Annotated in this window: 54 protein-coding genes, 1 pseudogene and 1 riboswitch (1 of these 56 cut by a window edge); of the genes and pseudogenes, 11 read left to right on the top strand and 44 right to left on the bottom strand. The window is 71.4% G+C overall.

Annotated features, from left to right (window positions below; translation table 11 throughout):
* From Q5762_RS21855 to Q5762_RS21840, 4 genes are all read left to right on the top strand, one after another.
* Positions 1-94 carry the end of an ATP-binding cassette domain-containing protein gene (locus Q5762_RS21855; RefSeq protein WP_315893881.1) on the top strand. The gene continues 635 nt to the left of window position 1, outside the view, so 94 of the gene's 729 nt are visible here — the last part of the coding sequence; the start codon falls outside the window, past its left edge; the stop codon is at positions 92-94.
* The gene (locus Q5762_RS21850; protein ID WP_315893880.1) at positions 76-1,221 is read left to right on the top strand and encodes a hypothetical protein; all 1,146 of its coding nucleotides are present in this window, start codon (positions 76-78) and stop codon (positions 1,219-1,221) included. The genes Q5762_RS21855 and Q5762_RS21850 overlap by 19 nt, the downstream gene beginning before the upstream one ends.
* A 223-nt stretch (positions 1,222-1,444) precedes the next feature.
* On the top strand, positions 1,445-2,587 hold the full coding sequence (locus tag Q5762_RS21845; protein ID WP_315893879.1) for a Rossmann fold nucleotide-binding protein: 1,143 nt from the start codon (positions 1,445-1,447) through the stop codon (positions 2,585-2,587).
* A 79-nt stretch (positions 2,588-2,666) separates the two neighbouring features.
* A complete protein-coding gene (locus tag Q5762_RS21840) occupies positions 2,667-3,668 on the top strand; it encodes a hypothetical protein (protein ID WP_315893878.1) in 1,002 nt (333 codons plus the stop codon).
* Here Q5762_RS21840 and Q5762_RS21835 read toward each other — a convergent pair.
* The 11 genes from Q5762_RS21835 to rpsB form a co-directional block, all read right to left on the bottom strand.
* Positions 3,665-4,681 (bottom strand): ABC transporter ATP-binding protein, encoded by a 1,017-nt coding sequence (locus Q5762_RS21835; protein WP_315893877.1) that lies wholly within the window; start codon positions 4,679-4,681, stop codon positions 3,665-3,667. The genes Q5762_RS21840 and Q5762_RS21835 overlap by 4 nt on opposite strands.
* Positions 4,681-6,312, bottom strand: coding sequence for an iron ABC transporter permease (locus Q5762_RS21830; RefSeq protein WP_315893943.1), 1,632 nt, complete (start codon positions 6,310-6,312; stop codon positions 4,681-4,683). The genes Q5762_RS21835 and Q5762_RS21830 overlap by 1 nt, the downstream gene beginning before the upstream one ends.
* 47 nt (positions 6,313-6,359) lie before the next feature.
* On the bottom strand, positions 6,360-7,439 hold the full coding sequence (locus Q5762_RS21825) for a thiamine ABC transporter substrate-binding protein (protein ID WP_315893942.1): 1,080 nt from the start codon (positions 7,437-7,439) through the stop codon (positions 6,360-6,362).
* An 86-nt stretch (positions 7,440-7,525) separates the two neighbouring features.
* A riboswitch (TPP riboswitch) is annotated at positions 7,526-7,633 on the bottom strand.
* Positions 7,634-7,662: 29 nt separating this feature from the next.
* Positions 7,663-8,769: a 23S rRNA (adenine(2503)-C(2))-methyltransferase RlmN gene (gene rlmN / locus Q5762_RS21820; protein ID WP_315893876.1), complete on the bottom strand. Its 1,107-nt coding sequence runs from the start codon at positions 8,767-8,769 to the stop codon at positions 7,663-7,665.
* A 97-nt stretch (positions 8,770-8,866) separates the two neighbouring features.
* Positions 8,867-9,052: a CsbD family protein gene (locus Q5762_RS21815; protein ID WP_315893875.1), complete on the bottom strand. Its 186-nt coding sequence runs from the start codon at positions 9,050-9,052 to the stop codon at positions 8,867-8,869.
* Between the two features lie 87 nt (positions 9,053-9,139).
* Positions 9,140-10,756, bottom strand: coding sequence for an MFS transporter (locus tag Q5762_RS21810; protein ID WP_315893874.1), 1,617 nt, complete (start codon positions 10,754-10,756; stop codon positions 9,140-9,142).
* A gap of 176 nt (positions 10,757-10,932) precedes the next feature.
* Positions 10,933-12,018 carry a phosphatidate cytidylyltransferase gene (locus Q5762_RS21805; RefSeq protein WP_315893873.1) on the bottom strand — a complete coding sequence of 362 codons (1,086 nt, stop codon included), beginning with the start codon at positions 12,016-12,018 and terminating at the stop codon, positions 10,933-10,935.
* A complete protein-coding gene (gene frr / locus Q5762_RS21800) occupies positions 12,018-12,575 on the bottom strand; it encodes a ribosome recycling factor (protein WP_315893872.1) in 558 nt (185 codons plus the stop codon). The genes Q5762_RS21805 and frr overlap by 1 nt, the downstream gene beginning before the upstream one ends.
* 101 nt (positions 12,576-12,676) lie before the next feature.
* Complete coding sequence (gene pyrH, locus Q5762_RS21795; RefSeq protein WP_315893871.1) at positions 12,677-13,441, bottom strand: UMP kinase; 765 nt, start codon at positions 13,439-13,441, stop codon at positions 12,677-12,679.
* A 157-nt stretch (positions 13,442-13,598) separates the two neighbouring features.
* The gene (gene tsf, locus Q5762_RS21790; RefSeq protein ID WP_315893870.1) at positions 13,599-14,435 is read right to left on the bottom strand and encodes a translation elongation factor Ts; all 837 of its coding nucleotides are present in this window, start codon (positions 14,433-14,435) and stop codon (positions 13,599-13,601) included.
* A 127-nt stretch (positions 14,436-14,562) separates the two neighbouring features.
* Complete coding sequence (gene rpsB, locus Q5762_RS21785) at positions 14,563-15,507, bottom strand: 30S ribosomal protein S2 (RefSeq protein ID WP_315893869.1); 945 nt, start codon at positions 15,505-15,507, stop codon at positions 14,563-14,565.
* Between the two features lie 256 nt (positions 15,508-15,763).
* On the opposite strand from rpsB, the gene Q5762_RS21780 reads away from it, so the two are divergent.
* The gene (locus Q5762_RS21780) at positions 15,764-16,255 is read left to right on the top strand and encodes a M23 family metallopeptidase (protein ID WP_315893868.1); all 492 of its coding nucleotides are present in this window, start codon (positions 15,764-15,766) and stop codon (positions 16,253-16,255) included.
* 31 nt (positions 16,256-16,286) lie between these two features.
* On the opposite strand, the gene Q5762_RS21775 is transcribed toward Q5762_RS21780, so the two are convergent.
* The 17 genes from Q5762_RS21775 to Q5762_RS21695 form a co-directional block, all read right to left on the bottom strand.
* On the bottom strand, positions 16,287-16,844 hold the full coding sequence (locus tag Q5762_RS21775; RefSeq protein WP_315893941.1) for a helix-turn-helix domain-containing protein: 558 nt from the start codon (positions 16,842-16,844) through the stop codon (positions 16,287-16,289).
* A gap of 53 nt (positions 16,845-16,897) precedes the next feature.
* Positions 16,898-17,734, bottom strand: coding sequence for an RNA polymerase sigma factor WhiG (whiG, locus tag Q5762_RS21770; RefSeq protein WP_315893867.1), 837 nt, complete (start codon positions 17,732-17,734; stop codon positions 16,898-16,900).
* 239 nt (positions 17,735-17,973) lie between these two features.
* The gene (gene dprA / locus Q5762_RS21765) at positions 17,974-19,131 is read right to left on the bottom strand and encodes a DNA-processing protein DprA (protein WP_315893866.1); all 1,158 of its coding nucleotides are present in this window, start codon (positions 19,129-19,131) and stop codon (positions 17,974-17,976) included.
* Positions 19,128-20,741, bottom strand: coding sequence for a YifB family Mg chelatase-like AAA ATPase (locus Q5762_RS21760; protein ID WP_315893865.1), 1,614 nt, complete (start codon positions 20,739-20,741; stop codon positions 19,128-19,130). Before Q5762_RS21760 ends, dprA begins: the two co-directional genes overlap by 4 nt.
* The gene (locus Q5762_RS21755) at positions 20,741-21,106 is read right to left on the bottom strand and encodes a YraN family protein (protein ID WP_315893864.1); all 366 of its coding nucleotides are present in this window, start codon (positions 21,104-21,106) and stop codon (positions 20,741-20,743) included. The genes Q5762_RS21760 and Q5762_RS21755 overlap by 1 nt, the downstream gene beginning before the upstream one ends.
* 105 nt (positions 21,107-21,211) lie before the next feature.
* Positions 21,212-21,520, bottom strand: a complete 309-nt coding sequence (locus Q5762_RS21750) for a DUF2469 domain-containing protein (RefSeq protein ID WP_010353840.1) — start codon at positions 21,518-21,520, stop codon at positions 21,212-21,214.
* 55 nt (positions 21,521-21,575) lie between these two features.
* Positions 21,576-22,052 (bottom strand): NUDIX hydrolase, encoded by a 477-nt coding sequence (locus Q5762_RS21745; protein WP_315893940.1) that lies wholly within the window; start codon positions 22,050-22,052, stop codon positions 21,576-21,578.
* Positions 22,053-22,180: 128 nt separating this feature from the next.
* Positions 22,181-22,948 carry a signal peptidase I gene (gene lepB / locus Q5762_RS21740; RefSeq protein ID WP_315893863.1) on the bottom strand — a complete coding sequence of 256 codons (768 nt, stop codon included), beginning with the start codon at positions 22,946-22,948 and terminating at the stop codon, positions 22,181-22,183.
* A 65-nt stretch (positions 22,949-23,013) separates the two neighbouring features.
* A complete protein-coding gene (gene lepB, locus Q5762_RS21735; protein ID WP_315893939.1) occupies positions 23,014-23,973 on the bottom strand; it encodes a signal peptidase I in 960 nt (319 codons plus the stop codon).
* Positions 23,924-24,952 carry a signal peptidase I gene (lepB, locus tag Q5762_RS21730; protein WP_315893862.1) on the bottom strand — a complete coding sequence of 343 codons (1,029 nt, stop codon included), beginning with the start codon at positions 24,950-24,952 and terminating at the stop codon, positions 23,924-23,926. The genes lepB (Q5762_RS21735) and lepB (Q5762_RS21730) overlap by 50 nt, the downstream gene beginning before the upstream one ends.
* Complete coding sequence (gene lepB / locus Q5762_RS21725) at positions 24,945-25,826, bottom strand: signal peptidase I (protein ID WP_315893861.1); 882 nt, start codon at positions 25,824-25,826, stop codon at positions 24,945-24,947. Before lepB (Q5762_RS21725) ends, lepB (Q5762_RS21730) begins: the two co-directional genes overlap by 8 nt.
* Before the next feature lie 71 nt (positions 25,827-25,897).
* Positions 25,898-26,248: a 50S ribosomal protein L19 gene (gene rplS, locus Q5762_RS21720; RefSeq protein ID WP_315893860.1), complete on the bottom strand. Its 351-nt coding sequence runs from the start codon at positions 26,246-26,248 to the stop codon at positions 25,898-25,900.
* A 129-nt stretch (positions 26,249-26,377) separates the two neighbouring features.
* Positions 26,378-27,199 (bottom strand): tRNA (guanosine(37)-N1)-methyltransferase TrmD, encoded by an 822-nt coding sequence (trmD, locus tag Q5762_RS21715; protein WP_315893859.1) that lies wholly within the window; start codon positions 27,197-27,199, stop codon positions 26,378-26,380.
* Complete coding sequence (gene rimM / locus Q5762_RS21710) at positions 27,196-27,768, bottom strand: ribosome maturation factor RimM (RefSeq protein ID WP_315893858.1); 573 nt, start codon at positions 27,766-27,768, stop codon at positions 27,196-27,198. Before rimM ends, trmD begins: the two co-directional genes overlap by 4 nt.
* A gap of 85 nt (positions 27,769-27,853) precedes the next feature.
* Complete coding sequence (locus Q5762_RS21705) at positions 27,854-28,093, bottom strand: RNA-binding protein (RefSeq protein ID WP_005311361.1); 240 nt, start codon at positions 28,091-28,093, stop codon at positions 27,854-27,856.
* 2 nt (positions 28,094-28,095) lie between these two features.
* The gene (gene rpsP, locus Q5762_RS21700; RefSeq protein WP_315893857.1) at positions 28,096-28,539 is read right to left on the bottom strand and encodes a 30S ribosomal protein S16; all 444 of its coding nucleotides are present in this window, start codon (positions 28,537-28,539) and stop codon (positions 28,096-28,098) included.
* Positions 28,540-28,718: 179 nt separating this feature from the next.
* A complete protein-coding gene (locus Q5762_RS21695; RefSeq protein ID WP_315893856.1) occupies positions 28,719-29,312 on the bottom strand; it encodes a hypothetical protein in 594 nt (197 codons plus the stop codon).
* 381 nt (positions 29,313-29,693) lie between these two features.
* Here Q5762_RS21695 and Q5762_RS21690 point away from each other — a divergent pair, with 381 nt between their 5' ends.
* Positions 29,694-30,443, top strand: coding sequence for a methyltransferase domain-containing protein (locus Q5762_RS21690; RefSeq protein ID WP_315893855.1), 750 nt, complete (start codon positions 29,694-29,696; stop codon positions 30,441-30,443).
* Between the two features lie 15 nt (positions 30,444-30,458).
* Here Q5762_RS21690 and ftsH read toward each other — a convergent pair whose 3' ends face one another.
* From ftsH to Q5762_RS21660, 6 genes are all read right to left on the bottom strand, one after another.
* Entirely contained in the window at positions 30,459-32,384 is a 1,926-nt protein-coding gene (gene ftsH, locus Q5762_RS21685) for an ATP-dependent zinc metalloprotease FtsH (protein WP_315893854.1), read from the bottom strand.
* A 164-nt stretch (positions 32,385-32,548) separates the two neighbouring features.
* On the bottom strand, positions 32,549-34,102 hold the full coding sequence (ffh, locus tag Q5762_RS21680; protein WP_315893853.1) for a signal recognition particle protein: 1,554 nt from the start codon (positions 34,100-34,102) through the stop codon (positions 32,549-32,551).
* A gap of 224 nt (positions 34,103-34,326) precedes the next feature.
* Entirely contained in the window at positions 34,327-36,789 is a 2,463-nt protein-coding gene (locus tag Q5762_RS21675) for a [protein-PII] uridylyltransferase (RefSeq protein ID WP_315893852.1), read from the bottom strand.
* Between the two features lie 40 nt (positions 36,790-36,829).
* The gene (locus Q5762_RS21670; RefSeq protein WP_101390346.1) at positions 36,830-37,168 is read right to left on the bottom strand and encodes a P-II family nitrogen regulator; all 339 of its coding nucleotides are present in this window, start codon (positions 37,166-37,168) and stop codon (positions 36,830-36,832) included.
* Positions 37,165-38,511, bottom strand: a complete 1,347-nt coding sequence (locus Q5762_RS21665; protein WP_315893851.1) for an ammonium transporter — start codon at positions 38,509-38,511, stop codon at positions 37,165-37,167. The genes Q5762_RS21670 and Q5762_RS21665 overlap by 4 nt, the downstream gene beginning before the upstream one ends.
* 318 nt (positions 38,512-38,829) lie before the next feature.
* Entirely contained in the window at positions 38,830-40,305 is a 1,476-nt protein-coding gene (locus Q5762_RS21660; protein ID WP_315893850.1) for a hypothetical protein, read from the bottom strand.
* A gap of 418 nt (positions 40,306-40,723) precedes the next feature.
* Between Q5762_RS21660 and Q5762_RS21655 the strand changes: the two genes are divergently transcribed.
* Positions 40,724-41,377: a bifunctional DNA primase/polymerase gene (locus Q5762_RS21655; protein WP_315893849.1), complete on the top strand. Its 654-nt coding sequence runs from the start codon at positions 40,724-40,726 to the stop codon at positions 41,375-41,377.
* Positions 41,378-41,442: 65 nt separating this feature from the next.
* Here the strand turns inward: Q5762_RS21655 and ftsY are convergent, their stop codons facing one another.
* Entirely contained in the window at positions 41,443-42,669 is a 1,227-nt protein-coding gene (gene ftsY / locus Q5762_RS21650) for a signal recognition particle-docking protein FtsY (RefSeq protein ID WP_315893848.1), read from the bottom strand.
* An 85-nt stretch (positions 42,670-42,754) separates the two neighbouring features.
* Here ftsY and Q5762_RS21645 point away from each other — a divergent pair, with 85 nt between their 5' ends.
* Entirely contained in the window at positions 42,755-44,239 is a 1,485-nt protein-coding gene (locus Q5762_RS21645) for a cytosine permease (RefSeq protein WP_315893847.1), read from the top strand.
* 78 nt (positions 44,240-44,317) lie between these two features.
* On the top strand, positions 44,318-45,349 hold the full coding sequence (locus Q5762_RS21640) for an LLM class flavin-dependent oxidoreductase (protein ID WP_315893846.1): 1,032 nt from the start codon (positions 44,318-44,320) through the stop codon (positions 45,347-45,349).
* A gap of 49 nt (positions 45,350-45,398) precedes the next feature.
* Here Q5762_RS21640 and Q5762_RS21635 read toward each other — a convergent pair whose 3' ends face one another.
* The 4 genes from Q5762_RS21635 to Q5762_RS21620 all read right to left on the bottom strand — a co-directional run bounded on the left by Q5762_RS21635 (position 45,399) and on the right by Q5762_RS21620 (position 51,729).
* Positions 45,399-46,832, bottom strand: coding sequence for a sugar porter family MFS transporter (locus Q5762_RS21635; protein ID WP_315893845.1), 1,434 nt, complete (start codon positions 46,830-46,832; stop codon positions 45,399-45,401).
* Between the two features lie 225 nt (positions 46,833-47,057).
* Positions 47,058-50,609 carry a chromosome segregation protein SMC gene (smc, locus tag Q5762_RS21630; protein ID WP_315893844.1) on the bottom strand — a complete coding sequence of 1,184 codons (3,552 nt, stop codon included), beginning with the start codon at positions 50,607-50,609 and terminating at the stop codon, positions 47,058-47,060.
* A gap of 228 nt (positions 50,610-50,837) precedes the next feature.
* Positions 50,838-51,053: a hypothetical protein gene (locus Q5762_RS21625; protein ID WP_315893843.1), complete on the bottom strand. Its 216-nt coding sequence runs from the start codon at positions 51,051-51,053 to the stop codon at positions 50,838-50,840.
* 394 nt (positions 51,054-51,447) lie between these two features.
* A complete protein-coding gene (locus tag Q5762_RS21620) occupies positions 51,448-51,729 on the bottom strand; it encodes an acylphosphatase (protein WP_315893842.1) in 282 nt (93 codons plus the stop codon).
* A 73-nt stretch (positions 51,730-51,802) separates the two neighbouring features.
* Between Q5762_RS21620 and Q5762_RS21615 the strand changes: the two genes are divergently transcribed.
* Both Q5762_RS21615 and Q5762_RS21610 read left to right on the top strand, forming a co-directional pair.
* Positions 51,803-52,786 (top strand): CAP domain-containing protein, encoded by a 984-nt coding sequence (locus Q5762_RS21615; RefSeq protein ID WP_399495225.1) that lies wholly within the window; start codon positions 51,803-51,805, stop codon positions 52,784-52,786.
* A 95-nt stretch (positions 52,787-52,881) separates the two neighbouring features.
* Complete coding sequence (locus Q5762_RS21610) at positions 52,882-53,265, top strand: helix-turn-helix domain-containing protein (protein WP_315893840.1); 384 nt, start codon at positions 52,882-52,884, stop codon at positions 53,263-53,265.
* On the opposite strand, the gene mutM is transcribed toward Q5762_RS21610, so the two are convergent.
* The 5 genes and pseudogenes from mutM to Q5762_RS21585 form a co-directional block, all read right to left on the bottom strand.
* Positions 53,255-54,115: a bifunctional DNA-formamidopyrimidine glycosylase/DNA-(apurinic or apyrimidinic site) lyase gene (mutM, locus tag Q5762_RS21605; RefSeq protein WP_315893839.1), complete on the bottom strand. Its 861-nt coding sequence runs from the start codon at positions 54,113-54,115 to the stop codon at positions 53,255-53,257. The two genes, Q5762_RS21610 and mutM, sit on opposite strands and share 11 nt — an antisense overlap.
* A 123-nt stretch (positions 54,116-54,238) precedes the next feature.
* Positions 54,239-55,093, bottom strand: coding sequence for a ribonuclease III (rnc, locus tag Q5762_RS21600; protein ID WP_315893838.1), 855 nt, complete (start codon positions 55,091-55,093; stop codon positions 54,239-54,241).
* Between the two features lie 19 nt (positions 55,094-55,112).
* The gene (gene rpmF, locus Q5762_RS21595; RefSeq protein ID WP_015036448.1) at positions 55,113-55,286 is read right to left on the bottom strand and encodes a 50S ribosomal protein L32; all 174 of its coding nucleotides are present in this window, start codon (positions 55,284-55,286) and stop codon (positions 55,113-55,115) included.
* Positions 55,287-55,288: 2 nt separating this feature from the next.
* Positions 55,289-55,894, bottom strand: coding sequence for a DUF177 domain-containing protein (locus Q5762_RS21590; protein WP_315893837.1), 606 nt, complete (start codon positions 55,892-55,894; stop codon positions 55,289-55,291).
* Between the two features lie 184 nt (positions 55,895-56,078).
* Positions 56,079-56,299: pseudogene (locus Q5762_RS21585) on the bottom strand (cell division initiation protein); the annotation flags it as partial.

Genomic DNA, 56,299 nt, shown 5'->3' with positions numbered 1-56,299 from the left:
CCGCTCGGTCGCCCTGCTCGACGGGCGCCGGGTCGGCACAGTGACGCCGACCACCGGGGCGGAGGGCGTCGCCGCGTGCTCGCTCTCCGTCTAGTCCGCGGGACCCACCCCCTCGTCCTGCTGCGGCGCCTCCTGGTCGCCGCGGCGGCCGCGGGGGTCGGCTTTCTGCTGCTGTGCACGCTGGGATACGCGGTGGGCCACCCGGACCGGTCGGCCGCCGCGACGCTGCGGCTGCTGTGGTGCCTGATCCCCATGGCCGCCACCGTGCACTTCGCGGTGGCCGTGGCCCGTACGGATCCCAGCACGCGGCCGCGGCCCGGACTCTCGGCGATCGGGCTCGGCCCGGCCCGGCTCACGGCGATCGCCGCGGCCTCGACGGCCGTCGCCTGCACGCTCGGCTCGATGGTCGCGCTGCTGTTCTATCTGCACCTGCGCGGCGACATCACCGGGCTGCCGTTCGACGGCGCGGCGGCCGAGCTGCTCGCGGCGGGCCGCCCGATCCCGCTGGCGGCCGCGCTCACCCTCCTGGCGATCCTCCCGGTGGCGGCCTCGACGGCGGCGGCACTGGCCCTGCGCCCCAGGAAGACCCCGGCGGCGCCCGAGGGCATGGAGAAGACACCGCCGTCGGGCCTCCCCTGGGGCGTGGCACTCCTGGCAGTCGGCCTGGCGGTCGAGACGTACGCCGGGCAGGGCGGCGCGGGCGGCGGGCTGCCGCTCCCGGGCCGCTTCGACGGCAGCCCGGCGGGGGTCCTGGCGGGCTGGATCCTCACCGCGATCGGCCTGGCGATGGCGGGCCCCGGCATCACCCACTGGTGCGGCCGCCTCCTCCAGGCGGTCCGCCCGGGCGCGACCCGGCTGCTCGCCGGCCGCGTCCTGATGGACGAGTCCCGGCGCATCGGGCGCCCGCTGGGCGTGGTGTGCGCGGTGGCTTCGGGCGCGGTCGCGGCGATCACGCTGTACGACTCCGGGACGGGCGACTTCGGCCCGCTGACGGGCCTGGGCGCGGCGCTGGTGATGACCTGCACCACGGCGACGCTCCTGACGGCGGCCCTGGAGTCCAAACAGTGCCGCGCCCACACGACAGAAGCCCTGATCCGCCTGGGCGCCCCACCCACGGTCCTCCGCACGGCGGCTCTGATGCGAGCGGGCGCACTGCTGGCGGCGTTCCTGCCGCTGACATGGCTGGTGGGAACACTGGCTGCGGTCCCGCTGGGGGCCTGACCCTCTCCGCCCACCCCGTTGTGGGCAATCGTTCCTCCCTCAGACTTCGTCCGGGGGACCCCCAGGCGATGGGGCCCCCTGCTCGAACGAAGCCGAGAGCTTGGGGGAGGGTGGGCCCAACGGACGGCGCCCTTGGCGGGCGCTTCCGCCCCGTCCCCCTACGCCCACCACGCGCGGGTCGCCCGGCACAGGACCCCGCACCCCAAGCCCCTACCCTGGCCCCATGACCCGTAACGAACGCGAAATCCACACGCCCGCCGAGTTCGACGAGGTCATCACCCGAGGGTCCCTCTCCGGACACAGAATCCAGTCCGTAGACCTCACCGACCGAACCTTCGCTCTCCTCTCCACCCCCACCGCCGGCGCCGTCTTCCTGGGCTGCGAGCTCCAGCCCGAGGCCGCCGCCAAGGTCCGCGCCGACGGCGCGCTCGTCTTCCCGCCCGTCCCGGACCTGCCGTTCGACCCGTACCGCGCCCACCTGTACTCCCCCGCGGAACTGTTCGACCACGTCGAGGACGAGGCGTACGAAACGACCCCCGACTTCCGCACGTACGACTGGTTCCAGCAGACGAAGGCCGACGGCGACATCTTCGCGTCGATGCTCCGCTCCATCCACGACGACGCCATCTCCGACGCCCTCGACGAACTCCTCGCCGGCGCCCGGGTCGTCGGCGTCATGGGCGGCCACGCGATGGCCCGCGGCACCGACGCGTACGCAGGGGCCGCCCGGCTCGGCCGCTCGCTGGCCCGCGCAGGCCTGACCGTGGCGACCGGCGGCGGCCCCGGCGCGATGGAGGCGGCGAACCTCGGCGCGTACACCGCCCCGCACACCGACGACGTACTGGACGAGGCGCTCGAACTCCTCGCCAAGGCACCGTCGTTCACCCCGTCCGTCACGGACTGGGCGCGGGCCGCCTTCGAGGTGCGGGCCCGCTGGCCGAAGGGCGGCGACTCGGTCGGCATCCCCACCTGGTTCTACGGCCATGAGCCGCCGAACCCCTTCGCCGGCCACATCGCGAAGTACTTCGCCAACGCGACACTCCCCCAAGCTCTCGGCTCCGCGCGAGCAGGGGGGACCCCCATGGACGGCCTGCTCGCCCGCTGCAACGCAGGGGTGATCTTCCTCCCGGGCGCGGCCGGCACCGTACAAGAGATCTTCGACAACTCAACCCCCAACTACTACGAGTCGCGGGGCGAGCCCACCCCCATGGTCCTGGTGAACCGCGCGCACTGGACGGACCGGCTGCCCGCCTGGCCGCTGCTCCAGGCCCTCGCGGCCGAGCGCCCGATGGCCGCCCGGATCGCCCTGGTCGACTCCATCGACGAGGCCCCGGAAGCGCTCCACCGGCTGGGCCTGCGCAGCTAGGGGGCCACCGGAGGCAACGTCGGCGCCCGATTCCGCGTCTGGCAGTCCGTACCAAACCCTTCCGGAACGGAGCCTCCCGGTGCTCATAGGACTGCTGACGGCTGTCGCCGCCTCGATCTGTTACGGCACGGGCTCCGTCCTCCAGGCCGTCGGGTCGCGCAGGTCAGCCCGGCGCGAGGCGGAGGCGCAGGCGGCCGGGCAGGTCACCGGCCGGGGCGGGCCGAGCCTGTCGTCGACCGCGAAGGCGGCGATGACCTGGGAGTTCGTCGTCGGGACGGTCCTGGACTTCATCGGCTTCGGCCTCGGAGCGCTAGCGGCGCGGATGCTGCCGTTGTTCCTCTCCCAGACGGTCATCAGCGCGAACCTGGTGATCACGGCGGTGCTGAGCGTCCGCCTGCTCGGCATCCGGCTGACGCGCGCCGAGTGGACGTCGATCGGCGTCGTCTGCTCGGCGCTCGTACTCCTCGCGAGCGCGGCGGGCCCCGAGGGCAGCGGGCACACTCCGCTCGCCACGCACTGGTGGCTGCTCGCGATCTCGGTGCTCCTGATGGTCGGCGGCACGGTTCTCGTACGGCTCCTGGGCGCGCGGGCGGCGATCCTGGCGGGTCTCCTCTCGGGACTCGGCTTCGGCGCGCTCGGTGTGGGCGTACGGATCCTCGACCTGGGGTCGTTCGTCACCGACCCGGCGCTGTACGCGATCCTCGTCGCCGGGACCGGCGGGATGTACCTGCACACCGTCGCGCTCCAGATCGGCTCGGTGAACGGGGCGACGGCGGCGCTCGTGGTGGGCGAGACCGTGCTGCCGGGAATGATCGGGGTGTGGTGGCTGGGCGACGCCTCCCGCCCGGGCTTCGCCTGGCTGGCCATCACCGGCTTCGCCCTGGCGGTCGCGGGCGCGGTGGCCGTGGCCTGGTTCGGCGCTCCTGAGGGCCACGGCGGGAAAGCCGCCGACGGCGCACAGCCGCCCACAGGGGGACCCGCCCCACTGTCTACAAGTGGTACGGGTGGTACGGGTGGGAACGCCAGCCCGGGCGGAGGCCGGGCGCACCCCCGCGAAGCCGCACCGGCCCGCCCCCACTAGCCCAGCACCACGACCTCGTCCGCCACGAACGTCACGCCCACCTCCGCGCCCTCCGCAGGCGCGTCCCGGAGCGGGCACTCCGCCTCCAGGGCCGGGCCCTCCGCCGGACGCAGCAGCACGGCGACATGGGTACCCCGGAACGTACGGGCCTCGACCGTGCAGGCCAGGCCGTCACCCGGGGCCACGAGCCGTACGCCGCCTGGGCGTACGAGGATCTCCCTCGCGCCCCCGGGCGAACCGTCCGGCACCGGAACCTTGCCCCACACCGTGTCGGCGAAAGGCCCGCTCACCGTCCCCGCCACGACGTTGTCGAAGCCGAGGAACCGGGCCACGAACGCCGAAGCCGGCCGCTGCCACACCTCCAGCGGCGTCCCGGACTGCGCGATCCGGCCGTCCCGCATCACCACGACCCGGTCGGCGAGCGCGAACGCCTCGCCCTGGTCGTGGGTGACGGCCAGCACCGTCGTACCCAACCGCCGGAACAGACCGCGCAGTTCGACCACCAGCCGCTCCCGCAGACCGCGGTCCAGCTGCCCGAGCGGCTCGTCCAGCATCAGCAGCCGCGGCCGCGGGGCGAGCGCGCGGGCGAGCGCCACCCGCTGCTGCTCGCCGCCGGAGAGCGAGGCGACGGCCCGCCCGGCGGCCCCGGAAAGGCCGACCAGCTCCAGCAACTCCCGTACCCGCTCGTCCCGTTCGGCCTTCGCGACGCCGTGCATCCGCAGCCCGAAGCCGACGTTGCCACCCACGTCCCGCTGCGGGAAGAGCTGGTGGTCCTGGAACATCAGGCCGACCCCGCGCCGGTGCACCGGCACCCCGGCCTGGTCCGCGCCGTCGAGCAGGACCCGTCCGCCGTCGAGCGCCTGGAGCCCGGCGACGGCCCGCAGCATGGTGGACTTGCCGCTGCCGCTCGGCCCGAGCACGCACACGATCTCGTGGTCGGCCACCGCCAGGTCCACGGAGTCGAGCACGGCCCGATCCCCGAACCGTACGGTCGCGTCCTCGACGCGCAGCATCAGAACTCCCCCGAGGTGGTGCGGTCGACACGGAGCCGTTCCAGAAGCAGCAGGGACACCGCGCACACCACCATCAGAATCGTTGAAAGGGCCATGGCCTGGCCGTAGTTGAGCTCACCTGGCCGGCCGAGCAGCCGGGCGACCGCGACCGGCAGGGTCGGGTTGTCGGGCCGGGCGATGAAGACCGTCGCGCCGAACTCGCCCAGGGAGACGGCGAAGGCGAACCCGGCCGCGATGAGCACCGCGCGCCGCACCAGCGGCAGATCGACCTCCCGCCAGGCCCGCAGCGGCGAGGCGCCGAGCACGGCCGCCGCCTCCCGCAGCCGTTCGTCCACCGCCCGCAGGACGGGCAGCATCGTCCGTACGACGAAGGGGACACCGACCAGTGCCTGCGCGAGCGGGACGAGGATCCAGCTCGCCCGCAGGTCGAACGGCGGCTCGTCGAGCGTGATCAGGAAGCCGAAGCCGACGGTCACGGCCGACACCCCGAGCGGCAGCATCAGCAGCGCGTCGAAGCCGCGCACGAGCCGTCCCGCCCGCCGCGTCAGAGCGGCCGCCGCGAGCCCGCCGATGAGGAGGGCGAGGGCGGTGGCGACGACGGCGTACCGGAGCGAGTTCGCGATGGTGTCGACCATCGGGACGAGGAAGGTACCGGAGGGGTCGACGGACTGGAGGGCCCGGTAGTAGTCGAGGCCGTACCCGTCCGAGGTGGCGAAGGACCGTTCGACGAGGACGGCGAGCGGCAGCACGAGCAGCAGCACGATCGACACGAGGACGCCCGCGAAGAGCGCCCACGCGCCGATCCCCCGGGGCCGCCGCGCGGTCTGCTCGGGCGGGACGAGCTTCAGGGCCGTCTCCCGCCGCCGTACCGTCCGGGCGTGCACGGCGAGGACGACGCCGACGGCCACGAACTGGACGATCGTCAGGACGGCGGCCGTCGTCAGGTCGAAACGGTCGACCGTCTGCCGGTAGATCTCCGTCTCCAGAGTGGAGTACGCCGGTCCGCCGAGGATCTGGACGACGGCGAAGGAGCCGGCGGTGAAGAGGAACACCATCAGCGCGGCTGCGGCGACGGCCGGGGCGAGCGCAGGCAGGGTCACCTTCCGCCAGGCGGTGAACCGGGAGGCGCCGAGGACCCGGGCGGCCTCCTCCTGGCGAGGGTCGAGCTGCGCCCACAGACCGCCGACGGTCCTGACGACGACGGCGTAGTTGAAGAAGACATGGGCCAGGAGGATGGCCCAGACGGTGGTGTCCAGCCGGACGCCCCACAGTTCGTCGAGGAGCCCGCCGCGCCCGACGAGCGCCAGGAACGCCGTGCCGACCATGACGGTCGGCATCACGAACGGCACGGTGACGACTGCGCGCAGCAGCCCCTTGCCGGGGAAGTCGAAACGCGCGAAGACGTACGCGCCGGGCAGCGCGATCAGCAGGGTCAGCGCGGTGGAGGCGAGTGCCTGCCACAGGGTGAACCAGAGGACGTCGAGGATCTCCGGCCGGCTCAGCGTCTCGCCGAACCGGCCGAACTCCCATGCCCCGTCGGGCCGCAGCCCGCGCTCGACGATCGAGGCGACGGGCCAGGCGAAGAAGAGCGCGAAGAAGGCGACGGGCACGACCATCAGGCCGAGCCGCACCACGCTTCCCCGCACGCCTCGTCGGCCACCGGCATGACGCTCGGGGGCTACTTCAGAACGGTCGAGGACCACGACTGGATCCACTGGTCACGCTTCTCGGCGATCTTCTCGGGCGCCATGGTCTGCGGCTTCTCGATCGTCACGCCGTGCTTCGTGAACAGCTCGGGCAGCTGGGCGCCCTTGGTCACCGGGTTGACGAACATCTGGAGCGGCATGTCCTCCTGGAACTTCTTGGAGATCAGGAAGTCGATCAGCGCCTTGCCGCCCTCGGGGTTCTTCGCCCCGTTCAGCAGCCCGGCGAACTCGATCTGCCGGAAGCAGGTGCCGGTGGAGACCCCGGTCGGAGCCTCCTTCGGCTGCGGCTCGGCGTAGAGGACCTCGACCGGCGGGCTGGAGGCGTACGAGACGACCAGCGGCCGGTCCCCCTTGGCCTGCTTGCCGCCGGCCGAGCCCGAGAACTCCTGGTTGTAGGCGAGCTCCCAGCTGTCGACGGTCTTCACGCCGTTGGCCTTGAGCTTCTCCCAGTAGCCCTGCCAGCCGTCGTCGCCGTACTGCGCGGCGGTGCCGAGGAGGAAGCCGAGGCCCGGGGAGGACTTCTCGGGGTTCTCGACCACGAGCAGGTTCTTGTACTCCGGCTTGGCCAGGTCGTCGAAGGTCTGCGGGGGCGCGAGCTTCTTGTCGGCGAAGTACTTCTTGTCGTAGTTGACGCAGATGTCGCCGGTGTCGATCGGGGTGACCCGGTGCTCCTTGTCGAGCTTGACCTCGGGCAGCACCAGATCCAGCCCCTTCGCCTCGTACGGGACGAAGATCCCGTTGTCGAGCGCGCGGGAGAGCAGGGTGTTGTCGACGCCGAAGAAGACGTCGCCCTGCGGGGAGCCCTTGGTCAGGATCTCCTTGTTGACGGCCACGCCGGCGTCGCCGCTCTTCAGCACCTTGACCGTGAAGCCGGTCTGCTTGGTGAACTCCGCCAGGACCTCCTTCGAGGCGTTGAAGGAGTCGTGGCTGACGAGCGTCACGGTCTTGGGCGCGGGCGCGTCGGACTTGCCCGCCGCGCCTCTGACGTCCTCGGTGCCGCAGGCGGCGAGGGTCGTGACGCCCAGCGCTGCGGCGATCGCCGCGGCGGCCATCTTCTTGGTGCTCACTGAAATTCCTCCTGGGTGTGACCAGGAAGAGACGCGGCCCTGCCCACCGCAAGGTGGGCAGGGCGCAACAGCTCGAGTTGCGACCGAACTTCCTACCCAGAATGACCTGGGCGAGGTTCAGAGGGTCTGCGGTCCGATGACCGCACTCTCAGCGCTGTGGCGCTCCCCTGTCGGAATATGGAGATGTGTTCGAGCACAGACTACAAGGTCAGCGCTCCGAGGCCGCCAGCTGTCCACAGGCACCGTCGATCTCCTGACCGCGGGTGTCACGGACGGTGACCGGGACACCGTGGGCGGCGATGGCCGCGACGAAGGCCTTCTCGTCCTCGGGCCGGGACGCGGTCCACTTCGAGCCGGGCGTCGGGTTCAGCGGAATCAGGTTCACGTGCACCCGCTTCCCCTTCAGCAGCCGCCCGAGCAGGTCACCGCGCCAGGCCTGGTCGTTGATGTCGCGGATCAGGGCGTACTCGATGGAGATCCGGCGGCCGGACTTCTCCGCGTACTCCCATGCGGCGTCAAGGACCTCCCGGACCTTCCAGCGCGTGTTGACGGGCACGAGGGTGTCGCGCAGCTCGTCGTCGGGCGCGTGCAGCGAGACGGCGAGGCGGCACTTGAAGCCCTCGTCGGCGAAGCGCAGCATCGCGGGCACCAGGCCGACGGTGGAGACGGTGATCCCGCGCTGCGAGAGGCCGAGACCGTCCGGCTCGGGGTCGGTGAGCCGGCGGACGGCGCCGACGACCCGCTTGTAGTTGGCGAGCGGCTCGCCCATGCCCATGAAGACGATGTTGGAGAGCCGCGCCGGCCCCCCGGGCACCTCGCCGTCGCGCAGGGCGCGCATGCCGTCGACGATCTGGTGCACGATCTCGGCGGTCGACAGGTTCCGGTCGAGCCCGGCCTGCCCGGTGGCGCAGAACGGGCAGTTCATCCCGCAGCCTGCCTGCGACGAGATGCACATGGTGACCCGGTCCGGGTACCGCATGAGCACGGACTCGACGAGCGTGCCGTCGTGCAGCTTCCACAGGGTCTTACGGGTGGTGTCCTCGTCGCACGAGATGTGCCGGACCACGGACATCAGGTCGGGCAGCAGCTCCCCCTGCAGCTTCTCGCGCGAGGAGGCGGGGATGTCGGTCCACTCGGCGGGGTCGTGGGCGTACCGCGCGAAGTAGTGCGTGGACAGCTGCTTGGCGCGGAACGGCTTCTCGCCGATCGCGGCGACGGCCTCCTTGCGCTCGGCGGGCGTGAGGTCGGCAAGGTGCCGCGGCGGCTTCTTGGCTCCGCGGGGCGCGACGAAAGTGAGTTCTCCGGGCTTCGGCATGGTTCTACCAGTGTCGCAGACGGATCCCGGTGGCCCGGGCCCGTGGCCGGCCGCCGCGTGGAGTGGCGAGGGAGCGGGGCCACGCGGCCGCCGTGTGTCATGAGCGGTCGCGCTTGAGGGAGTCCTTGATGCCCTCGGCGTGCTCGCGGACGCTCTTCGCCGTGTCTCGGATCTTGCTCTTGACCTGGTCGGTCCTGCCCTCGGTCTCCACTCGCTCGTTGCCGGTGATCTTTCCGGTGACTTCCTTGAGTTTGCCCTTGGCCTTGTCCATGGCGCTGCTCATGCCGTGATCCCTCCTCGGCTGATCTGCTGCACGTCCACGCTAGGCCCGCGCGGGCCGGGGCGCCTGCCGGCGTGTGGGCGGCCGCCGTCAGGGACCTGGTCGGCCCGGCTGGTTCCGGGGGATCCGCTGGGTGAAGAACAGCGCCAGGAGGGAGGCGAGCGCGAGGATCGCGAGGGCCGCGCGCAGGCCGTCGAGCCTGGCCTCGGCGTTCGCGTCCAGGGCTGCCTCGGTCGCCTCCGGGCTCGTACCCGCGGTGTCGAGGGCCGTCTCGAGCTGGGCGTCCGAGAGGAAGGGCACCCCGCTCGCGAGTTCGACGGTGGCCTGGTTCTTGACCTCGGCGGGAATCGCCGCGTTCTGCTCGACACTGGCCAGGAAGGAGGACGTGAGCGCGGCGATCAGGAGCGAGCCGGCCAGCGCCGTGCCGATCGAGGCGCCCAGGTTGGTGACGGCGTTCTGGACGCCGCCGACCTCCGCGGTCTGCCGCTCCGGTACCGCGGAGACGGTGACCGACCCGAGCTGGGAGGCCAGCGCGCCCATGCCGAGTCCGATCAGCAGCAGAGGGAGGGTGACGATCTCGGCTCCGGCGTCCAGGTCGAGCGCCGCCATCAGGGCGATCGCGCCCGCGAGCAGCGCGAGCACCCCGAGCCGCACCACCCGCCGCGGGGAGACGTCCGGGAGGAAGCGCGGGATCAGGATCGCGGCTGCGAGCAGCGTCATCGACAGCGGCAGGATGCGGGCCCCTGTCGCAAGCGCGGACAGCCCCAGGGCGATGGACAGGTAGAGCGGTACGACGAAGAAGACGCCCATCTGTACGAGGTACTGGAAGAAGAACATCGTCAGACCGCCGGTGAGCTGCTTGTTCCGCAGCATGGCCGGGTCGACCAGCGGTTCCCTGCCGCGTTCCACGAGCCGGGCCTCCCAGCGGAGGAAGAGCCAGACCAGGAACAGGCCCGCCAGCATCAGCCACACCGTCATCGAGACACCCAGCCACGACGGCGCGTCCGGCTTCGGCCTGAACCAGCCCCACTCGCCCGAGCGGAGAACTCCGTAGACGAAGACCCCGAGGCCGCCGGCGGAGAGGAGTGCGCCCCCGAGGTCGATGCGCGGGCGTTCCTCGCTGATCGTGTCGGCGATGCGGCGGGCGAACACCAGGATGACGAGCACCACCACGACCTCGCCGGCGAAGACCCAGCGCCAGGAGAAGTACGTCGTGGCCAGGCCCCCGATGAGCGGCCCGAGCGCGATGGCGACGGCCCCCGCGGCCGCCACGATGCCGTACGCCCCCGCGCGGCGTTCGGCGGTGAAGTTGCCGGCCACGAGTCCCACGATCGCGGGCAGGATCAGCGCCGCTCCGACCCCTTCGAGGAACGACCAGCCGAGCAGCAGCACGGGGAGGTTCGGTGCCAGCGCCGTGACGAGGGAGCCGCAGCCGTACACGGCGCAGCCGATCATGAACGCGCGTCTGCGGCCGATCAGCACCCCGACCTTGCCCCCGGGGATCATCAGCATCGCCATCACCAGGGTGTACGCGGTGATGGCGCCCTGGATCCCGGTCACCGTCGTCCCCACGTCGTCGGCCACCGCCGCGATCGAGACGTTCATGACGGAGCTGTCCAGGGCCATCAGGAACTGACCGGCAGCGAGCGTCAGCAGTACCGACCGCGCCCCCGGCCGCACCCCGGCAGTGCCACCCCTGTCTGTCATGGGCGCATCGTGCCAGCCGCCCCCGTCGTGGACGGTCGACCCGCCGTGGGGGTCAGCCACCTGGCGGGCGCGAGCGGGGCCGAGGCCGGGGAAGCAGAAGGGGCCGAGGAGCCGGGGAAGCGGAAGGGCCCGCCGTCCGGTGTGGACGGCGGGCCCTTCACGTAAAAGCGTGCGGCTCAGGTCGTGCCGACGAAGACCACGAGCAGGAGCCAGACCACCGGGGCCGTCGGGAGCAGGGAGTCCAGCCGGTCCATGATGCCGCCGTGGCCCGGCAGCAGGGTGCCCATGTCCTTGATGCCGAGGTCGCGCTTGATCATCGACTCGCCGAGGTCGCCGAGCGTCGCGCTCGCCGCCACCGCGAGGCCGAGCAGCAGGCCCTGCCACCAGGTGCCGTCGTCGATCAGGAACTCCATGCACAGCGCGCCCGCCGCCATCGCGAACGTCACCGCTCCGAGCAGGCCCTCGCGGGTCTTGCCGGGGCTGATCCGCGGTGCCAGCTTGTGCTTGCCGAAGCGCCAGCCGATCGCGTACGCGCCGGTGTCGCTGACGACCGTGAGCAGCAGGAACGTGAGCACCCGCTCCGGGCCGTCGTCGGCGGTGAGCATCAGCGCCACGAACGTCGCCAGGAACGGCACGTAGAACGCGGCGAAGACGCCCGCCGTGACGTCCTTCAGATAGCCCTCGGGCGGCTCCGTCATGCGCCACACCAGGACCGCGAGCGCCGTCAGGGCCATGGCGACCCAGGCGCCCTCCGCCCCGCGGACGTAGCCGGCGACGACCATCGCCGCGCCACCGACCGCGAGCGGGACGAGCGGAGCCTTGATGCCCTTGCGCTCCTGGAGGCGGGAGGTGAGCTCCCACAGACCGACCACGACGGCGACCGCTATGACGCCGACGAACGCGGCCTTCCAGATGAACAGGGAGGCGATGATGACCGCGCCCAGACCGACCCCGACTCCTATGGCCGCGCCCAGATCGCGCCCCGCGCTCTTCTTCTGCGGGGCAGCGGGTCGGTTCGGGCTGGACATGGGCTCCTGCGGGTGCTCGTTCGGCGTCTCGTCACGGAACAGGGGACCGCTCGGCTGAGCGGCCCCCCGGCCGTGGTCGTCCTGGTGATCGCCGGCGGGGACGTCGGGCACGATGGGCATGGGCCGAGTCTGCGCCGCCTGCAACCCATCGTATGCGGGACCCGCCGGGGCAGGCCCCTGGTCGGGCCCCCAGTAGCCGGAACCGGCCGGGGCCCCCCAGGAAGAGTCGTTCATCAGACCTCGAGCAGCTCGGCTTCCTTGTGCTTCAGCAGCTCGTCCACCTGCGCGACGTACTTCGCGGTGGTGTCGTCGAGCTCCTTCTCGCCGCGCCGGCCGTCGTCCTCGCCGACCTCGCCGTCCTTGACGAGCTTGTCGATGGTCTCCTTGGCCTTGCGGCGCACGGAGCGGATCGAGATCTTGGAGTCCTCGGCCTTGGTCTTGGCGACCTTGATGTACTCGCGGCGGCGCTCCTCGGTCAGCTCCGGGAACACCACACGGATGATGTTGCCGTCGTTGCTCGGGTTGACGCCGAGGTCCGAGTCACGGATCGCCTGCTCGATGTTGCGCAGCGCGCTCTTGTCGAACGGGGTCACGACAGCCATGCGCGGCTCGGGAACCGAGAACGACGCCAGCTGATTGATCGGCGTGATGGCACCGTAGTAGTCCGCCACGATCTTGTTGAACATCGCCGGGTGCGCACGGCCGGTGCGGATCGCGGCGAAGTCCTCCTTGGCGACCACGACGGCCTTCTCCATCTTCTCCTCGGCCTCGAGGAGGGTCTCTTCGATCACCACTTGCTCCTGCGTGTCGTCGCGTCTTGTCCTGCACGGTGTACGGCCGGCAGGGCTCTGTCCATCCCCTCGCGGGGCGGTACCCGGTTTCGAGCCGAGGCTCAGGCCCGGGTGCCCTGGTCGCTCACGAGAGTGCCGATCTTCTCACCCTTCACCGCGCGCGCGATATTGCCCTCGGCGAGCAGTTCGAAGACGAGGATCGGCAGCTTGTTGTCCCGGCACAGGGTGATGGCGGTGGCGTCGGCGACCTTGAGGTCGCGGGAGAGCACCTCGCCGTACTCCAGCGCGTCGAACTTGACCGCGTCGGGGTTCTTCTTCGGGTCGGAGTCGTAGACCCCGTCGACGCCGTTCTTGCCCATGAGCAGGGCCTCGGCGTCGATCTCCAGGGCGCGCTGGGCGGCCGTGGTGTCGGTGGAGAAGTACGGCATGCCCATACCGGCGCCGAAGATGACCACGCGGCCCTTCTCCAGGTGGCGCACGGCCCGCAGCGGGATGTACGGCTCCGCGACCTGGCCCATGGTGATGGCGGTCTGGACGCGGGAGTCGATGCCTTCCTTCTCCAGGAAGTCCTGGAGGGCGAGGCAGTTCATGACCGTGCCGAGCATGCCCATGTAGTCGGAGCGGGCCCGGTCCATGCCGCGCACCTGCAGCTCGGCGCCGCGGAAGAAGTTGCCGCCGCCGATCACGACCGCGATCTCCCAGCCGTCGCGGACGACTGCGGCGATCTCGCGGGCGATCTTGTGCACGACGTCGGGGTCGACGCCGAGACCGCCGCCTCCGGCGAATGCCTCACCGGACAGCTTCAGCATGAAGCGTCCGGCCTTTTTGCCGTGGTTGTCGTCGCCCTGTACGGCGCTCTGGTTCATGGGATCTCCTCGTGCACATACGACGAAGGCCATTGCCGGTGGGTCCTTGCGGTTTCCCGTGCGGCAATGGCCTCCTCGTCAGAACTGCGGTCGCCCTCCGCGAGCGTGGACGACTGCTTCAGACCCTACCCGGGCCCGGTGTCCGTCGCGTACGGACTCAGATGCCGACCTTGATGCGCGTGAAGCGCTTCAGGGTGACACCGGCCTGGTCCAGAATCTGCTGGACAGACTTCTTGTTGTCGAGCGCGTACGGCTGGCCAAGGAGCGTGGCGTCCTTGAAGAAGCCGTTGACGCGACCCTCGACGATCTTCGGGAGCGCGGCCTCGGGCTTGCCCTCGGCGCGGGTGGTCTCCTCGGCGACGCGACGCTCGGTCTCGACGACCTCGGCCGGAACGTCCTCACGGGTGAGGTACTTCGGCGCGAAGGCGGCGATGTGCTGCGCGACACCCTTGGCGACCTCGGCGTTCTCCTTGTCGAGCTCGACAAGGACACCGATCTGCGGGGGCAGGTCAGGCATGGTGCGGTGCATGTAGGCCGAGACGTAGCCGTCGGCGTACTGCGCGAAGCGGTCGAGGACGATCTTCTCGCCCAGGTTGGCGTTGGCCTCGTCGACGTACGCCTGGACCGTCTTGCCGGGCTCGATCTCGGAGGCGAGCAGCGCCTCGAGGTCGGCCGGCGCGGTGGCGGCGACGTGGGCGGCGAGGGAGGCGGCGACGGCCTGGAACTTGTCACCCTTGGCGACGAAGTCCGTCTCGCACTTCAGCTCGACGAGGACACCGGAGGTGTTGTCGTCGGCGATGACGGAGACGACGGCGCCGTTCTCGGCGGAACGGCCCTCGCGCTTGGCGACGCCCTTCTGGCCCTTGATGCGCAGGGCCTCGACGGCCTTGTCGACGTTGCCGTCGGCCTCGTCCAGAGCCTTCTTGCAGTCCATCATGCCGGCGCCGGTGAGCTCACGGAGCTTCTTGACGTCAGCGGCGGTGTAGTTCGCCATGAGTCTGAGTTTCTCTCTCGAAGTCTGAAAGATCGATCTACGGGTGGACGGCGGGGGCTTCGTGGGCCCCCGCCGTCTGCATCCGAAACAACCAACCGGACCTGACCTGTGAGGGTCAGGCCGTGGGTCAGGCCTGCTCGGCCTCGGCGGCCGGAGCCTCGTCGGCCGGGGCCTCGGCGGCCGGAGCCTCGACGACCTCGGCGGCGACGGCGTCGGCGGCCTCGGTGGCAGCCTCGGCGTCGGCGACGGGCTCGGTCTCGGCGGAGGTCTGGACCTCGGCCTCGTCAGCCTTCTTCTCACCCTCGAGCAGGTCGCGCTCCCACTCGGCGAGCGGCTCGCCCGCGGCCTTCTCGCCCGGCTTCGAGTCGCCGGTCGCAGCGCCGGAACGGGCGATGAGGCCCTCGGCGACGGCGTCGGCGATCACGCGGGTGAGCAGGGTGACGGAGCGGATCGCGTCGTCGTTGCCCGGGATCTTGTAGTCGACCTCGTCGGGGTCGCAGTTGGTGTCGAGGATCGCGACGACCGGGATGTGGAGCTTGCGCGCCTCACCGACGGCGATGTGCTCCTTCTTGGTGTCGACGATCCAGACGGCGCTGGGGACCTTCGACATCTCGCGGATACCACCGAGGGTCTTCTCCAGCTTGGCCTTCTCGCGCGAGAGCACGAGAAGCTCCTTCTTGGTGAGACCCGAGGCCGCGACGTCCTCGAAGTCGATCTGCTCGAGCTCCTTGAGGCGCTGCAGACGCTTGTAGACGGTGGAGAAGTTGGTCAGCATGCCGCCGAGCCAGCGCTGGTTGACGTAGGGCATGCCCACGCGCGTCGCCTGCTCGGCGATCGCTTCCTGCGCCTGCTTCTTGGTGCCGACGAACATGATGGAGCCGCCGTGGGCGACGGTCTCCTTGACGAACTCGTAGGCGCGGTCGATGTACGACAGCGACTGGAGCAGGTCGATGATGTAGATGCCGTTGCGCTCCGTGAAGATGAAGCGCTTCATCTTCGGGTTCCAACGACGGGTCTGGTGACCGAAGTGGACGCCGCTTTCCAGCAGCTCCCGCATCGTGACGACGGCCATGGCCGTATCTCCTTGTGTTTCTCGGTTATGTCCTGACGCCCCGACGCGCCGTGCCACGAGGGACCGAAAAGGCGCTGCCACGGCCTGTGAGGGCTGTGTGGCGGGGCGTGCGAAGTCGACCCGGTGACCCGGATCGCCATAGGAAGTGTACGGGACCCCGGGGGCGCCGGGTGACGGCGCTGTCCACAACCTGCTGGTCGTCCACAGATACCGACCATGATCGGCGCGGATCGGGCGGGTGCGGGACGGTGTCGGCATGCACCTCACGACACTGCTTCTGACCCTGTTACTGATGTGGCCCCTGGGCCCGCCGCGCCCGGAGGTCCTGCGTGGCTGGGAGCCACCGCCCGGTCCGTACGCCGCCGGCCACCGCGGGCTCGACCTGGCGGCCCCGGTGGGTGCCCCGGTCCACGCGGCGGCGGCGGGCGTGGTCACGTTCGCGGGCCGGGTGGGCGGCCGGGGCGTCCTCACGATCACGTTGCCGGGCACGGGCGACCCGCCGCTGCGCACCACCTACGAGCCGGTGGACCCGCTGGTCGGCGCGGGCATGACGGTCACCCGCGGCGACCCGGTGGCCACCCTCGCACCGCCAGGGCCCGGGACCCCGCACTGCCCGGAGTCCTGCCTGCACTGGGGCCTGCTGCGAGGCGAGACCTACCTGAACCCGCTGCTGTTCCTGAGCCAGGGCCCGTCGAGACTGCTCCCGGTGACGGATCAGCCACCGTTCCGGTGGGGCAGGAGGTCGTAGGGGCAGGACCGGTCACCACCGCGGTCGGTCGTCAGCCGGCGACGCCTCGGAGGGCCATGGAGACCGCGGCTTCGGCGATGGCGGTCGGATTCTCGGCGGCGCCCAGTTCGATACGGCGTACGGCCGCGTCCACGACGCCCTGGAGGAGCATCGCGCCCAGGCGGGGCTCGGCCTGGCCCAGGTCGGCGAGGGCCTCGACGATCATGGCGACGAGGCCGCCGTGGGCGGCGCGGATCTTCTCGCGGGCGCCGTCGTCGAGCTCACTCGCGGAGATCGCGACGACCGCGCGGTGCCGCCGGTCCCCCACGAGCTCCAGCTGCTTGCGTACGTAGGCCTCGACCTTGCCCTCGGCCGTGTCGGCCTGGGCCATCGCCGTCTCGACCTCGGCCGCCCAGACGGGGAAGTCGACGGCGCACAGCTCCTCGACCACGGCCGCGCGGGACCGGAAGTACTCGTACACCGAGGAACGGGCCAGGCCCGTGCGCTCGGCGAGGGCGGGGAAGGTCAGCGCCTCCGTACCGCCCTCGGACAGCAGGGAGCGCGCCGCGTCCAGCAGGGCGCCGCGCTGCATCGTCCGGTGCTCGGCCACCGAGGCCGCTCGAATCCTTGGCACGGCTCCACCATACGACCGGCCGCGCGCGGTCAGCGCCCCACATCGGCCAGCTTGGCGCGCAGCTGCAGGACGGACTTGGTGTGGATCTGGCTGACCCGGCTCTCGGTGACGCCGAGGACGTGGCCGATCTCGGCGAGGGTGAGGCCCTCGTAGTAGTAGAGCGTGACCACGGTCTTCTCCCGCTCGGGGAGGGTGTTGATGGCGCGGGCGAGCAGCCTGCGCAGCTCGCGGTCCTCGGCCACCTCGACCGGGTTGTCGGCTGCGGTGTCCTCCAGGGTGTCCATCAGCGACAGTCGGTCGCCGCCCTCGCCGCCGACGTGCAGCAGCTCTTCGAGGGCGACCACGTTCGCCAGGGACAACTGGCTGAAAACAGCGTGCAGTTCCTCCAGGGCGATGCCCATCTCCGCCGCGACCTCGCTCTCGGTCGGGGTGCGGCGGAGCTTGGCCTCCAGGGTGGCGTAGGCGCGCTCGACGTTGCGCGCCTTCTGCCGTACGGAGCGGGGGATCCAGTCCAGGGCGCGGAGTTCGTCGATCATCGCGCCCCGGATCCGGGTGATCGCGTAGGTCTCGAACTTGATCGACCGCTCGACGTCGAACTTCTCGATGGCGTCGATCAGCCCGAAGACTCCGGAGGAGACGAAGTCGGCCTGTTCCACATTGGACGGCAACCCCACGCTGACCCGGCCGGCGACGTACTTCACGAGCGGCGAGTAGTGCAGGATCAGCTGTTCGCGCAGCCGCTCGTCGCCCGTGTCCTTGTACGACCGCCACAGCTCGTCGAGCGATGTCGGTGCGGGTGGTCGCACGGTGCCCCGGGCTGCTGGGGGCACCGCAGCGCGGTCAGACCCGGAGGTGTGCTGGGGCATGCGTTGCCTTGAGCCGTTCTGCTGGCGGGTTTGTCGGTGGGGATGTCCGGCGGGGAACCCTGGCGAGCGTAGCGTGACTGGACGGTCGCGGTGTGCGAACCTCTGCGGATCGCGCCCCTCGGGGTGGACGTCCTCGGCCGCATCTTCGAACCCGGGCCGCGGCGCGTGTCGACCCCTCGGGGGCGGCCGAGAGAGCTGGGTTGTTCATCACCCTCACCATTTCACCCGAATGCGCCAGGTCAAGTACCGCCTCGCCGCGCATTCGCCCCATCTGTGGGGGTGTTCGTCAACCGCCAGTCGTCGCCTTGCCGTTCGACGAACCCCAGGGAGTGCAGTTCGTACAGTCGGACGAGGGTGTCGTCGGGGGTGGCGCCCGAGCGGTCGGCGATCTCGCGCACGAGGGTGGGACGGCCGGCGGGCATGGCTTCGAGGACCCGGGCGGTGTCCGGGGCGAGGAGATCGCGGGGCAGGACGGGGCCGCGCCGCGCGGGGGCGAGCTGGCCGATGTCCCCGACGAGTTCGATCACCTCGGCGGCCTCGGTGACGAGGGTGGCCTCGCCGCGCAGGAGTTCGTGGACGCCGGCGGAGAGACCACTGGTGACGGCGCCGGGCACGCCCATGGTGTGGCGGCCGAGGCGGGCGGCGGCGCGGGCGGTGACGAGCGAGCCGCTGCGGTACTCGGCCTCGACGACGACGGTGCCCCGGGTGAGGGCCGCGATGACCCGGTTGCGGAGGATGAATCTGGTGGGTGTGGGGTGGCTGCCGGGCGGCAACTCTCCGATGACGAGCCCCTGTTCGGCGACGCGCCCGATGAGCCCGGCGTGGCCGCGCGGGTAGGGGACGTCGACGCCGCAGGCGAGGACGGCGACGGTGGCGCCCCGGGCGGCGAGGGCTCCCCGGTGCGCAGCGCCGTCGATACCGAAGGCCGCTCCGGAGACGACGACCCACCCCTGTTCGGCGAGCCCGGAGGCGAGCGTGGTGGCCATGTGAGCGCCGTAGGGCGTGCAGGCGCGGGCGCCGACGACGGCGACGGAGCGCAGCGCCCAGGTCCGCAGGTCGGCGGGGCCCCGGGCCCAGAGGCCGACCGGGCGGGTGTCGCCGAGGTCGTCGAGCTGCGTGGGCCATTCGACGTCGCCGGGGACGATGAACCGCCCGCCCTGCCGGTCGACGGCGTCGAGGTCGCGCGCCGGCTCGGCGGTCGCGGCCCGCCGCCGCCATCCCTCGACCCGTTTCTCCCCGGTGCCTGGGAAGGGGTCCGCTGCGGCGGAGGGGTCCTGAAGGAGTCGCAGGAGGTCCTCGGGTCCGAACTGCCGCAGCCAGCGCCCGGCGTGGGCGTCGCCGGGTTCGACGACGCGGGTGAGGGCGGCTCGGGCGAGGCGTTCGCCGTACGGGGTCATGACCGGTCCCCCGCTCCCACCGGTACGCCGCGGGCGATGCCGGTCCGCAGTTCGAGTGCGAGGTCCACGTCATGGGCGTCCGGGCGGTCGTGACCGGCGAGGTCGGCGACGGTCCAGGCCACGCGCAGGACCCGGTCGAGGCCGCGCGCGGTGAGCAGCCCCCGCTCGATGTCCCGTTCCGCGGCGGCGAGGGCGCCGGGGGCGACGAGGAAGCGGGTACGCAGCTCATGGCCGGGGACTTCGCTGTTGACGGTCCAGGGCGTGCCGGCGAGGCGGGCGGCGGCGCGGGAGCGGGCCTCGCGGACACGGTCGGCGACGGCGGCGGTGGACTCACCGCGTCCGCCCTGGCCGAGGAGGTCGGAGCGGGTGACCGGCTCGGCTTCGACGCGCAGGTCGACGCGGTCGAGGAGCGGGCCGGACAGCCGTGCCTGGTAGCGGCGGATGACGGATGCGGGGCATTCGCAGCCCGCGCCGTGCAGGGTGTGCCGTCCGCACGGGCAGGGGTTGGCGGCGAGGGCGAGGAGGAAGCGGGCGGGAAGCCGGACGACGCCCGCCGTGCGGGCGACGACCACGTGCCCGGACTCGAGCGGCTGACGCAGGGCGTCCAGGGCCTTCCCGGAGAATTCGGGCGCCTCGTCGAGAAACAGGATCCCCCGATGAGCCAGGGAGACGGCCCCGGGGCGCGGGAGTCCGTTGCCGCCGCCGACGAGGGACTGCATGGTCGCCGAGTGGTGGGGCGCGCAGTAGGGGGCGCGGCGGACGAGCGGTTCGCCGGGCGGGAGGATGCCGGCTACCGAGTGGACGGCGGTGACTTCGAGCGACTCCTGCCGGGTGAGCGGGGGCAGGATCCCCGGGAGCCGTTCGGCGAGCATGGTCTTCCCGGCACCGGGTGGCCCGGAGAGCAGCAGGTGGTGGCTGCCGGCCGCGGCGATCTCCAGGGCGCGCCGGGCTCCGTGCTGTCCGGCGACGTCGGCGAGGTCCGGTCCGTCGACCGGCTCGGCGGAGAGGCCGGTGCCGACGCCCGCACCGGGGATGAGGAGTCCGGCGAGCATGGCGTCGGGGCGGCCTTCCTCGGCCGGTTCCTCCTCGGGGGCGGGTTCGTCGGAGAGGACGGCGATGAGCTGGCGCAGGCTGCGGACGCCGAGGACGGAGACCCCGGGGACGAGGGCGGCCTCGCCCGCCGACTGTTCGGGGACGACGACCTGGCGGTAGCCGGCTTCGGCGGCGGCCAGGACGGCCGGCAGGACGCCCCGCACGGGCCGGACGCGGCCGTCGAGGCCCAGTTCGCCGATGAGGACGAGGTCGGCGATGCCCCGGGGATCGATCCGCTCGGCGGCGCCGAGCACGGACGCCGCGACGGCGAGGTCGAAACTCGACCCGCTCTTGGGCACGGACGCGGGGCTGAGTCCGACGGTGAGCTTTTTCTGGGGCCACTCGGCGCCCGAGTTGACGATGGCGGCGCGGACGCGGTCGCGGCTTTCGCTGAGGCTCTTGTCCGGGAGTCCGACCAGGGTGAAGGCGGCGACGCCGGCCTCCAGGTCGGCCTGGACCTCGACGACGACGCCCTCGACGCCGACGAGGGCGACGGAGCAGGTGCGGGCGAATCCCATCACGCCACCCCCTGGGCGTGCGTGACGACGGGGGCGCCCCGGCGGGGCAGGACGACTCCGACGAGGTCGATGCGGACGCCGCCGTCGGGTGGTGGCCCGCCGTGCCGGTCGAGCCAGCAGGCCGCGAGGCGTTTCAGCCGGTCGGCCTTGGCGGGGGTGACGGCGGCCATGGGGTGCTCGAAGGCGCCGTCGCGCCGGGTCTTCACCTCGCAGACGACGACGGTGTCCCCGTCCCGGGCGACGATGTCGATCTCTCCGGTCCGTCCGCAGCGCCAGTTCCGCGCGAGGACCACCATCCCGGCCGCGGTGAGCCTGCGGACCGCCAGCTGTTCTCCGTACTGACCGAGGGCGCTCGTTGCGTTCATTCGGTACCACCTCCGGCACCGACTGTGACGCTTCGCGACGTTCCGTGTGCGAGCCTGTGGACAGCCGCCGGCCTGTGGAGAACCGCGTCACCCCTGCGGGTGGTTTCAGTTGCCGGGCAGCTCCAGGTCGCTCTTGTTGAGCTCCTCGATATTCACGTCCTTGAACGTGAGCACCCGCACCTGCTTGACGAATCTGGCCGGCCGATACATGTCCCAGACCCAGGCGTCGGCCATGGACACCTCGAAGAACACCTCGCCCTGGACCGAGTGCACCTGCATCTCGTAGTCATTGGTGAGGTAGAAACGACGCTCGGTCTCGATCACGTATTTGAACAGCCCGACGACATCGCGGTACTCCCGGTAGAGCTTCAGCTCCATCTCGGTCTCGTACTTCTCGAGGTCCTCGGCGCTCATGGCATGTTCCCCTTCAGCCGTGCGTCCACCTATTGTGCGCCAGCCGCTCGCACCGTTAAGCGATTTCCGGGGCGAGCACCAGCGGCGCACTCGGCGGTCCCTCATCGAGCAGCGTCTGCAGCAGCTCGGCGAGTCTGGTCGGGTACACCGTCTCACGGGCCGCCGACAGTTCGGCGGAGGTCCACCACCTCAGCCCCGCGACACTGCGTTCCTCGAGTTCGGTGAGGCCGCGCGGGGCGGTCGCGGTCTGGCTGGTTCGCGCCAGGTAGTACCACTCGTCCTGATCCCAGCGCCGCCCGTCGAACGGGAAGGAGCAGATCCGCTGCCACAGGACCGGCCCGAGTTCGACCTCGGTGATCCCGGTCTCCTCGGCCAGCTCGCGCAGCGCCGCGGCCTCCCGGGTCTCGTCCCCCTCGAGCCCGCCACCGGGCGTGAACCACCAGGTCAGGGCAGGGTCGTCGGGCTCGTAGCCGTGCATGAGGAGGATGCGGTCGTCGGGGTCGAGCAGCACGACCCGCGCCACCCGACGCAGCTCCCGCCCGCCGACGCCCGCATCGCCCGCATCGCCCGCATCGCCCGCCGCACGCGCACCAGCCGCCGCACGCGGACCGACCGACCCAGCAGCACCGCCCGCCGCACCCGCGGATCCCGCCGTACCCGTCACGCGTCCACCGTCTCCCTGCCCGTCGGCCGGCCGTCCTGCCGGCCTCCCGGCGACCGCCGGCCCCCGAGCATCCTCGCCACCGGCCCGTACGCCGCGCCGCCCAGGATCAGTACACACCCGCCGACGATCGCGTAGAAGAGCGACTCCACAGGCCCGCGGGCCGAGACCCCGCCCGGCAGTGCCGCGAAGCCCGCGGGACGCTCCACGAGGGCCATGTCGGGCCAGGCGACGGCGTCGACCCGGGCGGTGACCGCCGAGCGCGGTACGGAGCCCTGCCCGGCCTCCTCCAGGTGCGTCCGGGAGTCCAGGGAGTTGTGCCGCTCGTCGCCGAGGAGGAAGAGCTTGCCCTCGGGCACGGTCGCCGAGAACTCCTGCCCCGAGGCGGGGGCGCCGGGCCGCGTGTACGGCTCCTCGATCGCCTTGCCGTCGATCGTGAGGCGCCCGTCCTTGTCGCAGCAGGCGACCGTGTCGCCGCCGACGCCGACGACCCGCTTCACCATAGGCACATCGCCCCAGAGCGGGTCGTTGAAGATCACGATGTCGCCGCGGCGCACCTCGTCGCCGTCGATCCGCTCCGCGAGGACCTTGGACCCGACGGCCAGCGCCGGGGTCATCGAGTCGCTGGGCACGGTGTACGGCTGGTACAGCACGGCCCCGAGGACGAAGCCGCCGAGGAACAGCACACAGCCGACGGCCACGGCCAGCCCCGACAGCACGCTGCCGAGACGGCCGCGGCCGCCTTCCGTACGTATCGTTCCGCTCATCCCAGCGTTCTCCCCACCTCAGCGGTCGGTTGGACGATCTGGGACGGCACCCTACCCGCGCGCCCCTACTCGGCGGTATGCCGAGTGGCGAGCCTCTTGCGGCGCCACAGGACCAGCGGCAGCGCGCCGGCGAGACCGGCCGCGCCGGGGGCCACGGCCAGCGCCTGGCTCAGCCCCGGCTGGTCGAAGGTCTCCGGGACGGGCAGCGTGGACCAGCGGGTGACCGGCCAGGCCACGAAGACCGCGCGCCCGACGACCTGGTCGTTGGGGACCGCGCCGCCGCCCTTCAGGTTCTGGTGGTAGCGGGAGTCCAGCGAGTTCTGCCGGTTGTCGCCCATCACCCAGATGCTGTCCTTGGGGATGGTGATCGGCCCGAAGGGCTTGTCACCGCAGGGCGAGGAGCCGGGGTAGATGTACGAGCTCTCCTCCAGCGTCTTGCCGTTCAGGATGACCTTGCCGCCCTCCTTGCAGGAGACCGTGTCGCCACCCACCGCGATGACCCGCTTGATCAGGTCCTTCTCCTCGGCCGACGGCATCAGGCCGATGAAGGAGAGGAACTCCTGGAGGATGTTCGGGTCCGGCGTGGGCTCGCCCTCCAGCCAGCCGCCGGGGTCGCCGAAGACGACGACCTCGCCGCGCTCGGGCTCGGAGCCGAACCACGGGGTCAGCTTGTCGACCAGGACCCGGTCGCCGCGCTGCAGCGTGTTCATCATCGAGTCCGAGGGGATCGAGAACGCCTGCACGAGGAAGGTCTTGATCAGCAGCGCGAGCACCAGGGCGATGCCGATGAGCAGCGGCAGTTCCTTCCAGAAGGAACGCGGCCTCCTCGGGGCTTCGCCGGCCTCTCCTGCCTCGCCGCCCTGACCGTCTCCGCCGGCGTGGTCCGCGCCGTCGCCGGGGTCCGCGCCGTCGCCGGGGTCGGCGTCCGACCGATCCGAGTCGTCCGTCATGGCCACCGACGAGTCGCGGGGCGGCTCACGCCTCTCCTCGGGCTCGTCGTGTCCGGATCGTGCGCCGACGGCCACATCCCCCACATCCACTCCTCAGTCCGTGCACATGCCCGCCCCAGAACAGGGACAGGCCCATCACTCCCATAACGAGCGGGAGTTCCGCAGGAGTCGGGAGCCAGGGCAATCCGTTCAGATTCCGCGAGGACACACTATGCGACGCGCCGACCGCGGACACAGCGCCCGAACGGCCGTCCGGTACGGCCGCGAACGTGTCGGGCTCCTCGAGGCGCCGCCAGTGGCCCACCGGCCAGACGATGCCGACCGCGCGGCCGACGACGTCGTCCAGGGAGATCGTCCCCTGGTCCTTCTCGTCCAGGTGGTAGCGCGAATCGGCGGAATCCGAGCGGTGGTCGCCCAGGACGAAGATCCGGCCCTCGGGCACCTTCACCTTGAAGGGGATCTTCGACGGTTCGTTCCCCGGGTGGAGATACGGTTCGTCGAGCGGTACGCCGTTGACGCTGATCCGCCCGTCCTTGCCGCAGCAGGCGACCGTGTCGCCGCCGACCGCGACGACCCGCTTGATCAGATCCTGCTCGTCGGCGGAGGGCAGCAGTCCGATGAAGGTCAGGGCCTGCTTGACCTGCTTGACGCCGACCGGGTCCTCGGCGGGCGGCGCGGCGTCCTGGAGCCAGTTCCCGGGGTCCTTGAAGACGACGACGTCCCCGCGCTCGGGCGTCGCGCCGAACCAGGGCGTGAGCTTGTCGACCACGACCCGGTCGTCGATCCGGATCGTCTGCTCCATCGAGCCGGACGGGATGACGAACGCCTGCACCAGGAAGGTCTTCAGGACGAGCGCGATCAGGACGGCGACCATCACCAGGAGCGGGATCTCCTTGACCGCCGAGCGCTGCCGCCGCCGTTTGACCTTGCGGGCCAGCTTGCGCCGCTCCGCCCGCCCGGGCGTGGGGCGTCCGGCCGCGTCCGTGGGCCTGGTGCCGGTGGGCAGCCGGGTGTCGGCACGGTGCCCGCCCGCAGCCCGGCCCCGGTTACCCATGGCGGCCCGCCGCCGGGGCCGGTACGGCGTCGAAGGCGCCGGTCTCCGGGACCCCGGACCAGCGGCCGAAGGGCCAGCCGATCCAGTCGGCGCGCCCGATCACCCGCTCGACGGGCACCATGCCGCCGCCCGGCTGCCCGAGGTGGTCGCGGGAGTCGCTCGACTGGCTACGGTGGTCGCCCATCACCCACAGGGTGCCCGGCGGTACGACGATGTCGAAGGGGACCTTCGAGGGCGCGTCACCCAGCTGGACGTACCACTCCTCGACGGGCACGCCGTTGACGGTGAGCCGGCCGTTCTTGTCGCAGCAGACGACGCGGTCGCCGCCGACGCCCACCACCCGCTTCACGAAGTCGGTGTCGGCGGGCTCGGCGAGCCCGAGGGCCGCCGCCGCGCCGTGCAGCAGCCCGGTGACCGGGTTCTCCTCGGGCGGCTGCCGGACGAAGGAGCCGGTGCCGTCGAAGACGACGACGTCGCCCCTGCGCGGCTGGTCGCTGAAACGGTACGCCAGCTTGTTCACGAGGATCCGGTCCCCGACCTGGAGGGTCGGCTCCATGGAACTGCTGGGGATCAGGAACGGCTGGAGCACGAAGTGGCTCAGGAGCAGTACGAAGACCACACAGGCGGCGCCGACGAGCCCCGTACGCCGCCAGGACCAGCCGGAGCGCGCGTCGGCCTCGGCCTCAACCTCAGCCCCGGCCTCAGCCTCGGCCTCGGCCTCAACCTCAGCCCCGGCCTCAGCCTCGACCTCGGCCCCGGCGCGCTCGCCCGACTCCGCCGGTGGCCCGTCGGACCCGGAAGAACGCGCGGAGCGCGACCGCTCCTCCGGCTCGGAGGAGCGGTCGCGCTCCGTGTGCTGTGCTTCGGTGTCCATCGGGGGCAGAGCCTATCCGGCCACCCTGAGAGTCAGTGCTCCGAAGCCCCGCGCGATCGGTGAGCCGAAGCTCAGTTGTCGCGCTTCTCCTTGATCTTGGCGGCCTTGCCGCGCAGCTCACGGAGGTAGTAGAGCTTGGCGCGACGGACGTCACCGCGGCTGACGAGCTCGATCTTCTCGAAGATCGGGCTGTTCACCGGGAAGGTGCGCTCGACGCCGACGGAGAACGAGACCTTGCGGACCGTGAAGGTCTCGCTGACGCCCGAGCCCTGGCGGCGGATGACAACGCCCTTGAACTGCTGGATACGCGAGCGGTTGCCTTCGATGACGCGCACGTGGACGTTCACGGTGTCGCCGGGACGGAAGGCGGGGAGGTCGGAGCGGAGCGAAGCCGCGTTGACCGAGTCGAGCAGGGAGGCCATGGTGGTCTCTTTCCTCGCTGATGCCACAGGTCATCAGCGGAACGTTCGAAGAGGAGATGGAGCGTCGTGCGCCCCGGGCGCGCGTCGTCCCCCTGTGGCAGGGGCGCACGCCGGACACACAACAGCGGCCTATTCTTCCACGGCCTCCGGCCTGCGCCAAAATCGGCCGCCGGGCTCGGGGGCCCAGCCGAGCATGGAGAGGATCTCGCGGTCCTTCTTGTCGAACGCGGCGGAATCGCAGCGCTCGATCAGGTCCGGCCGGTTCGCCGCCGTACGCCGGAACGCCTCGTCGCGGCGCCAGCGCGCGATCTTCCCGTGGTGCCCGCTGACGAGCACGTCGGGGATGGCGCGGCCACGCCACTCGGGGGGCTTGGTGTAGACGGGGCCCTCCAGCAGGTTGGCCATGGCGCCGGGCGCGAAGGAGTCGTCGCGGTGGGACTCGGCGTTGCCGAGGACGCCGGGCAGCAGGCGGGCCACGGCCTCGGTGACGACGAGGACGGCGGCCTCCCCGCCGGCCAGCACGTAGTCGCCGATGGAGACCTCGTAGACCGGCATCCGGGTGGCGTACTCGTCCATGACGCGCCGGTCGATGCCCTCGTAGCGGGCCGGCGTGAAGATCAGCCAGGGGCGCTCGGAGAGCTCGACGGCGAGTTCCTGGGTGAAGGGGCGGCCGCTGGGGGTGGGCACGACGAGGACGGGGCCGTGGGCGCCCGCCTCGAAGCCGTCGGCGAGGGTCTGGTCGAGGGCCTCGCCCCAGGGCTCGGTCTTCATGACCATGCCGGGGCCGCCGCCGTACGGGGTGTCGTCGACGGTGTTGTGCCGGTCGTAGGTCCACCCGCGCAGGTCGTGGACGTGGACGTCGAGCTGTCCACGCGCGCGTGCCTTGCCGACCAGGGAGACGTTCAGCGGCTCCAGGTACTCGGGGAAGATGGTGACGACGTCGAGCCTCATGCGTCGTCGCCCTCGGTGCCCTCCGCGGGGCCGTCGTCCCGGGCGGAGACGATCTCGGCGCGGTCGTCGATCAGCCCGGGCGGCGGGTCGATGACGGCGCGCTGCTGCTCCAGGTCGATCTCGGTGACGATCTCCTCGACGAACGGGATCATCAGCTCGGTGCCGTCCGGCCGCTCCACGATGAAGAGGTCCTGGGACGGCAGGTGCGAGATTTCGGTGATCCTGCCGACCTCGGTGCCGTCCGCGAGCACCACGTCCAGGTCCATGAGCTGGTGGTCGTAGTACTCGTCCTCCTCCGCCGGCAGCTCGTCGGGGTCGACGTCGGCGATGAGCAGGGTGTTACGCAGGGCCTCGGCGCCGGTCCGGTCGCGCACGCCCTCGAAGCGGAGCAGCAGGCGACCGCTGTGCACGCGGCCGGTCTCGATGGTCAGGGGACCCGTGGAGGCGGGGTCGGTGGCGAGCACCGCTCCGGGGCTGAGCCTCAGCTCGGGCTCGTCCGTCCGTACCTCGACGGTGACTTCGCCCTTGATGCCGTGGGCGCGGCCGATCCGCGCGACTACCAGCTGCACGTCTTCATTCTCTCCTGATCCGACGACGACGGGCCGGGGTGGACCCGAAGGCCCTCCCCGGCCCGTGCCGGTGTGTCCAACTTGCTCAGCGGACCTGGTCCACGTCGACGAGGTCGACCCGGATGCCACGGCCGCCGATGGCGCCCACGACGGTACGCAATGCACGCGCGGTGCGGCCGTTACGGCCGATCACCTTGCCGAGGTCGTCGGGGTGGACCCGGACCTCCAGCACGCGCCCGCGACGCAGGTTGCGCGAGGCGACCTGCACGTCGTCGGGGTTGTCGACGATGCCCTTCACGAGGTGCTCGAGAGCCTCCTCGAGCATGCTCAGGCCTCGGTCGACTCGGTGGACGCGGCCGCCTCGGCCTCGTCCGCCTTCTTGTCGGCCTTCTTCGCCTTCGGGGTGATGGCCTCACCCTTGGCGTCGTCACCCTCGAGCGTCTTCGCGAAGACGTCGAAGGAGGCGCGCTTGTCTTCCTTCGTCGCCGGCTGCAGCAGCGGCGCCGGGGCCGGCAGACCCTTGTGCTTCTGCCAGTCGCCGGTGAGCTTCAGGATGGCGAGGACGGGCTCGGTCGGCTGGGCGCCGACGGACAGCCAGTACTGCGCGCGGTCCGAGTCGACCTCGATCTTCGACGGGTTGTACGTCGGGTGGTACAGACCGATCTCCTCGATCGCACGACCGTCCCGGCGGGTGCGGGAGTCGGCGACGACGATGCGGTAGTGCGGCTGGCGAATCTTGCCGAGGCGCTTGAGCTTGATCTTGACTGCCACTGGAGTGGTGTCTCCTGGTCTTGACGTGGTTGGGCACATGAGATGCCACGTGGGGTTGCGGTACTCGGGTGCCCGATGGACGCGTCAGCCGGAGGAGAGAGGGGTCCTATGCGACTGTCGAGTACAGCTAGCCATTGTGCCACACGCCCGTGGCGGCCCCGACCCGGCCGGGTCGGGGGTCAGCCTGCCGCGCCCACCGGTTCCGGGATACGGAAGGGCTTGCCGCAGCCGCCGCAGACGATCGGGGCCTGGGCGAGCACCGAGGGCACCACGCGCACGTTCCGCCCGCAGTCGCAGACGGCCTTCACGCGCACGCCACCGCCGGAGGAGCCGTGCCGGGCGGCGGGTCCGCGGAAGGAGCGCTTGGTGTCCGCGGCGGTCGCGACGGTGTGGGCCTTGAGGGCGCGCTGGAGCCGCTCCATCGTGGGCCGGTACCGCCGCTTCGCCTCGGGGTTGAGCGTGACCAGGGAGAACCCGCTGCTGGCGTGCGGCTCCTCGGGGTGGTCCAGGCCCATCTCCTCGGCGATCGCGAGGAATCTGCGGTTGTGGTAGCGGCCGGCGCGTGAGGTGTCGCGGACTCCTCGGGCGGCGGCGATGCCGTGGACTGCTTCGTGGAGCAGTCGTTCGAAGGAGAGCTCGGCGCCGCAGGCGGACGAGGACTCTCCGATCAGGGACTCGGGCGCGGCAAGATCCGGCAGTTCGGGGTGGTGCCGCTGAATGTCGGCCCACGCCTGTGCCAGCTCTGCGGCGAGAACAGGGGGTGTCGTGCTCACGTCGCGTACAACGAGCCGACGCGCCCCCGGGTTCCATTCCGGGGCATCCCAAATATTTTGCACTTACCCGTCAGTTGCCCTTGATGCGTCCGGACGAGGGTCAGTGCGCCGATGTGCGGAGAAGTCACGCAGGTCGCGGCAAGGTGGTGCGTAGCGGCGCATACGCCCGGCGCGTAGGAGGTAGCCGTAACGCGCCCCGGGGACGATGCAGGACAGTACCGGCTCGTGGGTCAGGCGGGCGCACCGGCCCCACCCGGACGGCGGAAGTGGTCCGGCGCGAGCACTGGACGCGGGCACGGATCGGCAGTTCCCTGACATACGGGGGGATGCGGGCGCACGTACACGGGGGCTGTCGACCAGGCACTGATTGGGGCGCTTTCCATGACACCTACGCTCGTCCCGCACCACCCCGCGCGCGACTGGGCCGAGATCCAGGAACGCATGCTCGTACCGCTCTACGAGGCGGTGTACGACCGGCTCGACGTGGGCCCCGGCTCCCGGGTCCTGGGGCTCGGCTGCGGCTCGGGGCTCGCGCTGCTGATGGCGGCCTCGCGGGGCGCGCGGGTCATCGGCGTGGACCGGGACCACGCGCGCGTGGAGCTGGCCAGGGAGCGGCTGCCGGAAGGGGTGGGGCACGCGGTCGTGGAGGGCGAGCCGGCGGATGCCGGGGGTCCGTCCCGTGCCCCGTACGACGTGATCACGGTCTTCCACCCCTCGGCCGGTCCGGGGCGGGCGCTCGCGGCCGTCACTCCTCTGGCGGAACCGGGCGCGGCGGTCGTGCTGGCGGGCTGGGGGCCGCCCGAGCGGTGCGCGACCTCGTCCGTCCTGCGGGTCGCCGCGCGCCTCGCGGGGCGGCGGCCGGCGTTCGGGGAGGACCTGGAGGACGTGGTGGCCCGGGCCGGTCTGAAGCCGGACGGTTCGGGGCGGGTGTCGTGCCCGTTCGGGTACGCGGACCAGGACAGCGCCGTCCGGGGGCTGATGTCGACGGGCGACTTCGACGCGGCGGTCCGGGCGACGGATCCGTCCCAGGTCGAGAAGGAGATCGCGGAGGCCCTGCACCCGTACGTCCGCGGTGACGGCACGGTCTGGATGCCGAACGTCTTCCGCTACCAGATCGCCCGGGTGCCGTAACCCCCGAACGGTGGCCTACGTGTCCTTCGTCAGGCGGGTGATGCCGGCCGCGCGGTACGCCGCGTCCTCCTCCAGGGTCTCGTTGGCGAGGAGCGCGGCGGCGAGGGCGTCGAGCTTGTCGCGGTTCTCGCGGAGTTGGAGGATGGCGCTCTCGTAGCACTCGTCGACGATCCGGCGCATCTCATGAGCCACCATGTCGAGCGTCTCCGGGGCCGCGGAGAGGCCGTACGCCTGCTGGGCGTCGGCGGGGATGGCCGTGAGGCGGCCGACGCGTTCGCTCATGCCCCAGCGTCCCGCCATGCCGCGGGCGATGTTGGTGACCTGCTCCAGGTCGCTCTCGGAGCCGGTGGTGACGACGCCGAAGACGACCTGCTCGGCGGCCATCCCGCCGAGCGCGCCGATGATCCGGCCGCGCAGGTACTCCTCCGTGTACGCGTACTTGTCGGCGTCCGGCGTCGAGAGCGTCACGCCGAGGGCCCGGCCGCGCGGCACGATGGTGATCTTGCGGACCGGGTCGGCGCCCGGCTGGAGCATGCCGAGGAGGGCGTGGCCGCTCTCGTGGTACGCGGTGCGGCGGCGCTCCTCCTCGGGCATCACCAGCGGCCGTTCCGCGCCGAGCTGGACCTTCTCCAGGGCGTCCGAGAGGTCCGACCGGGTCACCGCCTTCTGCTGCCGTTTGACGGCGAGGAGGGCGGCCTCGTTGGCGAGGTTGGCCAGCTCGGCGCCGGTCATCCCCGGGGTCGTACGGGCGACCTGGACCAGGTCGACGTCCTGGGCGAGCGGGATGTCCCGGGTGTGGATCCTGAGGATGGCCTCGCGGCCCCCGCGGTCGGGCGGGTTCACGTGCACGATCCGGTCGAAGCGGCCGGGCCGGGTGAGCGCCGGGTCGAGGACGTCGGCACGGTTGGTCGCGGCGAGGACGATGACGCCCTCGGAGCCGGTGAAGCCGTCCATCTCGGTCAGGATCTGGTTGAGCGTCTGCTCGCGCTCGTCGTGGCCGCCCATGCCGGAGCCGCCGCCGCGGGCCCGGCCGATGGTGTCGATCTCGTCGATGAAGATGATCGCCGGGGCCACCTTCCGCGCCTCGGCGAAGAGTTCCCGTACGCGCGAGGCGCCGACGCCGACGATCATCTCGATGAACCCGGACGCCGAGGCGGAGAAGAACGGGACGCCCGCCTCGCCTGCCACGGCCCGCGCGAGCAGCGTCTTGCCGGTTCCGGGCGGTCCGGCGAGGAGGACGCCGCGCGGCATCCTGGCGCCCATCTCACGGTAGGCGGAAGGGTTCTTCAGGAAGTCGACGACATCGTTGAGCTCGCCCTCGACCTCGTCGATGCCGGCCACGTCCTCGAAGGTGGTCCGGTGGGCGCCCGCTTCGAGCTCGACGGGTTTGGGCGGGGTCTTGCGGCCGAGCATGCCGCCGGCGCCGCCCATTCCGGAGCTCATCCGGCGGGCGATGAAGATCCACAGCACGACGAGCAGCAGCATCGGCGCGAGCGAGATCAGCAGGTTGGCGAGGAAGCTGCGCTCCTGGACGACGGGCTCGGCGGTGACCGTGACGCCCTTCGCGGTCAGCTCGTCCCAGAGGTTGTCGTCGGCGAAGGCCGGCCGCTGGGTGACGAACCTGCTGTAGTCGCCCTTGTCGCCGTTGGGCAGCGGCTGCTTGTTCTTCAGCTCGCCCTGGATGGCGTCGCCCTTGGAGTAGATCTTGGTGACGTTGCCCGCGGTCACCTGCTTGCTGAACTCGGTGTACGAGATCGTCGGCTCGTCGCCCCGGTTGAAGAACGACAGCACGAGGTTGGCGATCAGATAGACGATCAGGGCGGCGAGGATGAGCCCGCCCCAGCCGCCGGGCATCTTCTTCTTCGGCGGCGGGGGCGGCGGAGCCCCCTCCGAGCGCCAGGGCTGGTCGGTCCGGTCGCGCGGGGGTACGGAGTTGGGCACGCTGCTCTCCTCATACCGACGTCGGGCCCGGCCCTCAGTATCGGAAGGGCCGACAATTCCGGCACGTCAGGCGGCGTGAAGGAGTGAAAAGGGGCCCGGGGCGGTTTCACACCGCCCCGGGCCCCTTCGCGTACGACCTACGAACTCGTACGACCTGACGAACGTCAGCCCATGAACTTCTTGAACTCGTCCGGCAGCTCGAAGTCGCCCGGACCCTGCCCGGCCGCCGGGAGGCCGAACGCGCCGCCCTGCTGCGCCTGCTCGCGGCGGGCCTGCTCGGCCTGCTCCTCGGCCTTGCGCTTCATCGGGTTGCCGCTCTTGCGCTTGCCCTTGGCCTGCTTGATCTGCTTCTTCTGCCGGCCAGGACCGCCGCCCATGCCGGGCATCCCGGGCATGCCCGGCATGCCGCCGCCCTGGGCCATGCGGGACATCATCTTGCGGGCCTCGAAGAACCGCTCGACGAGCCCCTTGACCGCGCTGACCTCGCTGCCCGAGCCCTTGGCGATACGGGCGCGGCGGGAGCCGTTGATGATCGTCGGGTCCTGGCGCTCGCCCGGGGTCATCGACTTGATGATGGCGGCCGTGCGGTCGACGTCCCGCTCGTCGATGTTGTTGATCTGCTCCTTCATCTGCGCCATGCCGGGGAGCATCCCGAGCAGCTTGGAGATGGAGCCCATCTTGCGGACCTGTTCCATCTGGGCCAGGAAGTCGTCGAGCGTGAACTCCTGGCCCTTCTTGGACGCCAGCTTGGAGGCCATCTTGGCGGCCTCTTCCTGGCTGAAGGTCTGCTCGGCCTTCTCGATCAGGGAGAGCATGTCGCCCATGCCGAGGATGCGGGACGCCATGCGGTCCGGGTGGAACGCGTCGAACTCGTCCAGCTTCTCGCCGTTGGAGGCGAACATGATCTGGCGGCCGGTGACGTGCGCGATGGAGAGCGCGGCACCGCCTCGGGCGTCGCCGTCGAGCTTGGAGAGCACGACACCGTCGAAGCCGACGCCGTCGCGGAAGGCCTCGGCGGTGTTGACCGCGTCCTGACCGATCATGGCGTCGACGACGAAGAGGACCTCGTCGGGGCTGACGGCGTCGCGGATGTCCGCGGCCTGCTGCATCAGCTCCTGGTCGATGCCGAGGCGGCCGGCGGTGTCGACGATGACGACGTCGAACATCTTGGTCCGCGCGTACTCGATCGAGTCCTTCGCGACCTGGACCGGGTCACCGACGCCGTTGCCCGGCTGCGGGCCGTAGAACGCCACGCCCGCGCGCTCGGCGACGACGCCGAGCTGGGTGACGGCGTTGGGGCGCTGGAGGTCACAGGCGACGAGCAGCGGGGAATGGCCCTGGCCCTTGAGCCAGAGACCGAGCTTTCCGGCGAGGGTGGTCTTACCGGCACCCTGGAGACCGGCGAGCATGATCACGGTCGGCGCGGTCTTGGCGAACCGGAGCCGGCGGGTCTCGCCGCCGAGGATGCCGATGAGCTCCTCGTTGACGATCTTGATGACCTGCTGGGCGGGGTTCAGCGCCTGGGAGACCTCGGCGCCGGTGGCCCGCTCCTTGACCTGTCGGATGAACGCCCGGACGACGGGCAGAGCGACGTCCGCCTCAAGGAGGGCGATCCGGATCTCGCGCGCGGTGGCGTCGATGTCCGCCTCGGACAGGCGGCCCTTGCCCCGGAGGTTCTTGAATGTCGCTGCAAGGCGGTCGGAGAGGGTATCGAACACGGCGGTCGCGGATCCTCGGTGTCGGGGGCGGGCGGACGGATTGCCCTCAAGGGTATCTGGCCGGTCGAAGTACGTGTCCCCGCCCGTCGGATCCGGCGGGCGGGGACACAATCCCCGCGTGTGCGGGGACCAGACATCGGCACCGGCAGCCCGGCCCTTGACCTGCGGATCACCCCCGCTCGCGCGGGGACCACGCCGTGGTCGACGAGCGACGGGCTGGCATGTCACCCCAGCGCCGCCTCCAGTGCCTGCGCCAGGTCGGCGGCCTCCTCGGCCGGGAGGAGGGAGCCGTCGGGGCGGGTCACGTACAGGGTGTCCACCGCGTTCGCGCCGAGTGTCGAGACGTGCGCGCTCCTGACCCGGACGTCGGCGCCCTCCAGGGCCCGGCCGATGCGGTGGAGCAGGCCGGGGGCGTCCTGGGCGCGGACCTCGATGACGGTGGCGAGCCGGGAGCCGGCGGGGGCGACCGTCACGCGCGGCGGCGGGGCGGTGACGCCGCGCCGTCTCGGGTACGCGGCGTCCCGTTCGGCGAGGCGGGCCGGGATGTCGAGGCTGCCGTCCAGGGCGCGTACGAGATCGGCGCGGAGCCGGGCGGCCTGGGGCAGGGAGCCGTACGCGGCGGCGACGCGCCAGTTCAGGACCAGGACGGCGCCGGGGCCCTCGCCGAGCTCGGTGGGCAGCTCGACGGCGCGCAGGTCGGCCGCCCGGACGGTCAGCCGGTGCAGGGCCAGGACACCGGCCGCGGCGGGCAGGACGCCGGGCTGGTCGGGCAGGGCGATGAGGAGTTCGACGCCGACCGGTTCCGGTGTGCCGTCCTCGGGCGCCGCCTCGGGCTGGGTGCGCAGGGCGAGGACCGGCTCCCCGGTCCGTAGCGCCTCGATCGCGAGCCGTTCCTGCTCCGCGCTGGGTGCGGCCGGTTCCGGTTCCGCCCCGGCCTCGCCCGCGAGGACGGCCCCGACGCGTTTGACGAGGTCGGCGACGAGCGAGGCACGCCAGGTGGACCAGGCGGCGGGTCCGGTGGCGAGCGCGTCGGCCTCGGTGAGGGCGTGGAGGAGTTCGAGCGCGCCCTGCGTGCCGACGGCGGTGGCCACGGACCGTACGGTCGCGGGGTCGTCCAGGTCGCGCCGGGTCGCGGTCTCGACCAGCAGCAGGTGGTGGCGTACGACGGTGGCGACGACGGCCACGTCGGCGCGGTCGAAGCCGATCCGGGCGGCGACGTCACGGGCGATGGTCTCCCCGGCCACGGAGTGGTCGCCGGGCCAGCCCTTGCCGATGTCGTGCAGCAGCGCGGCGACGAGCAGCAGGTCGGGCCGGCCGACCCGGCGGGTCAGCGAGGAGGCGCGGACGGCGGTCTCGACCAGGTGCCGGTCGACGGTCCAGGTGTGGACGGGGTTGCGCTGCGGGCGGCAGCGGACGCGCTCCCAGTCGGGCAGCAGCCGGGTGATGAGGCCTTCGGCCTCCAGGGCTTCCCAGACGGGCACAGTGGACTCCCCCGCGCCGAGCAGGGTGACGAGTTCCTCGCGCGCCTCGGCGGGCCAGGGCACGGGCAGCGGCTTGGCGTCGGCGGCGAGGCGGCGTACGGCGTGCAGGGAGAGCGGAAGACCCGACTGGGCGGCCGCGGCGGCGGCGCGCAGCGGGAGGACGGGGTCGCGGTCGGGTTTGGCGCTGAGGGCGAGGACGACCTCGCCGTCCATCTCGACCACCCCTTCGGCGAGCGGGGTGCGCGCGATGGGCGGCTTCGCGCCGCGCCCGCCCGTCCGGCCGCCCAGGAGGCCGCGGAGCCGGGGCCTGGCGGAGCGGGCCTTCAGGACCCGGTTGACCTCGCGCCAGGTGACGTCGGTGGCGTACGAGATGACCCGGGCCGCTTCGTAGACCTCGCGGAGCAGGGTGTCGGCGTCGAGGAGGCCCAGCTCCTCGGCGACGGCGTCCTGCTCCTGGAGGGCGAGCCGGTCGGTGGCCCGCCCGGTGGCGAGGTGCAGGGCGTCGCGGGCGTCGAGGAGGCGGCGGCGGGCGCCGTCCAGGCCTTCGCGGGGCGCGTCGGCGAGCCAGGAGGCGGCGACGGCGCGCAGCACCTGGGCGTCGCGGAGCCCTCCTCTGGCCTCCTTCAGGTCGGGTTCGAGGAGGAACCGCAGCTCTCCCATCCGCTCGGCGCGCTCGCGGCAGAGTGCGTCGAGTTCGGGGAGCTTCTTCGGGGCCTGGTTGCGCCAGTCGGCGAGGACCGCGGTGCGCAGTCCGGCGACGACTCCGAGGTCGCCGGCGACCGGCCGGGCGTCGAGCAGCCCGAGCTGGACCTTCAGGTCCTCCCCGGCCGTCTTGAGGGCCTCGGCGGGGGTGCGTACGGAGTGGTCGAGGGCGAGGCCCAGGTCCCAGACCGGGTACCAGATCCGGTCGGCGAGGGTGGCGACTGCGCCCGGGTCGGCGGTGCCGTCGTGCAGCAGGAGCAGGTCGAGGTCGCTGCGCGGGGAGAGTTCGCCGCGCCCGTAGCCGCCGACGGCGACGAGCGCCACCCCTCGCGGCGGCCGGGCGGCGGCGAACAGTCCGGTCAGCCAGTCGTCGGTGAGCCGGGCCAGGGCGGCACGGCGCGGCGGCCCGGACTGCTCCTTCTCGGTGAGAAGGCGCAGCCGGGCCGCCGCGTAGCCGCTGGGTCCCGGGTCTTCCGCTCGCGTACTCGTGTCGACGCTCGTCACCCAGCAGCTCCTTAAAGTGCTCCGCGGAAGTGCTCCGCGCTTACAGTGCGTCCGGCCCGCGTTCGCCGGTGCGGACCCGGACGGCCGTCTCGACCGGGACGCTCCACACCTTGCCGTCTCCGATCTTGCCGGTTCGGGCGGCCTTGACCACGACATCGATGAGCTGTTCGGCGTCGTCGTCCTCGACCAGGACCTCGATGCGGATCTTGGGGACGAGGTCGACGGTGTACTCGGCGCCGCGGTAGACCTCGGTGTGGCCGCGCTGGCGGCCGTATCCGCTGGCCTCGGTGACCGTGAGGCCCTGGACTCCGAAGGCCTGCAGGGCCTCCTTGATCTCGTCCAGCCTGTGCGGCTTCACGACTGCGGTGATGAGCTTCATGCGTCCACCTTCTTGGTCTCCGTAGCTGCCGGGGCGGGCGCGGCGGTGGAGCGCGAGGAGGCGCCGCCGCCGGCTCCGCTGAAGTCGTACGCGGTCTCGGCGTGCTCGACCTGGTCGATGCCGGAGACCTCGTCGTCCTCGCTGACCCGCATGCCCATCGTCTTGTCGATGATCAGCGCGAGGATCGCGGAGGCGATCAGAGAGTAGGCGAGGACAGCCACGACACCGACGGCCTGCTTGCCGAGCTGCTCCAGGCCACCGCCGTAGAAGAGGCCCTTGGCGTCGGACTGGACGCCGCCGGTGGCGAAGAGGCCGACGAGCAGGGAGCCGATGACACCGCCGACGAGGTGGACACCGATGACGTCGAGGGAGTCGTCGTAGCCGAACTTGTACTTCAGGCCGACGGCCATGGCGCAGACCAGACCGGCGATGGCGCCGATGGCGATCGCGCCGAGCGGGGAGGAGGAGCCGCCGGACGGGGTGATGGCGACGAGGCCGGCGACCGCGCCGGAGGCGGCGCCCAGGGTGGTGAAGGAGCCGTGCCGGATCTTCTCGTAGAGCAGCCAGGCGAGCATGGCGGCGGCGGTCGCGACCTGCGTGTTGACGAACATGACCGCGCCGACGCCGTCGTCGTTGCCGAGCCACGAGCCGGCGTTGAAGCCGAACCAGCCGAACCAGAGCAGACCGGCGCCGAGCATGACCAGCGGCAGGCTGTGCGGCCGCATCGGGTCCTTCTTGAAGCCGACCCGCTTGCCGATGACGAGGATGACACCGAGGGCCGCGGCGCCGGCGTTGATGTGGACCGCCGTGCCACCGGCGAAGTCGATGACGCCCATCTCGAAGAGCCAGCCGCCGGCGCCCCAGACCCAGTGCGCGACCGGGAAGTAGACGACGGTGACCCAGAGGGCGATGAAGAGGGCCCAGGCGGTGAACTTGACGCGGTCCGCGAGGGCGCCGCTGATCAGGGCCGGGGTGAGGATCGCGAACATCAGCTGGAAGACGGCGAAGACGTACACCGGGATGGTGTAGCCGTCCCACAGCTCGGTGACGCCGATGCCGCTGAGGCCGACGTAGTCGGAGGACCAGCCGATGATCGATCCGGAGTCGGTGCCGAAGGCGAGGCTGAAGCCGTAGAGCACCCAGAGGATCGTGACGATCCCGAGGCTGATGAAGCTCATCATCAGCATGTTCAGGGTGGACTTGACGCGGACCATGCCTCCGTAGAAGAAGGCGAGTGCCGGGGTCATCAGCATGACCAGGGCGGAGCAGATGAGCATGAACCCGGTGTTGGCGGCAGACAGCTCGGGGGCGTCTGCGGCCAGGGTCGTGATGGCTGGTGCCATCGGCGTCTCCTCGTCGTCGTACGGCCTGTGCGGGGGCGGGGCCGGGAGGTGGCTTGGCCGTGAGGGGTGGCCGGTTATGCGCCAGAGGTTGGCGCAGCGCCGTTTCCGCCGATGCCGCACGATGTTTCGCCGCAGTGACGAAGGGATGGGACGTGTTACGCGACTGTGAACGCCTGGGTCACGGACATGTAACGCGGGCGACGCGTACCGGCCGCGACAGCTGTCCCTGTGTCCTGGCGGCGGGGGAGCCGAGTCGGGCAGTACGGGAACGCTGTCGCGGCCGGAGTGTGCGGGGCCCGTGTGATCGGGCGGATGCGCTCAGACGGCCTCGGCGGTCTCGGGCAGCAGCGCGGTGAGCCGGTCGGTGAGCTGGACGACCTCGGCGACGTCGCGGAAGTCGCGGGCGGCGGTGTCGACGGTCTTGCGCAGCCGGGTGTTGACCCGCTCGGAGCGGACGCTCCTGGCGACGCCGAGCGCCTTCTCGACCAGGCCGGCGGACTGCTCGGGCTCGCGCTTGAGGAGGTGCACGGTGGCCATGCCGATCAGGTTGAGTGCGTACGACCGCTGGTGCTCGGGGTCCTTCTCGAAGAGCGAGACGGCCCGCTCCATGACGGGCTCGGCGAGCGAGGCGTACGTCGGGGAGCGCCCGGCGACATAGGCCAGGTCGCGGTACGAGTGCGAGTTCTCGCCGTTGAGTTCGGCCTCGGAGAAGAAGCGGATCCAGTCGGGCTCGGGCTCGCCGTCGAGGCCGACGTCGGCGAAGGTCTCCTCGGCCATCCGCACGGCTCGCTTGCACTTGGAGGGCTGGCCCATGTTGGCGTAGGCGCGGGCCTCCATCGCATACAGCATGGCCTGGGTGCGCGGGGTGGCGCAGTCGCGACTGCCGTACTGGGCGAGGTGGATGAGTTCGAGCGCGTCGTCGGGCCGGCCGAGATGGATCATCTGGCGGCTCATGGAGGACAGGATGTACGAGCCGAGGGGCTTGTCCCCGGCCTCCTTCGCCGCGTGCAGGGCGAGGACGAAGTACTTCTGGGCGGTGGGCTGGAGGCCCACGTCGTAGCTCATCCAGCCGGCCAGCTCGGCCAGTTCGCCCGCGCACTTGAAGAGGCGCTGGGCGGTGGCGGCGGGCTGCGGCTCCTGGAGGAGGTCGGTGACCTCGTGGAGCTGGCCGACAACCGCCTTGCGGCGCAGGCCGCCGCCGCACTGGGCGTCCCACTGGCGGAACATCGCCGTGGTGGATTCGAGGAGGTCGAGCTCGATCGCGGAGAGCTTGCCGGGGCGGTGGCCGGCGGGGAGCGGCTCGGGCGGGGCGGGCTCGCCGACCGGGGTGGGGACGAGCCAGCGCTGCATGGGCTCGATGAGGGAGGGTCCGGCGGCGAGCGCGAGGGAGGTGCCGAGGAATCCGCGCCGGGCGAGCATGAGGTCGCTGCGGGAGAACTCGCTGAGCAGGGCGACGGTCTGGGGGCCCGCCCACGGCAGGTCGACACCGGAGACGGACGGCGCCTGGTGGGCCGTGCGCAGCCCGAGGTCCTCGATGGCGACGACCGAGCCGAACCGCTCGGAGAACAGCTCGGAGAGGATCCGCGGAATGGGTTCGCGCGGCTGCTCGCCGTCCAGCCAGCGGCGGACGCGCGAGGTGTCGGTGGAGATGTGGTGCGCGCCCATCTGGCGTGCTCTGCGGTTCACTTGGCGCGCCAGCTCGCCCTTCGACCAGCCGCTGCGCACGAACCACGAGCTCAGCTGCTCGTTCGGGCGCTTGCCGGTGTCCGTACCGTCTGCGCCGTTGCCGCCCACAGGAACGCCCCCATCCAGGTCGAGACTCTGTTGCGCGAACCCGTATCAGAATGCCGTGTCTTGCGGCGTCCGTCCGGAGCTTCCACTCCTTCGAACAGGAAAGCGGGTTGCCTCCGGCATACCCGCGTGCGCAAGGACTCCGGGGGTTCGAGCACCGAAAGTAATCCTACGATCACCCCTCTTGCGACGCGGATTCAAGAAACGCCACCATTCGCCACCCCATCGAATGAACTCATCGGCCGCTGAACACGATTCACTTGACATGCGACGAAACCCGGGTCGGCGGACTGTAGCGCCAGGAGGCGCGCGCCATGGTCCGCACCACCTCGGCCACGTCCGCGCGCCACCCCCGGCGACGGAGCGTGACAGTGGAGCTCCGGGTCGTAACCACCGGCGCGTCCGACCCGTTGGAGGGGGCATGGGCTTCACGATCGGCGGCATCCGTGAGATGCGGTCCGGCTCACGTCGCCGCGTCCGCACCACTGAGTGCACAGCGGTGGCCGAGTACACCGGACTGTGGGGCTGGGACGTGGTCCCCGGCGCGCGGGCCGTCTCCGGCCAGTGCTCCTGCGGGGACGCGTCCTGTACGGCTCCGGGGGCGCATCCCCTCTCGTTCGCCGCGCCGGTACCGGCGGGCGCCGGTCTCGACGACGCGACCAAGGCGTGGGCCGAGTACCCGGGCGCTGCGCTGCTGCTGCCGGTGGGCCGGTCCTTCGACGTGATCGAGGTCGCCGAGGCGGCGGGGCGGCGGGCGCTGGTCCGGCTTGAGCGGATGGGCCTCCCGCTCGGCCCGGTGTGCGCGACGCCGACGGGACGGGCGCAGTTCTTCGTGGCGCCGGGGGCGGCGGCGGAGCTGCCGCAGCTGCTGTACCGGATGGGCTGGGACGACGCGGACCTTGATCTACGGGGGCTGGGGCCGGGGGCGTTCGTCACGGCACCGCCCTCCGATCTCGGCGGGCTCGGCCCGATGCGCTGGCTGCGCGCTCCGACGCTCGACACCGCGGGCGCGCCGCCGCAGGCGCGGCTGCTTCTTGGGACCCTGGCCTACAGCTGCCACCGGACGCACTTCTGACAGATGCGTGAAGGGCCCCGCCGGATCCGGCGGGGCCCTTCACGTGCGTCGCTGCGGCGTACGCTTCAGTCCCCGATCAGCGCGTCGACGAACGCCGCCGGGTCGAAGGGGGCCAGGTCGTCCGGGCCCTCACCGAGGCCGATCAGCTTGACCGGGACGCCCAGCTCGCGCTGGACGGCGACGACGATGCCGCCCTTGGCCGTGCCGTCGAGCTTGGTGAGCACGATGCCGGTGATGTCCACGACCTCGGCGAAGACGCGCGCCTGGACCAGGCCGTTCTGGCCGGTGGTGGCGTCGAGGACGAGCAGGATCTCGTCCAGCGGGCCGTGCTTCTCGACGACCCGCTTGACCTTGCCGAGCTCGTCCATCAGACCGGTCTTGGTGTGCAGACGGCCGGCGGTGTCGATGAGGACGACATCGGCGCCCTCCGCGATGCCCTCCTTGACGGCGTCGAAGGCGATCGACGCCGGGTCGCCGCCCTCGGGACCGCGCACGGTCCGCGCGCCGACCCGCTCGCCCCAGGTCTGGAGCTGGTCCGCGGCGGCGGCCCGGAAGGTGTCGGCGGCGCCGAGGACGACCGAGCGGCCGTCGGCGACGAGGACCCGGGCCAGCTTGCCCGTGGTGGTGGTCTTGCCGGTGCCGTTGACGCCGACGACCATGACGACGCCCGGGGTGCCCGGGTCGCTCTCGGTCTTCACGGAGCGGTCGAAGTCGGGGCCGAGGAGGGTGATGAGCTCCTCGCGCAGCAGGCCGCGCAGCTCCTCGGGGGTACGGGTGCCGAGGACGCGGACGCGCTCGCGCAGCCGCTCGACCAGCTCCTGGGTCGGGGCGACGCCGACGTCGGCCGTGAGCAGGGTCTCCTCGATCTCCTCCCAGGTGTCCTCGTCGAGGTTGTCGCGCGAAAGCAGCGCGAGCAGCCCCTTGCCGAGGGAGTTCTGCGAGCGGGCCAGGCGGGTGCGGAGCCGTACGAGGCGGCCCGCCGTCGGCTCCGGCACCTCGATCTCGATCGGGGGCGCCTCGGCGACGACCGGGTCCTCGACGGCGGCGGGGGCCTCGACGGCCTCCTCCGCGGTCGGGAGGTCGACCTCCTCGATGGTGCGGCGTGGTTCTTCCCGCGGTGTCTCCGCCTCGTCGCCGACGTGCGGCTCGGCGGGCGGAGCGGTGATGGTCGGCGTGGTGGACGGCGCCTCGGGCGGCGGCAGCTGCTTCTTCTTGCGGCCGCTGATCACGAGCCCGCTGGTCACGGCGACGGCGACGACCAGGGCGATGACTACAGCAAGAATGAGTTCCATAACGCGTCCAGTATCGGCCACAACCCGACCGTTCGAGGAGCACGTACGCTGAGTGGGTCCCCCACACCCCGCACGGAGTACCGCCATGCCCCCTGCCGCCGAAAGCGTGGCCGAAACCGCCGCCGCGACCCCCGCGAACAGCGTGAACAGCGAAGGCGCCGTCGAGACCCGAGGTCTCGAACCCGTCCCCGACGCCGAGCGGACCGGCCACGTCCGCGAGCTGTTTCCGACCTGGGTCGCCGCCAACATCAGTGTGCTCTTGCTCACGATGGGCGCCGGCCTGATCGTCTTCAACGGCCTGAACTTCTGGCAGGTGCTCATCGTCGCGACGGCGGCGCCGATCCTGTCGTACGGAATCGTCGGCCTGATATCGATCGCCGGTAAGCGCGGCGGCTCCCCCGGCATGGCCCTGTCGCGGGCCGTCTTCGGCCAGCGCGGCAACCTCTTCCCCGGCTCGCTGATCTGGGTGGCCCGCTGGGGCTGGGAGACGATCAACGCGGTGACCGGCGCCTACGCCGTCCTGACCGTGCTCGACCTGCTCTTCGGGATCAAGTCGAACACCGCGCTGATCGTGATCACGCTGATGCTCTTCGTCGCCTGCACCTTCCTGGTGTCCGGGCTCGGCATCAACGCGCTGCGGGTGTGCAGCAAGTGGTCGACGTATCTCTTCGGCGCCTTCTCGGTCCTGGTCCTGGTCTATCTGGTCGCCAACACCGACTGGTCGGCGGTCTTCGACAAGCCGGCCGGTTCGACGGCGATGCTGATCGCGGGCATCGGCACGATCGCGGCGGGCGGCATCAGCTGGGTGCCCTCCGGACCGGACTTCACCCGCTACCTGCCGCGTACCGCCTCGTCGAAGGCGATGGTCGGCACCACGATCGGCGGCGCCGGGATCGTCGTGCTGCCGATGGTCCTGATGGGCGCGGTGATGGCGGTGGCCACCCCGGACCTCGCCTCGGCGCAGGACCCGGTGTCGTTCATCGGCGAGCTGCTGCCGGCCTGGATCTCCGTGCCGTACCTGCTGATCGCACTGATCGGGATGCTGCTGATCAACTCGATGTCGATGTACTCGGCCGGGTTCACCGCCCAGACGCTCGGCATCAAGGTGTCGCGTGCGGCGGCGGTCAGTGTGAACGCCGTGATCAGCCTGATCTTCGGCTTCCTGCTGATGGTGGTGGCGACCAGCTTCATCGGCTCGTTCATCTCCTTCCTGACGCTGCTCGCGGTGGCGTTCTCGGCGTGGATCGGCGTCTTCGGGATCGACATGCTGCGCCGCCGGTCGTACGACGGGGTGGCGCTGATGGACACGACGCGGACCAGCGCGTACTGGTACCGGGGCGGCTTCGCCTGGCAGGCCATGACCGCGTGGGCGGTGGCGCTCCTGGTGGGGCTGCTGTTCACCAGGGTCGACTGGTTCTCCGGTCCGCTCGCCTCCTCCTGGATCGGTGAGAACGGGCTCGGCTGGGCGGCGACGATCGTGGTCGCGGGCGTGCTGTACGCGGTGCTGCCGCGGGACCGCGCACAGGCCGACGTGGAGCCCGTCGAGGCGCGCGAGTCGATTTCGGTCTGACGCACCCCGTTCTCATCTGACGCCACGTCAGATACCGTCCCCCTTCGCCGACTTCCCACGCGCGGAGGGGGACTTCCCATGCCCTTCACAGTCGTACGGTTCAACCTGGTCGATCCGCACGCGACCCCGACGTCCCTCTCGGAGCGCTATCGGGCCGCCCTCGACATGGCCGCCTACGCCGACGAACACGGCGTCGACACGATCCAGACCGAGGAGCACCACGGCGCCACGAACAACTGGCTGCCCTCCCCGTTCGCCTTCGCGGGCGCGGTGTTCGGCGCAACACAAGGAGGGGCGGCGCGAAGCGCCTCGTTGGGGGGTGGTGGTCGGGCGACGGGTGGGCGGATCGCGGTCACCGTTTCCGCGATCATCGGGCCGCTGCACGACCCGCTGCGGCTCGCGGAGGAGATCGCCGTCCTGGACCTGCTGAGCGGCGGCCGCCTGGTGACGGTCGCGGGCATCGGCTACCGGCCGGAGGAGTACGAGGAGCGCGGGGTCGACTGGGGCCGCCGGGGCAAGCTCCAGGACCTGCTCCTGGAGACCCTGCTGAAGGCCTGGTCCGGCGAGCCCTTCACGTACGAGGGCCGTACGGTACGGGTCACCCCGCGGCCCTTCACCCAGCCGCATCCGCTGCTGCTCGTGGGCGGTTCCTCGAAGGCGGCGGCGCGGCGGGCGGCCCGGCTGGGGCTGCCGCTCTTCCCCAGCGCGCACCTGCCGGAACTGGAGACGTACTACAAGCAGCAGTGCGCGGAGTACGGCACGGAGGGCTGGACGATGATGCCGGCCGAGAAGACCCCGCTGCTGCACGTCTCGGAGGACCCGGACCGGAGCTGGGAGCTGTACGGGGAGCACTTCCTGCACGAGGCGCGGACGTACGCGTCCTGGCAGTCGAAGGACATCCGCTCGGCGGTGCGGTCGGCGGCCACGACGGTGGCGGAGCTGCGCGCCGAGGGCGTCTACCGGATCGTCACGCCGGACGAGTGCGTGGCCATGGGGCGGGAGCTGGAGAGTCTGGTGCTGCATCCGCTCTGCGGCGGGATGCCGGTCGAGGAGGCGTGGCGGTCGCTGCGGCTGCTCGCGGAGACGGTGCTGCCCCGGCTCAAGGCATAGGACCCTGGGCCGGGGCAGCACCGGTGTCGAGGAGAGGGGCAGCGGGGGGTTAGCCCATCTCCTCCAACGCCTTGCCCTTGGTCTCCTTCACGTACCTGAGCACGAAGGGGATCGAGAGCACGGCGAAGACCGTGTAGATGACGTACGTACCGGAGAGGTTCCAGTCGGCCAGGGACGGGAAGCTCGCGGTGATGGCCCAGTTGGCGATCCACTGCGCGGAGGCGGCGACGCCGAGGGCGGCGGCCCGGATCCGGTTGGGGAACATCTCGCCGAGGAAGACCCAGACCACCACGCCCCAGGAGAGGGCGAAGAAGAGCACGAAGACATGGGCGGCGACGAGGGCGACGACGCCCTGGGTCTCGGGGAGCTTGCCGTCGACGAGGTCGGCGGAGAAGGCCCAGGCCTCGAAGGCGAGGGCGATCGCCATGCCGATGGAGCCGACGAGCGCGAGCGGCTTACGGCCCACCCGGTCGACCAGGACCATCGCGACCACGGTGCCGATGATGTTGATGATCGACGTGGTGAACGAGTAGAAGAACGAGCTGGAGGGGTCGATGCCGACCGACTGCCAGAGCGTCGAGGAGTAGTAGAAGGCGACGTTGATGCCGACGAGCTGCTGGAACACCGAGAGTCCGATGCCGACCCAGACGATGGGCAGCAGCTTGAAGCGGCCGCCGGCCACCATCAGGTCCTTGAACGTGGACTTGTGCTCGCTGCGCATCGCGTTCTCGATCTCGGCGACGCGGTGGTCGAGGTTGATCTCCTTGCCCTCGACCTCGGAGAGGACCTCCTTCGCCCGGTCGATCTTGCCGACGGAGATGAGGAAGCGCGGCGACTCGGGGATGGCGAAGGAGAGCAGACCGTAGAGCAGGGCGGGGACGACCATCACGCCGAGCATCCACTGCCAGGCCTCGATGCCGGCGATCTCGCCGCGCTGGTCGCCGTCGGCGAGCTGCAGGATGCCGTAGTTGACCAGCTGGGAAATGGCGATGCCGATGACGATGGCGGCCTGCTGGAAGGAGCCGAGGCGGCCGCGGTAGGCGGCGGGGGCGACCTCGGCGATGTACGCGGGGCCGATGACGGAGGCCATGCCGATGGCGAAGCCGCCGACGATCCGCCAGAAGGCGAGGTCCCAGAGGGCGAAGGGGAGGGCGGAGCCCACGGCGCTGATCGTGAAGAGCACGGCGGCGATCTGCATACAGCGGATGCGGCCGATGCGGTCGGCGATCCGGCCGGCGGTCGCGGCGCCGATGGCACAGCCGATCAGGGCGATCGCGATGACCTGGGCCAGCGTCCCGGAGCCGATGTCGTAGCGGTCCCTGATGGCCTCGACGGCGCCGTTGATGACGGAGCTGTCGTAGCCGAAGAGGAAGCCGCCCATCGCGGCGGACGCCGTGATGAAGATGACGTGGCCGAGGTGGTCCGGGTGGGCGGCCCGGCCTTCGGACGGCGGCGGCGTGGGCGCCTGCGCGGTGCTGGTCACATGGACTCCTGGAGACCCCGGCAGCGTCGCCGGGGGCGTGGGGGGCGAGCCCTCCAAGTGGCGCACAACATCACGCCGCCCACCACGTGAAGGTAAAAGCAACGTTGCAGAGACTATGCCTTCAAGTTTCGAAGTCAATACCTGATGTCGTATGACTTAAAACAAGCTTCTAGCCCTCGCGCGTTCAAGAGTTGGAGTTGATCAAGGGGACCTCTGCGGGCCTGCTCAGCGAAGCCGCTGGCTGATGACCTTCGAGACGCCGTCGCCCTGCATGGAGACGCCGTACAGCGCGTCCGCGACCTCCATCGTCCGCTTCTGGTGCGTGATCACGATCAGCTGCGAGGACTCCTGGAGCTCCTGCATGATCCGGATCAGCCGCTGCAGGTTGGTGTCGTCGAGCGCCGCCTCCACCTCGTCCATCACGTAGAACGGGCTGGGGCGGGCCTTGAAGATGGAGACCAGCATCGCCACGGCGGTCAGCGAACGCTCACCGCCGGACAGCAGCGAGAGCCGCTTGACCTTCTTGCCCGGCGGCCGGGCCTCCACGTCGACGCCCGTGGTGAGCATGTTGTCGGGGTCGGTCAGGATCAGCCGCCCCTCGCCGCCCGGGAAGAGCCGCGAGAACACGCCCTCGAACTGGCGGGCGGTGTCCCGGAACGCCTCGGTGAAGACCTGCTCGACGCGGATGTCCACCTCCTTCACGACCTGAAGGAGGTCGGCCCGGGTCTTCTTCAGGTCCTCCAGCTGCTCGGAGAGGAACTTGTGCCGCTCCTCCAGCGCCGCGAACTCCTCCAGGGCGAGCGGATTCACCTTGCCGAGCTGCTGGTACGCCCGTTCGGCGGACTTGAGCCGCTTCTCCTGCTCCGAACGGACGAACGGCCGCGGCTGGTTGCGCGGGTGCTCCGGGTCCTCGGGCAGCTCCTCGCCCTCGGCGGGCGGCGACGGCGGTACGAGCTGGTGGGGACCGTACTCGGAGACCAGGCCGGCCGGCTCGACGCCGAGCTCCTCCAGGGCCTTGGTCTCCAGCTGCTCGATCCGCATCCGCTTCTCGGCGCCGAGGACCTCGCCGCGGTGCACGGAGTCGGTGAGCTTGTCCAGCTCGGCCTTCAGGTCGCGGCCCCTGGTCCGGGCGGCGGTCAGGCCCTGTTCACGCGCGCCCTTCGCGGCGTCGGCGAGCGCGCGCTCCTGCTCGGCCCGGAGGAGGGAGACCTCGATGTGGGCGAGCAGCTGCCGGGTGCCGGTGGCGACGGCGCCGGCGACCGCCGCCTCGTGGCGCAGCCGGGCGCGGCGCTGCTCGGCACGCGCGCGTGCCTCGCGTTCGGCGCGGGCGCCCCGGTCGAGGGAGTCGGCGCGCCCGGCGAGGCCCTTGACCCGTTCCTCGTGGGTACGGAGCTGAAGCCGGGCCTCCATCTCCGTCTGGCGCGCGTTGGCGCCGTCGGCGGCGAGCCGGTCGCGCACGGAGGTGTCGGGCTCCTCCTCCGCGGGTGCCTCCTCGGCTACCAGCAGCCGCTCGGCGAGTTCCTCGGCCTCGTAGAGCGCCTTCTCCAGGGCCTCGTCGGCGCGGGCGGCGGCGGCCGCGGTCCGCTCGGCCTCGCCCGCGGCGCCCCTGGCCTGACCGGCCAGCCGGCCGAGCTGCTGCGCGACCTGGGACTTCTCGCGGTCGGCGGCGCGGCGGCGGTCGGCCAGCTCCTCCACGAGCGCGGCGGCGGTGCGGCTGGCCTCGGTCGCGTTCCGCTGGTCGTCGGCCAGCCGCTCGCAGCGCGACTCCAGCTCCTCCAGCTCGGCGGCCGCCTCGTCCACGGAGGCCTGCACTTCGAGCAGGCTGGGCGCCCCGGCGGAGCCGCCGTGCGCGAAGTGCCCGCCCAGGAGGTCGCCCTCGGCGGTGACGGCGGTCAGCCCGGGGTGCGCGTGGACGAGGTCCTCGGCCTCGTCCAGCGAATCGACGAGCACGACCCCGTCGAGCAACCGCCGTACGGCGCCCATGAGTTCGTCGGGCCCCCGGACGAAGTCGGCGGCGCGGGGGCGGCCGGCGGTGTCGGCCGGGCGTTCCGGGCCCTCGGCTCCCGTGAGCAGCAGCGCCGCGCGGCCGGCGTCCTGCTTGCGCAGGAGGCGAAGGGCCTCGGCCGCCGCGCGGGGGCCGGTGACGGCGACGGCGTCCGCGGCCGCGCCGAGGGCGGCGGCGAGCGGGATCTCGTATCCGGGGGTGACGGTGAGGAGTTCCGCGGCGGGGCCGAGCAGGCCGGTCAGGCTGTCGCGGGCGCCGAGCAGGGCGCCGGTGCCGTCCTTGCGGCGCAGCCCCAGGGAGAGCGCCTCGTGCCGGGCCCGGGTGGCGGCGCGCCGGCGGTCGGCGGCGGTGGCGGCCTCGCGGGCGGCCGTCAGCACGGCCTCGGCCTCGGCGAGGTCACGGCGGGCGGTCTCGTACCGCTCCCCCAGCTCGCTGTCGTCCGCGTCGAGGCCGTCGACCTCGGCCTTCAGCTGTTCGTACTCCTCCTGCGCGGCGACGGCCCGCTCCTGGGCCTCGTCCCGGGCGGCGGCGAGCCGGTCGATCTCGGCCTGGGCGGACGCGGCGCGCGAGCGGGCCGCGTTGACCTGGCCGTGCAGCCGGGCGAGGCCCTCGCGCCGGTCGGCGATGGCGCGGGCCACGTCCTTCAGCCGCCGCTCCTCGACAGCGAGCTCTCGCTCCAGGTCGGCGCGGTGGGCGACGGTGTCCTCCAGGGCGCGTTCGGCCGCCTCCAGGGCGGCTTCGAGCTCGGCCTCCTGCTCGCGGATACGGGCGGCCTCGCGCTCCATGTCCTCCGGGTCGCGGCCCCGGCGCTCCTCCGGCGGCTGGGCGGTGGCGCTCTTCACGCGCGCGTCGGCGAGCGAGATCGTGCCCCTGACCCGCTCGGCGAGCTGGGAGAGTTCGTACCAGGTCTGCTGGGCGCGCTGGAGGCGCGGGGCGAGCCGGCGGACCTCGTCCTCCAGGTCGGCCTCCTTCGCGAGGGCGGCCCGCAGCTCGCGCTCGGCGCTCTCCTTGCGCTCCTTGAGCGCGGCCTCGTCGGCGACTTCGGACTTCAGCGCCGCCTGGAGCCGTACGAGATCGTCGGAGAGCAGCCGCAGCCGGGCGTCGCGCAGATCGGCCTGGATGACGGCGGCCCGGCGGGCGACGGCGGCCTGCCGGCCGAGCGGCTTGAGCTGGCGGCGGAGTTCGTCGGTGAGGTCCTGCACGCGCGCGAGGTTGGCCTGCATCGCGTCCAGCTTCCGCAGCGCCTTCTCCTTGCGCTTGCGGTGCTTGAGGACACCTGCGGCCTCCTCGATGAAGGCGCGGCGGCCCATCGGGTCGGCGTGCAGGACGGAGTCGAGCTGGCCCTGGCCGACGATGACGTGCATCTCGCGGCCGATGCCGGAGTCGGACAGCAGGTCCTGGATGTCGAGGAGCCGGCAGGTGTCGCCGTTGATCTGGTACTCGCTGCTGCCGCCCCGGAACATGATCCGGGTGATGGTGACCTCGGCGTAGTCGATGGGCAGCGCGCCGTCGGAGTTGTCGATCGTCAGCGAGACCTCGGCGCGGCCGAGCGGCGGCCGGCCGGTCGTGCCGGCGAAGATGACGTCCTCCATCTTGCCGCCGCGCAGCGACTTGGCGCCCTGCTCCCCCATGACCCAGGAGAGCGCGTCCACGACGTTGGACTTGCCGGATCCGTTCGGCCCGACGACACACGTGATTCCCGGTTCGAACCGCAGGGTGGTGGCGGATGCGAACGACTTGAAACCACGGAGGGTCAGGGCCTTGAGATGCACGCCCCCGGACTCTACCTGGGGTTGCGCGTTTCACCCATGAAGGTGCAGGGCACACCCTCCGGTAAGGACCGGGGGTGGGACGTGGGGGACTCAAGAAAGAAGGGACGCCTGAGCGTCCCTTGCATATCTAGCTGTGCCAGATGAGCTAGCTGTGCCAGCGAGAGTGTTTCTCACCTTGCCCCGGCACGGGGCTGACTGTCGGGGCTGACTGTCACATGGTGCCGACTGTCAGGTGAGCGCAGGCTCCGCCTTGGGAACGTCGAGTTCGATGCTGTCGAGCAGCGACTCGCCGTGATGTGCGGCGGCAGCGTTGAGCGCGTCGTTCTCGGACTGAATCCGTACAAGCTCGGATTCGAGGTCCTGGACGCGCTGCTGAAGCCGTCGCATCTCGGCGAGGAGTCGCGGGTCGGAGCCGCCGACGTAACCGAGAAGCGCCTTTGCCATGATGGATGGTCCTCCACACTGAGTGACCGACCGAAGCGGTGTGGGTCGTGAGGGATTTCGCACCCGCGGTGCTCGGCAGTGCTTCATGTCGTGCCGATTTTTACTGCCAAACAGCTAAGGTGCGCGGGGCTTCCAGAGTCTCACCAAAAAGTTTGACGGTCAACACGATCACGCCCTGTATCAAGGGGCGACCGGGGGGTCTGCTGCCGCGGAACAGGCGGCGGCGCCTCGCAACTCGGTGCCTCAGGGGCGTATCGATCATCCTTCCGCGCACGGCTCGGCACCGCAAGCCCTTCTCGGCAACCAGCAGGTCATTTCCCCTTCGGCGACCCGTCGCCGAACGTCCGCCCGAGGGCCGCGCGGACCATCGGGCGAACCGCGTTCGAAGGGGTCGTCAGCGGATCTCGAAGCCGTCGTAACCGCCGCGCGGGGTGCCCCATATCTCCGTGACTCCGTCCACGCGCCCGGGAGTGTCGGCGGAGCGCAGCCACTCCAGGAGACGGTGGCAATTCTCACTCGGCCCCTCGGCCACGACCTGGACCCGGCCGTCGTCGAGGTTGACCGCGAAGCCGACGAGCTCTCCGATCTCCAGTGCGTTTGCCCTGGTGAACCAGCGGAAGCCCACTCCCTGTACTCGGCCGCGCACCCAGGCGGTGAACCGTACGTCTTCGTTCATGGCTGCACGCTAACGGGCCAATTGCCCAAGAGGCACGTCACCCCCCTGCGTCATGGCGTACAGTCCCGACCGAATGAGCCTCACCCGTTCGGGCGTGTCTCGTTCGACAGGCCCTCGTACGGGTCCGCAGAAGCAAAGATCAGCAAAGACTCGCAGCACAGAGACCGCAGCACAGGACGTCAGGAAGGCAGAGGAGATGGGACGCCATCGCAGGAGGCGCGGCGCGCCCGTGCGCACCGGACTGCTCGGAGCCTCCGCCGCGGTCGCCGTCGGCGCGATCGCCGTCGCCTCGGGGCTGCTGCCCGGCGGGGACACGTTCACCGCGGGCAGTGCCGGCTCCGACAAGGAGCAGAGCCACTCCCGGCAGGCGCCGGAGCTGACGACGCAGGGCGGCTCGTCCGCGACGCCCTCGGGCCCGTCGTCCGCCTCCGCGTCGACGTCCGCCTCCGCCCCGGCGTCCAAGAAGGCCGCCGCCCCGAGCACCGCCAAGACGTCTCCTTCCGCGACGCCGTCCACGAAGCCGAAGCCGAAGCCGTCGAAGGCGAGCGCCTCGCCGACGCCGACGAAGCCGGCCGTCACGCCGTCGAAGACGGCTGCGCCGAAGCCGGCCCCGACGACCACGAAGCCGGTCCCCCGCACCCAGGCGCCCTCCGCGCCCGCGGCGCCGACCCTGAGCCGCGCCACCGCGGCCGAGGCCGAGGTCGTCCGACTGGTCAACGAGGAGCGGGCGAAGGTCGGCTGCAGCGCGGTGCGCTCGGACGCCGATCTCGCGAAGCTGGCCGGCGCGTTCAGCGAGGACATGGCCGCGCGCGGCTTCTTCGACCACACCGACCCGGACGGCGACACCCCGTGGGAGCGCGCCCGCCAGGCGGGCGTCGAGGGCCTCGGCGCCGAGAACATCGCCCGTGGCCAGGCGGACGCGGCGGCCGTGATGGAGTCCTGGATGAACAGCGACGGTCACCGCGCGAACATCCTGAACTGCGACTACACGACGCTGGGCGTCGGCGTGCAATTCGCCGACGGCGGCCCGTGGTGGACGCAGGACTTCGGTTTCTGAACCCTCGGGCCTCCCGATGCCCGGCCCCCGGCCTGGCAGCACTAACCGCTGGTGAGCGCTGTGCCTGAGTACGGTGTCGGAGTACCGTGAAGGGCATGACCGACGACCTCGCCTTCGACGTGTTCGCCCGGGCCTGCCAGTCGCGCGTCACGCTGGAGCATGTGACCGGGCGGTGGGGCGGGCTCACCCTCTGCGCGCTCCACGACGGGTCGTTCCGCTTCAACGAGCTGCGGCGCCGGGTCGACGGGGTCAGCGAGAAGATGCTGTCGCAGACCCTGCACGCCCTGGAGCGCGACGGGCTCGTGCACCGCGAGGCGCAGCCGACGAACCCGCCCCGGGTCGACTACACCCTCACCCCGCTGGGCCGCGAGGTCGCCGTGCGGCTGGTCGGGCTGATCGAGCTGGTCGAGGGCCGGATGCCGGAGGTCCTGTCGGCGCGCGAGCGGTACGACAGGGACAAGGAAACCGTCACGCCGTAGCGCGGGGCGGGCGCTGGCAGCGCGGGCAGAAGTAGCTCGACCGGTTCATCCAGGGCCGGCGGCGCATCGGGGTGCCACAGCGCCGGCACGGCTCGTCCTCGCGCCCGTACGCGTCGAGCGAGCGGTCGAAGTACCCCGACTCGCCGTTCACGTTGACGTACAGACTGTCGAAGCTGGTGCCGCCTGCGGCGAGGGCCGCGTTCATGACGTCCCGGACGTGCTGGAGCAGCTCGGCCGAGCGGGGCCGGGTCAGCCCGGCGGTGGCACGTTCGTAGTGCAGCTTCGCGCGCCAGAGCGCCTCGTCCGCGTAGATGTTGCCGACCCCGCTGATCAGCGTCTGGTCGAGCAGCGCCCGCTTGATCGTCGTACGGCGCAGGCGCAGCGCCGCCTGGAAGGCGGTGTCGTCGAACTCCGGGTCCAGCGGATCGCGGGCGATGTGCGCGATGACGTCCGGCAGTCCGTCCGGGGTGTTGTCGTGCAGCGAGAGCCCGCCGAAGGTGCGCTGGTCGACGAAGCGCAGCTCGGTGCCGAGCCCGTCGTCGAACCGGACGCGGATCCGCAGGTGCTTCTCGTCCGGGGCGCCCTCGGGCTGCACCAGCAACTGCCCGCTCATCCCGAGGTGGCCGAGGACGGAGGCGTCGGAGTCGGCCAGCGGGATCCAGAGGTACTTGCCGCGGCGGCGCGCCACACCGAAGCGGTGGCCTCCGAGGCGGGCGGCGAAGTCCGCGCCGCCGGCCGGGTGCCTTCGGACGGCCCTCGGATGCAGGACCTCCACCTCGCCGACGGTCCGCCCGTCGACCCAGCGCTCGAGCCCGCGCCGTACGACCTCGACCTCGGGCAGCTCGGGCACGGGATCCTCCGGTCAGGCGTACGGGAACGATGCTGGAAGCCTACCGCCGGGCACTGACACGAAAGCGCCCCGGGCCGGGACCCTGTGGGGGTCCCGGCCCGGGGCGTCGTCAGACGAAGGAGGTCAGGCGGAAGCCTCGTCGGCGGGCGCGGGCGCCCCACCGGTCGGCTGCTCACCTGCGGTTCCGGCGTCGCCGATCGCACCGGCGTCACCGGCTTCGGCTGCGGTACCCGCCTCGGCAGCGGCCTTCGCCGCCGCCGCACGCTCGTCCGCCGCCGCGCGAATCGCGCGCCACGCGGACTCCGCCGCCTGCTGTTCCGCTTCCTTCTTGCTGCGGCCGGTGCCGGTGCCGTACGAGACACCACCGACGCGGGCGGCAGCAGTGAAGGTCTTCTCGTGGTCCGGACCCGTCTCGGAGACGAGGTACTCCGGAACACCCAGACCCTCGGCCGCGGTCAGCTCCTGGAGACTGGTCTTCCAGTCCAGGCCTGCACCGAGGTTCGAGGACTTCTCGATCAGCGGGTCGAAGAGCCGGTGCACCAGCTCCGAGGCCGCGTCGAGGCCCTGGTCGAGATAGACCGCGCCGATCACCGCTTCAAGGGTGTCGGCGAGGATGGAAGCCTTGTCCCGGCCACCCGTGCCCTCTTCGCCCCGGCCGAGCCGGATGAAGGAGCCGAGTTCGAGGCCGCGACCGACCTCCGCCAGCGCACGCGAGTTGACCACCGCGGCCCGCAACTTGGCCAGCTGGCCTTCGGGCAGGTCGGGGTGGGTGCGGTACAGCGTGTCCGTGACCACCAGGCCGAGCACGGAGTCCCCGAGGAACTCCAGCCGCTCGTTGGTGGGCAGACCGCCGTTCTCGTACGCGTACGAGCGGTGCGTCAGCGCACGCACCAGAAGGGCGGACTCGAGCTGATACCCGAGCCGCCCTTCCAGAAGCGTGTGGGACGAGGCATTGTCCGTCTTGATGGACTCAGACATCGCGCCTCTCACCAGCCACTCAGACCGAGAGGACCTGGCGCTTGTTGTAGGTGCCGCAGCTCGGGCACGCGATGTGCTGCAGCTTCGGCTCCTGGCAACGCTCGCACGAAACCAGGGTGGGGACCGCAGCCTTCCACTGCGACCGGCGGTGGCGCGTGTTGCTGCGCGACATCTTCCGCTTCGGAACAGCCACGGCTACTTCTCCTGCTTCTCGTCGACGCCAGCTTCGGCGCCGCTCATGTTGTCCTTCTCATCGGTTCCCAGCGAACCGGCGAGTCCTTGCAATGCCGCCCAACGCATGTCGACGGCATCGTGGTGGTGGTCCGGGTTGTCGTTCAGGTTGGTTCCGCACTGGGAACACAGACCCGCACAGTCCTCCCGGCACACCGGCTGCATCGGCAGTGCGAGCACCACCGCATCACGCAGCACGGGTTCGAGGTCGAACATGCCGTCCTCGAGGGGGATCATGTCCTCGCCGTCCTCGGCTTCGTCGTCCGCGGCCGCCTTGGAGCGGCCCCGGTCGTCGGAGTCGGGGTACGAGAACATCTCCTGGAAGTCCACGTCGAGATCGATCTCGACGGGCTCCAGACACCTTACGCACTCCCCTTCGGCCGATGCACGGGCGGTGCCTGTGACAAGCACCCCTTCCATGACCGACTCGAGGCGGAGATCGATCTCCACGGGCGCGCCTTCCGGCACACCGACGACCCCTTCGACACCGAGGTTCGTGGGGGCCGAGACCGAGCGGGAGATCCGCTGAAGGGCACCAGGACGCCGCCCCAGCTCGTGCGTGTCGAACACGAGGGGGTTGCGGTGGTCGAGGCGCGTGCTCAGGGTTCTTCCTGCTTTCGGATCGTGAGGGGGCTGCCGTGTTCGAATCGAGAGACGAAGCGGGCAGCGTGGATCGCGGGCATACGCGCGACCGAAGAGCCAGGATACTGGACGCTTCGCTCAGGGCCCAATCCGGCCCTGTGGGCCCGACCGCTCAGCGCCCCTGGCCCTGGCCGTGACCCTGGCCCTGCTCGTACTGCCGCAGCTGCTCCAGGTCGATCATGCTCGTGTCGAAGAAGCTGGTCTCGTCGAGCGCGGCGGCCTGCGGCTGGTGCTGGGGCTGCTGCTGGTCGTAGGTGTACTGCTGCTCATAGGAGGGCGCGGCGTAAGCCGCTCCGGTGGAGCCGGTGCCTGCAACGGAGTACGGGTCCGGCT

The sequence above is a fragment of the Streptomyces sp. P9(2023) genome (assembly GCF_032436795.1).
Taxonomy (GTDB): Bacteria; Actinomycetota; Actinomycetes; order Streptomycetales; family Streptomycetaceae; genus Streptomyces.
The sequence above is the reverse complement of the archived record's forward strand: the minus strand, read 5'-3'. Positions and strand labels throughout refer to the sequence as shown.

Coding starts and splice junctions, on each gene's coding strand:
- Q5762_RS21760 (WP_315893865.1), bottom strand. CDS start 20,741: ATGGGATTCGCCCGCACCTGCTCCGTCGCCCTCGTCGGCGTCGAGGGC.
- Q5762_RS21665 (WP_315893851.1), bottom strand. CDS start 38,511: ATGGCACCAGCCATCACGACCCTGGCCGCAGACGCCCCCGAGCTGTCT.
- Q5762_RS21835 (WP_315893877.1), bottom strand. CDS start 4,681: ATGCTGCGCGTCGAGGACGCGACCGTACGGTTCGGGGATCGGGCCGTG.
- trmD (WP_315893859.1), bottom strand. CDS start 27,199: ATGAGGCTCGACGTCGTCACCATCTTCCCCGAGTACCTGGAGCCGCTG.
- rpsB (WP_315893869.1), bottom strand. CDS start 15,507: ATGGCCGTCGTCACGATGCGGGAGCTGCTGGAAAGCGGCGTCCACTTC.
- tsf (WP_315893870.1), bottom strand. CDS start 14,435: ATGGCGAACTACACCGCCGCTGACGTCAAGAAGCTCCGTGAGCTCACC.
- ftsY (WP_315893848.1), bottom strand. CDS start 42,669: ATGGAACTCATTCTTGCTGTAGTCATCGCCCTGGTCGTCGCCGTCGCC.
- lepB (WP_315893863.1), bottom strand. CDS start 22,948: ATGAGCGGAACGATACGTACGGAAGGCGGCCGCGGCCGTCTCGGCAGC.
- Q5762_RS21810 (WP_315893874.1), bottom strand. CDS start 10,756: ATGACAGACAGGGGTGGCACTGCCGGGGTGCGGCCGGGGGCGCGGTCG.
- Q5762_RS21750 (WP_010353840.1), bottom strand. CDS start 21,520: ATGAGCGCCGAGGACCTCGAGAAGTACGAGACCGAGATGGAGCTGAAG.
- pyrH (WP_315893871.1), bottom strand. CDS start 13,441: ATGAACCAGAGCGCCGTACAGGGCGACGACAACCACGGCAAAAAGGCC.
- Q5762_RS21815 (WP_315893875.1), bottom strand. CDS start 9,052: ATGAGCAGCGCCATGGACAAGGCCAAGGGCAAACTCAAGGAAGTCACC.
- whiG (WP_315893867.1), bottom strand. CDS start 17,734: ATGCCCCAGCACACCTCCGGGTCTGACCGCGCTGCGGTGCCCCCAGCA.
- rlmN (WP_315893876.1), bottom strand. CDS start 8,769: ATGCCGAAGCCCGGAGAACTCACTTTCGTCGCGCCCCGCGGAGCCAAG.
- Q5762_RS21615 (WP_399495225.1), top strand. CDS start 51,803: ATGAGCCTCACCCGTTCGGGCGTGTCTCGTTCGACAGGCCCTCGTACG.
- rplS (WP_315893860.1), bottom strand. CDS start 26,248: ATGGCCTCCCTGCTCGACTCGGTCAACGCGGCTTCGCTCCGCTCCGAC.
- Q5762_RS21825 (WP_315893942.1), bottom strand. CDS start 7,439: ATGGCCGCCGCGGCGATCGCCGCAGCGCTGGGCGTCACGACCCTCGCC.
- dprA (WP_315893866.1), bottom strand. CDS start 19,131: ATGACCCCGTACGGCGAACGCCTCGCCCGAGCCGCCCTCACCCGCGTC.
- rnc (WP_315893838.1), bottom strand. CDS start 55,093: ATGTCTGAGTCCATCAAGACGGACAATGCCTCGTCCCACACGCTTCTG.
- Q5762_RS21670 (WP_101390346.1), bottom strand. CDS start 37,168: ATGAAGCTCATCACCGCAGTCGTGAAGCCGCACAGGCTGGACGAGATC.
- Q5762_RS21625 (WP_315893843.1), bottom strand. CDS start 51,053: ATGGCAAAGGCGCTTCTCGGTTACGTCGGCGGCTCCGACCCGCGACTC.
- Q5762_RS21780 (WP_315893868.1), top strand. CDS start 15,764: ATGCACCTCACGACACTGCTTCTGACCCTGTTACTGATGTGGCCCCTG.
- lepB (WP_315893862.1), bottom strand. CDS start 24,952: ATGGGTAACCGGGGCCGGGCTGCGGGCGGGCACCGTGCCGACACCCGG.
- Q5762_RS21620 (WP_315893842.1), bottom strand. CDS start 51,729: ATGAACGAAGACGTACGGTTCACCGCCTGGGTGCGCGGCCGAGTACAG.
- Q5762_RS21690 (WP_315893855.1), top strand. CDS start 29,694: ATGACACCTACGCTCGTCCCGCACCACCCCGCGCGCGACTGGGCCGAG.
- Q5762_RS21640 (WP_315893846.1), top strand. CDS start 44,318: ATGCCCTTCACAGTCGTACGGTTCAACCTGGTCGATCCGCACGCGACC.
- Q5762_RS21805 (WP_315893873.1), bottom strand. CDS start 12,018: ATGAACGACTCTTCCTGGGGGGCCCCGGCCGGTTCCGGCTACTGGGGG.
- Q5762_RS21645 (WP_315893847.1), top strand. CDS start 42,755: ATGCCCCCTGCCGCCGAAAGCGTGGCCGAAACCGCCGCCGCGACCCCC.
- Q5762_RS21705 (WP_005311361.1), bottom strand. CDS start 28,093: ATGCTCGAGGAGGCTCTCGAGCACCTCGTGAAGGGCATCGTCGACAAC.
- Q5762_RS21655 (WP_315893849.1), top strand. CDS start 40,724: ATGGGCTTCACGATCGGCGGCATCCGTGAGATGCGGTCCGGCTCACGT.
- Q5762_RS21755 (WP_315893864.1), bottom strand. CDS start 21,106: ATGAACGCAACGAGCGCCCTCGGTCAGTACGGAGAACAGCTGGCGGTC.
- Q5762_RS21845 (WP_315893879.1), top strand. CDS start 1,445: ATGACCCGTAACGAACGCGAAATCCACACGCCCGCCGAGTTCGACGAG.
- lepB (WP_315893861.1), bottom strand. CDS start 25,826: ATGGACACCGAAGCACAGCACACGGAGCGCGACCGCTCCTCCGAGCCG.
- Q5762_RS21610 (WP_315893840.1), top strand. CDS start 52,882: ATGACCGACGACCTCGCCTTCGACGTGTTCGCCCGGGCCTGCCAGTCG.